58 protein-coding genes and 1 pseudogene (2 of these 59 cut by a window edge) are annotated in these 56,815 nt (G+C 55.5%); 46 read left to right on the top strand and 13 right to left on the bottom strand.

Going from position 1 to position 56,815, the window contains the following annotated elements; translation table 11 throughout:
* The 3 genes from LG200_RS10090 to LG200_RS10080 all read left to right on the top strand — a co-directional run.
* A protein-coding gene (locus tag LG200_RS10090; protein ID WP_226757500.1) for an HdaA/DnaA family protein crosses the window boundary here: on the top strand, positions 1-205 show its final stretch. It extends 416 nt beyond the left edge of the window; the window shows 205 of its 621 coding nt (coding positions 417-621); its start codon lies off the left edge, out of view; it ends in the stop codon at positions 203-205.
* 12 nt (positions 206-217) lie between these two features.
* Positions 218-1,198 carry a PDDEXK family nuclease gene (locus LG200_RS10085; RefSeq protein ID WP_226757499.1) on the top strand — a complete coding sequence of 327 codons (981 nt, stop codon included), beginning with the start codon at positions 218-220 and terminating at the stop codon, positions 1,196-1,198.
* An 80-nt stretch (positions 1,199-1,278) separates the two neighbouring features.
* Positions 1,279-2,352, top strand: coding sequence for an NAD(P)-dependent alcohol dehydrogenase (locus LG200_RS10080; RefSeq protein ID WP_226757498.1), 1,074 nt, complete (start codon positions 1,279-1,281; stop codon positions 2,350-2,352).
* 18 nt (positions 2,353-2,370) lie between these two features.
* Here the strand turns inward: LG200_RS10080 and soxZ are convergent, their stop codons facing one another.
* Genes soxZ through LG200_RS10065 form a run of 3 tightly spaced genes read right to left on the bottom strand, consistent with a single transcriptional unit; the run spans position 2,371 to position 4,569 of the window.
* Positions 2,371-2,682, bottom strand: a complete 312-nt coding sequence (soxZ, locus tag LG200_RS10075) for a thiosulfate oxidation carrier complex protein SoxZ (protein WP_226757497.1) — start codon at positions 2,680-2,682, stop codon at positions 2,371-2,373.
* Positions 2,682-3,116, bottom strand: coding sequence for a thiosulfate oxidation carrier protein SoxY (locus LG200_RS10070; protein ID WP_226757496.1), 435 nt, complete (start codon positions 3,114-3,116; stop codon positions 2,682-2,684). The genes soxZ and LG200_RS10070 overlap by 1 nt, the downstream gene beginning before the upstream one ends.
* Positions 3,117-3,141: 25 nt before the next feature.
* Positions 3,142-4,569, bottom strand: coding sequence for a beta-barrel assembly-enhancing protease (locus LG200_RS10065; protein WP_226757564.1), 1,428 nt, complete (start codon positions 4,567-4,569; stop codon positions 3,142-3,144).
* Between the two features lie 83 nt (positions 4,570-4,652).
* Here LG200_RS10065 and moaC point away from each other — a divergent pair, with 83 nt between their 5' ends.
* The gene (gene moaC / locus LG200_RS10060; RefSeq protein ID WP_226757495.1) at positions 4,653-5,135 is read left to right on the top strand and encodes a cyclic pyranopterin monophosphate synthase MoaC; all 483 of its coding nucleotides are present in this window, start codon (positions 4,653-4,655) and stop codon (positions 5,133-5,135) included.
* A gap of 272 nt (positions 5,136-5,407) precedes the next feature.
* On the opposite strand, the gene LG200_RS10055 is transcribed toward moaC, so the two are convergent.
* Positions 5,408-6,490, bottom strand: coding sequence for an NAD(P)/FAD-dependent oxidoreductase (locus LG200_RS10055; protein ID WP_226757494.1), 1,083 nt, complete (start codon positions 6,488-6,490; stop codon positions 5,408-5,410).
* Between the two features lie 128 nt (positions 6,491-6,618).
* Here LG200_RS10055 and LG200_RS10050 point away from each other — a divergent pair, with 128 nt between their 5' ends.
* From LG200_RS10050 to LG200_RS09940, 24 genes and pseudogenes are all read left to right on the top strand, one after another.
* Positions 6,619-7,617 (top strand): KpsF/GutQ family sugar-phosphate isomerase, encoded by a 999-nt coding sequence (locus LG200_RS10050; protein ID WP_226757493.1) that lies wholly within the window; start codon positions 6,619-6,621, stop codon positions 7,615-7,617.
* A 3-nt stretch (positions 7,618-7,620) separates the two neighbouring features.
* Complete coding sequence (locus LG200_RS10045; RefSeq protein WP_226757492.1) at positions 7,621-8,145, top strand: KdsC family phosphatase; 525 nt, start codon at positions 7,621-7,623, stop codon at positions 8,143-8,145.
* Positions 8,146-8,154: 9 nt separating this feature from the next.
* Entirely contained in the window at positions 8,155-8,877 is a 723-nt protein-coding gene (lptC, locus tag LG200_RS10040; protein WP_226757491.1) for an LPS export ABC transporter periplasmic protein LptC, read from the top strand.
* A 25-nt stretch (positions 8,878-8,902) separates the two neighbouring features.
* Positions 8,903-9,466 carry a lipopolysaccharide transport periplasmic protein LptA gene (gene lptA, locus LG200_RS10035; RefSeq protein ID WP_404809803.1) on the top strand — a complete coding sequence of 188 codons (564 nt, stop codon included), beginning with the start codon at positions 8,903-8,905 and terminating at the stop codon, positions 9,464-9,466.
* 50 nt (positions 9,467-9,516) lie between these two features.
* On the top strand, positions 9,517-10,239 hold the full coding sequence (lptB, locus tag LG200_RS10030; RefSeq protein WP_226757490.1) for an LPS export ABC transporter ATP-binding protein: 723 nt from the start codon (positions 9,517-9,519) through the stop codon (positions 10,237-10,239).
* Between the two features lie 24 nt (positions 10,240-10,263).
* Positions 10,264-11,727 carry an RNA polymerase factor sigma-54 gene (locus LG200_RS10025; RefSeq protein ID WP_226757489.1) on the top strand — a complete coding sequence of 488 codons (1,464 nt, stop codon included), beginning with the start codon at positions 10,264-10,266 and terminating at the stop codon, positions 11,725-11,727.
* Positions 11,728-11,758: 31 nt separating this feature from the next.
* On the top strand, positions 11,759-12,085 hold the full coding sequence (hpf, locus tag LG200_RS10020) for a ribosome hibernation-promoting factor, HPF/YfiA family (protein ID WP_226757488.1): 327 nt from the start codon (positions 11,759-11,761) through the stop codon (positions 12,083-12,085).
* A gap of 128 nt (positions 12,086-12,213) precedes the next feature.
* Positions 12,214-13,170: an HPr(Ser) kinase/phosphatase gene (gene hprK / locus LG200_RS10015; protein ID WP_226757487.1), complete on the top strand. Its 957-nt coding sequence runs from the start codon at positions 12,214-12,216 to the stop codon at positions 13,168-13,170.
* A gap of 3 nt (positions 13,171-13,173) precedes the next feature.
* Positions 13,174-14,016, top strand: a complete 843-nt coding sequence (gene rapZ / locus LG200_RS10010) for an RNase adapter RapZ (protein ID WP_226757486.1) — start codon at positions 13,174-13,176, stop codon at positions 14,014-14,016.
* A 66-nt stretch (positions 14,017-14,082) separates the two neighbouring features.
* Positions 14,083-14,490, top strand: a complete 408-nt coding sequence (locus tag LG200_RS10005) for a PTS sugar transporter subunit IIA (protein ID WP_226757485.1) — start codon at positions 14,083-14,085, stop codon at positions 14,488-14,490.
* The gene (locus LG200_RS10000) at positions 14,483-14,752 is read left to right on the top strand and encodes an HPr family phosphocarrier protein (protein ID WP_226757484.1); all 270 of its coding nucleotides are present in this window, start codon (positions 14,483-14,485) and stop codon (positions 14,750-14,752) included. The genes LG200_RS10005 and LG200_RS10000 overlap by 8 nt, the downstream gene beginning before the upstream one ends.
* Before the next feature lie 38 nt (positions 14,753-14,790).
* Positions 14,791-16,533, top strand: a complete 1,743-nt coding sequence (gene ptsP / locus LG200_RS09995; RefSeq protein WP_226757483.1) for a phosphoenolpyruvate--protein phosphotransferase — start codon at positions 14,791-14,793, stop codon at positions 16,531-16,533.
* Between the two features lie 30 nt (positions 16,534-16,563).
* The gene (locus tag LG200_RS09990) at positions 16,564-16,905 is read left to right on the top strand and encodes a DUF4870 domain-containing protein (RefSeq protein WP_226757482.1); all 342 of its coding nucleotides are present in this window, start codon (positions 16,564-16,566) and stop codon (positions 16,903-16,905) included.
* Between the two features lie 9 nt (positions 16,906-16,914).
* Positions 16,915-18,963, top strand: coding sequence for a M3 family metallopeptidase (locus LG200_RS09985; protein WP_226757481.1), 2,049 nt, complete (start codon positions 16,915-16,917; stop codon positions 18,961-18,963).
* Positions 18,964-19,114: 151 nt separating this feature from the next.
* Entirely contained in the window at positions 19,115-19,738 is a 624-nt protein-coding gene (locus tag LG200_RS09980) for a hypothetical protein (protein WP_226757480.1), read from the top strand.
* A gap of 114 nt (positions 19,739-19,852) precedes the next feature.
* On the top strand, positions 19,853-20,329 hold the full coding sequence (locus LG200_RS09975; protein WP_226757479.1) for a hypothetical protein: 477 nt from the start codon (positions 19,853-19,855) through the stop codon (positions 20,327-20,329).
* The gene (locus LG200_RS09970; protein WP_226757478.1) at positions 20,326-20,919 is read left to right on the top strand and encodes a D-alanine--D-alanine ligase; all 594 of its coding nucleotides are present in this window, start codon (positions 20,326-20,328) and stop codon (positions 20,917-20,919) included. Before LG200_RS09975 ends, LG200_RS09970 begins: the two co-directional genes overlap by 4 nt.
* 260 nt (positions 20,920-21,179) lie before the next feature.
* On the top strand, positions 21,180-22,391 hold the full coding sequence (locus tag LG200_RS09965) for a tyrosine-type recombinase/integrase (protein ID WP_226757477.1): 1,212 nt from the start codon (positions 21,180-21,182) through the stop codon (positions 22,389-22,391).
* 346 nt (positions 22,392-22,737) lie between these two features.
* Complete coding sequence (locus LG200_RS09960; protein WP_226757476.1) at positions 22,738-23,799, top strand: Fic family protein; 1,062 nt, start codon at positions 22,738-22,740, stop codon at positions 23,797-23,799.
* 90 nt (positions 23,800-23,889) lie between these two features.
* Positions 23,890-24,243, top strand: a pseudogene (locus LG200_RS14215) (type I restriction endonuclease); the annotation flags it as partial.
* An 87-nt stretch (positions 24,244-24,330) separates the two neighbouring features.
* Positions 24,331-26,436, top strand: a complete 2,106-nt coding sequence (locus LG200_RS09955) for a DEAD/DEAH box helicase family protein (protein WP_404809809.1) — start codon at positions 24,331-24,333, stop codon at positions 26,434-26,436.
* 47 nt (positions 26,437-26,483) lie between these two features.
* Entirely contained in the window at positions 26,484-28,517 is a 2,034-nt protein-coding gene (locus tag LG200_RS09950) for an N-6 DNA methylase (RefSeq protein WP_226757475.1), read from the top strand.
* Positions 28,518-28,582: 65 nt separating this feature from the next.
* Positions 28,583-31,429 carry a TrlF family AAA-like ATPase gene (locus LG200_RS09945; protein ID WP_074709491.1) on the top strand — a complete coding sequence of 949 codons (2,847 nt, stop codon included), beginning with the start codon at positions 28,583-28,585 and terminating at the stop codon, positions 31,427-31,429.
* 61 nt (positions 31,430-31,490) lie between these two features.
* On the top strand, positions 31,491-33,206 hold the full coding sequence (locus tag LG200_RS09940; RefSeq protein WP_226757474.1) for a DUF262 domain-containing protein: 1,716 nt from the start codon (positions 31,491-31,493) through the stop codon (positions 33,204-33,206).
* A gap of 48 nt (positions 33,207-33,254) precedes the next feature.
* Here LG200_RS09940 and LG200_RS09935 read toward each other — a convergent pair whose 3' ends face one another.
* On the bottom strand, positions 33,255-34,118 hold the full coding sequence (locus tag LG200_RS09935) for an integrase domain-containing protein (protein ID WP_226757473.1): 864 nt from the start codon (positions 34,116-34,118) through the stop codon (positions 33,255-33,257).
* A gap of 129 nt (positions 34,119-34,247) precedes the next feature.
* Here LG200_RS09935 and LG200_RS09930 point away from each other — a divergent pair, with 129 nt between their 5' ends.
* Positions 34,248-34,424, top strand: coding sequence for a hypothetical protein (locus LG200_RS09930; protein WP_226757472.1), 177 nt, complete (start codon positions 34,248-34,250; stop codon positions 34,422-34,424).
* A 242-nt stretch (positions 34,425-34,666) separates the two neighbouring features.
* On the opposite strand, the gene LG200_RS09925 is transcribed toward LG200_RS09930, so the two are convergent.
* Entirely contained in the window at positions 34,667-35,809 is a 1,143-nt protein-coding gene (locus LG200_RS09925; protein WP_226757471.1) for an STY4528 family pathogenicity island replication protein, read from the bottom strand.
* Here LG200_RS09925 and LG200_RS09920 point away from each other — a divergent pair.
* From LG200_RS09920 to LG200_RS09910, 4 genes are read left to right on the top strand one after another with little or no spacing between them, the layout of a single operon-like run.
* On the top strand, positions 35,808-36,044 hold the full coding sequence (locus LG200_RS09920) for a hypothetical protein (RefSeq protein WP_226757470.1): 237 nt from the start codon (positions 35,808-35,810) through the stop codon (positions 36,042-36,044). The genes LG200_RS09925 and LG200_RS09920 overlap by 2 nt on opposite strands.
* Before the next feature lie 27 nt (positions 36,045-36,071).
* Positions 36,072-36,467: a D-alanine--D-alanine ligase gene (locus LG200_RS09915; protein WP_264193879.1), complete on the top strand. Its 396-nt coding sequence runs from the start codon at positions 36,072-36,074 to the stop codon at positions 36,465-36,467.
* Positions 36,358-36,645, top strand: a complete 288-nt coding sequence (locus tag LG200_RS14210; protein ID WP_404809802.1) for a hypothetical protein — start codon at positions 36,358-36,360, stop codon at positions 36,643-36,645. Before LG200_RS09915 ends, LG200_RS14210 begins: the two co-directional genes overlap by 110 nt.
* Positions 36,564-37,100 carry a YaeQ family protein gene (locus tag LG200_RS09910; RefSeq protein ID WP_226757469.1) on the top strand — a complete coding sequence of 179 codons (537 nt, stop codon included), beginning with the start codon at positions 36,564-36,566 and terminating at the stop codon, positions 37,098-37,100. Before LG200_RS14210 ends, LG200_RS09910 begins: the two co-directional genes overlap by 82 nt.
* Positions 37,101-37,547: 447 nt before the next feature.
* Here the strand turns inward: LG200_RS09910 and LG200_RS09905 are convergent, their stop codons facing one another.
* Positions 37,548-38,036, bottom strand: coding sequence for an aminoacyl-tRNA deacylase (locus LG200_RS09905; protein WP_226757468.1), 489 nt, complete (start codon positions 38,034-38,036; stop codon positions 37,548-37,550).
* 185 nt (positions 38,037-38,221) lie between these two features.
* Here LG200_RS09905 and LG200_RS09900 point away from each other — a divergent pair, with 185 nt between their 5' ends.
* From LG200_RS09900 to rlmF, 4 genes are read left to right on the top strand one after another with little or no spacing between them, the layout of a single operon-like run.
* Positions 38,222-38,716, top strand: a complete 495-nt coding sequence (locus tag LG200_RS09900; RefSeq protein ID WP_226757467.1) for a hypothetical protein — start codon at positions 38,222-38,224, stop codon at positions 38,714-38,716.
* A 19-nt stretch (positions 38,717-38,735) separates the two neighbouring features.
* Positions 38,736-39,326 carry a class I SAM-dependent methyltransferase gene (locus LG200_RS09895; RefSeq protein WP_226757466.1) on the top strand — a complete coding sequence of 197 codons (591 nt, stop codon included), beginning with the start codon at positions 38,736-38,738 and terminating at the stop codon, positions 39,324-39,326.
* Positions 39,327-39,386: 60 nt separating this feature from the next.
* The gene (locus tag LG200_RS09890) at positions 39,387-39,692 is read left to right on the top strand and encodes a putative quinol monooxygenase (RefSeq protein WP_226757465.1); all 306 of its coding nucleotides are present in this window, start codon (positions 39,387-39,389) and stop codon (positions 39,690-39,692) included.
* Positions 39,693-39,709: 17 nt separating this feature from the next.
* Entirely contained in the window at positions 39,710-40,705 is a 996-nt protein-coding gene (gene rlmF, locus LG200_RS09885) for a 23S rRNA (adenine(1618)-N(6))-methyltransferase RlmF (RefSeq protein ID WP_226757464.1), read from the top strand.
* A gap of 4 nt (positions 40,706-40,709) precedes the next feature.
* On the opposite strand, the gene LG200_RS09880 is transcribed toward rlmF, so the two are convergent.
* Genes LG200_RS09880 through LG200_RS09865 form a run of 4 tightly spaced genes read right to left on the bottom strand, consistent with a single transcriptional unit; the run spans position 40,710 to position 47,129 of the window.
* The gene (locus LG200_RS09880) at positions 40,710-41,843 is read right to left on the bottom strand and encodes an ABC transporter permease (protein ID WP_226757463.1); all 1,134 of its coding nucleotides are present in this window, start codon (positions 41,841-41,843) and stop codon (positions 40,710-40,712) included.
* On the bottom strand, positions 41,840-44,587 hold the full coding sequence (rbbA, locus tag LG200_RS09875) for a ribosome-associated ATPase/putative transporter RbbA (protein WP_226757462.1): 2,748 nt from the start codon (positions 44,585-44,587) through the stop codon (positions 41,840-41,842). Before rbbA ends, LG200_RS09880 begins: the two co-directional genes overlap by 4 nt.
* Positions 44,584-45,651 carry an HlyD family secretion protein gene (locus LG200_RS09870; RefSeq protein WP_226757461.1) on the bottom strand — a complete coding sequence of 356 codons (1,068 nt, stop codon included), beginning with the start codon at positions 45,649-45,651 and terminating at the stop codon, positions 44,584-44,586. The genes rbbA and LG200_RS09870 overlap by 4 nt, the downstream gene beginning before the upstream one ends.
* Positions 45,652-45,665: 14 nt before the next feature.
* Complete coding sequence (locus tag LG200_RS09865; RefSeq protein ID WP_226757460.1) at positions 45,666-47,129, bottom strand: efflux transporter outer membrane subunit; 1,464 nt, start codon at positions 47,127-47,129, stop codon at positions 45,666-45,668.
* Positions 47,130-47,318: 189 nt separating this feature from the next.
* On the opposite strand from LG200_RS09865, the gene LG200_RS09860 reads away from it, so the two are divergent.
* The 4 genes from LG200_RS09860 (at position 47,319) to LG200_RS09845 (ending at position 50,543) form a co-directional block, all read left to right on the top strand.
* A complete protein-coding gene (locus LG200_RS09860; protein WP_226757459.1) occupies positions 47,319-47,978 on the top strand; it encodes a CerR family C-terminal domain-containing protein in 660 nt (219 codons plus the stop codon).
* Between the two features lie 9 nt (positions 47,979-47,987).
* Positions 47,988-48,977: an Lnb N-terminal periplasmic domain-containing protein gene (locus LG200_RS09855; RefSeq protein ID WP_226757458.1), complete on the top strand. Its 990-nt coding sequence runs from the start codon at positions 47,988-47,990 to the stop codon at positions 48,975-48,977.
* Between the two features lie 94 nt (positions 48,978-49,071).
* On the top strand, positions 49,072-49,842 hold the full coding sequence (xth, locus tag LG200_RS09850) for an exodeoxyribonuclease III (RefSeq protein ID WP_226757457.1): 771 nt from the start codon (positions 49,072-49,074) through the stop codon (positions 49,840-49,842).
* A 134-nt stretch (positions 49,843-49,976) separates the two neighbouring features.
* Entirely contained in the window at positions 49,977-50,543 is a 567-nt protein-coding gene (locus LG200_RS09845; protein WP_226757456.1) for a nitroreductase family protein, read from the top strand.
* Between the two features lie 23 nt (positions 50,544-50,566).
* Here LG200_RS09845 and LG200_RS09840 read toward each other — a convergent pair whose 3' ends face one another.
* Positions 50,567-51,454, bottom strand: coding sequence for an SDR family oxidoreductase (locus LG200_RS09840; protein WP_226757455.1), 888 nt, complete (start codon positions 51,452-51,454; stop codon positions 50,567-50,569).
* Positions 51,455-51,629: 175 nt separating this feature from the next.
* Here LG200_RS09840 and LG200_RS09835 point away from each other — a divergent pair, with 175 nt between their 5' ends.
* From LG200_RS09835 to LG200_RS09815, 5 genes are all read left to right on the top strand, one after another.
* Positions 51,630-52,034, top strand: a complete 405-nt coding sequence (locus tag LG200_RS09835) for a hypothetical protein (RefSeq protein WP_226757454.1) — start codon at positions 51,630-51,632, stop codon at positions 52,032-52,034.
* Between the two features lie 111 nt (positions 52,035-52,145).
* Entirely contained in the window at positions 52,146-52,835 is a 690-nt protein-coding gene (locus LG200_RS09830; RefSeq protein WP_226757453.1) for an MgtC/SapB family protein, read from the top strand.
* An 86-nt stretch (positions 52,836-52,921) separates the two neighbouring features.
* Positions 52,922-54,538, top strand: a complete 1,617-nt coding sequence (locus tag LG200_RS09825) for an AAA family ATPase (RefSeq protein WP_226757452.1) — start codon at positions 52,922-52,924, stop codon at positions 54,536-54,538.
* A 36-nt stretch (positions 54,539-54,574) separates the two neighbouring features.
* Entirely contained in the window at positions 54,575-55,936 is a 1,362-nt protein-coding gene (locus LG200_RS09820; protein WP_226757451.1) for an anti-phage deoxyguanosine triphosphatase, read from the top strand.
* The gene (locus LG200_RS09815) at positions 55,933-56,631 is read left to right on the top strand and encodes a YoaK family protein (protein ID WP_226757450.1); all 699 of its coding nucleotides are present in this window, start codon (positions 55,933-55,935) and stop codon (positions 56,629-56,631) included. Before LG200_RS09820 ends, LG200_RS09815 begins: the two co-directional genes overlap by 4 nt.
* On the opposite strand, the gene LG200_RS09810 is transcribed toward LG200_RS09815, so the two are convergent.
* Positions 56,618-56,815, bottom strand: partial view of a sigma-54-dependent transcriptional regulator gene (locus LG200_RS09810; protein ID WP_226757449.1) — the 3' end only. Its footprint extends 1,086 nt past the window's final position; the window shows 198 of its 1,284 coding nt (coding positions 1,087-1,284); its start codon lies off the right edge, out of view; the stop codon is at positions 56,618-56,620. The genes LG200_RS09815 and LG200_RS09810 overlap by 14 nt on opposite strands.

The following is a 56,815-nucleotide window of genomic DNA, read 5'->3' as shown; positions in this document are numbered from 1 at the left end:
AAAAGCCCAGGCACTGAAAATCCATGCCCAGGCCCGTGGCATGAAACTGCCCGATGAAGTCCTGGATTATTGCCTGCGCCATTTGCGCCGCGACATGCCCAACCTGATTGCTACCATTGATGCTCTAGATGAGTGGTCACTTACTGACAAACGGGCGGTCACCCTGCCTTTGCTCAAACAACTGCTGCAACTATCCCCTGGCTGATCAAGGATAACCATGGCCATTTCCCGCTGTAGCCATTGCAACTTCATCAGGGAGCTTGAGCCGAGCTTCATAGGCCAGGATGTTCCATGCCCCAAGTGCCAGCACCAGAACAAGGTGTGGGATACGCCATTCTTTGTCTCAAAACTGCTGGAAAAATATTTTGCACTGCAGGTCTCACACAAACGCATGCAAAGCGAACTCGCAGAAGACGATTCAACAGCAGAAACCCCGCATATCGCGACTACTACAGGTTTCAGCAATACGGAAATGTTATCCAGCCCTGCTCAGCACCAACCAATACTCCGATGGTTCAAGCAGAAAAACATCCATGCCGAGATCAATCCCAAAGCGGTAGATACCACTGGTTTCTTCGATGAGATAGCCATGGAAATCGGTCAGCACTACGCCAGCCTTAAACCCATCCTCGGCCAGATATGCCATGCCTACAAAGAGAATTACAACGGCACCACTATCAATCTCGCAAACCGAAAACCTGAGGAAATCAGCCTGCTGACCAGCTTCTGCAAACGGCTTTATGACTATGCCTTTATCCAGAGGCTGGTCCAGCAGAAAACCGAGAAAACCGTGCGCCTGATCCTGCAACCGACACCGGTCATCCGTCAGTTTTTCAATGGCATATGGCTGGAGTGGTTCGCCATGATGCAGGCGCTAGAGTATGCCCAGCAACGCAACCTGCCATTTTCATGCGCACGCAATATGGTGGTGACATTGCCCAATGCGGATATGCACGAGCTGGATGTATTCCTGCTCATAGACAATAAAACGCCAGTCTGTATTGAGTGCAAAACCGGCGAATACAAATCTTCCATAGAAAAATACCGCCTGCTCAAAAAAAGCCTGGGACTGCAGAAATCCCAGTTCATTCTCTGTGTTGCAGACCTGCCTGATGAGCATGCACAAGGCTTGAGTAGTATGTACGACATCACCTTTGTCAATGAAAAAACACTATTGACCCACCTACATAGGCCATAAGACATCAGCATTAAAAGTCATCCCCCGCATGGATTTTTGTTACCATGACCCAATAACCCTTATTAAAAAAGGAGTATTTCATGGCCAAGATGAAAGCAGCAGTGTTCATAGAACCTGGACGGATTATGCTTGAGGAAAAACCTATCCCGGTAATAGGCCCGCTTGACGCCCTCATTCGTATCACTACGACCACGATTTGCGGGACCGATGTCCATATACTCAAGGGCGAATATCCAGTGGCGCGGGGCCTGACAGTCGGGCATGAGCCCGTGGGTATCATAGAAAAACTGGGATCAGCCGTTACCGGGTTTACAGAAGGTCAACGAGTCATAGCAGGTGCCATTACACCAAGCGGGTATTCAAATGCCTGCCTGTGTGGCAGTGGCGCACAGGATGGGCCAGACAGCAAACACGGTTTCAAGGTGGCTGGCGGCTGGAAATTCGGCAACACCATAGACGGATGCCAGGCGGAATATCTGCGCGTGCCGGATGCCATGGCCAACTTGAGCGCCATCCCGGACCACCTGACCGATGAACAGGTGCTGATGTGTCCCGATATCATGTCCACCGGGTTTTCCGGCGCTGAACGCGGCAATATCAAGATAGGCGATACAGTCGTGGTATTCGCCCTGGGCCCGATAGGCCTGTCGGCGGTTGCTGGTGCAAGGCTCATGGGCGCAAGCACAATTATCGGCGTGGATGCCATTCCTGAAAGGCTGACCATTGCCCGCTCCTTGGGCGCGGATCACGTCATCAACTTCAAGACCCACGACCCAATACAGGAAATCATGCGCCTCACCGATGGCCGCGGCGCGGATGTGGCAATTGAAGCATTGGGAACGCAACAGACTTTTGAATCTTCACTGCGCGTATTACGGCCTGGCGGTACGGTTTCCAGCCTGGGGGTGTATTCCAGTGATTTGCGGCTGCCACTAGACGCTTTTGGCGCAGGGCTAGGAGACTTCACCATAGTCTCCACCCTCTGCCCGGGCGGAAAGGAGAGAATGCGCAGGCTCATGGACACGGTAGCTTCTGGCCGTGCTGATCTGCGCTCATTGGTTACGCACCGCTTCAAGTTGGATGATATAGAGCAGGCCTATGAACTGTTTGCAAATCAACGCGATGGCGTGATGAAGGTCGCCATTACTCCTTGAGGCCAGATTGTGGTGGCGTTATGCCACCACAATTGAGTGACGGCCGCTTTCACCCTTATTGTCATGCCACTCGATTCCGATCGTATCGCCAATCCTGGCATCTGCGACGTAGAAAACCAAATAAGGGTCCCGCGCGATCCCAGTCCCCCATTGCGCCTCTAACACTGGCTTCTGATTGAGTGTTGCTGTCAGCACCTGAATGAAATGTGCTGGCACTAACTTGCCAGCATCATCCTCACGCCGACCAGTTTCCATCGGATGGCTGATCAAAACCCTGACCTCAGCTACGCCGGACTGCAAGCGCACGCGCATCTTGATTCCTGTTGCCATCAACCGCACCCGCCTTCCGACACCGCCACATCACGGTTGGCCTGGTAATAACGCCCGCCCGCCTTGACCACTACTTGCAGGCTTTGACTTTCAGCCATCTTGATACGGGTAATCACATAAGGTTGTGCCCCATGGCTGAAAGTGAAGTTTGCCACCAGGGGTACGGGGTTCCTCTCTGCAAAAATGGCAATTGCTTCAGTTCCGGCAATCCGGCTCATGACCTCTATTTGGACTACCGCCCCATTTTCAGCGAAGTCAGGCGCCACAATCTCGATCTGTGCACTATTTTCCTCTGCGCGCATATCCAGCACTTGCTTGGCGCCATCAATGGTGCTGGCTTCAAAGGCAGGTCTATTCCAGGCTGCCGCCAGCGCTTTCAAGGGCAGCAGCAAGCTTGCCAGCAACATTTGCAAGATGGAGCGCCGTCCCGTCATGACAACTTCCTTATCATTTGTTGTGTCACTTATCGCGCTTTTTGTCATCAAGCTGCTGGCGCAACTGGTTAAGGCGCGCTTCGACGATGGATTGCTCGTAGAAGTCTCCATCGGTCGCCTTGGACGCAAGGTCCATCTGCTCTACCGCTGCACGCAAGTTGTAGCGGCGCGCATAAGCCTCGCCCTGCGCCTGGTGCCGCAGCATGGTTTTGCCCTGCATGGTATAGACCCTGGATTTCAACTCGTAAAAATAAGGGTCATCCGGATATTGTCCCTGTTTGTCGCCAACCAACTTGAGCAACTTGTCCGCCTGGCGGGTGGCCAGCAGGAGCTCAGCATAACCGTAAATCAAGGCTCTATGGTCAGGGTATTTGCTCAACGCATCCAGATACTCCTTTTCAGCCTCGGTAGGACTCTTGCCTGTTACAGCAATATTGGTCGCCACGGTTTCTATCATGGCATTGGGCAGCGCATTTTTACGCAGCCACTCTATTTCCTTACTGGCGCCCGACAGGTCACGCTTGCGCAACATGGCTAGTGCAAGGCCATAATGCTGTGCAGCTTCACTGGTATAACTTTTCTCCTGCAAGTTATTGCGAAAGATATTGATGACTGAGTCTGCGGTACCGATATTGGACAATAACTTGACCTTGACGAACTGGAACTCCGGGCTTTCCTTGACCTGGCGATAGGCGGTCTGCTCTACCCGGTTGCGTACATCGGCAATACGCTCACTGGTCAAGGGGTGGGTACGCAGGAAAGCCGGAGCACTTCCTTCGGAAAAACGGGTGCCCTTTTGCAAGGTTTCAAAAAAAGATGGCATGCCGCGTGTATCAAACCCTGCACTGTCCAGAATCTGCAGACCTACGCGGTCTGCCTCACGTTCATGTTCACGCGTATAGTCAATTTGCTTCTGGATGGAATTGGCGGTTGCCGCTGTCAAGGCTCCACCGGTCAATTGCGGATTGCTGCGTGCGGCCAGCAGAGCCAAGGCCATCGTCGCCATGCTGATGACGGAATCATTTTTCTGCTTGGCCAGCATACGTGCGAGATGGCGCTGTACCACGTGGCCTATTTCATGGCCCAGCACCCCGGCTACCTCGGATTCGTTATTGGCAGCCGTTAATAAGCCGGTATGCACGCCAATCACACCGCCTGGCATGGCAAAGGCATTGATTGAATTATCCTTGACCACAAAAAAATTGAAGCGCTGGTATTTATCGGGACTGCTGGCGGCAAGCCGGTGGCCCAGGCTGTCTATATAGTCGTTGATCTCGGGGTCTTCCAGCACCTGGCTGCTGGCATAGACGTCGCGCATGATTTCATCGGCAATCCGCTGCTCATCGAGCGGGGAGAGCACGGTAGCAGAATAATCGCCAAGCTCGGGCAAACCATCCGCCAATACCCATGGGGCGAATAATGCAAGAAATACAATCGGGTAAAACAGTTTCATCATTGCTATGATAACAACCTCAAGCGCCAAGTTCACTAGCTGTCTGGCTTTGTACATCAGTAACGCGAACCAGTAGGGACATCATGAGTAACCTCACCCATTTCGATGCCAGCGGCCAGGCACATATGGTCGACGTAGGCAACAAAGCCGAAACACAACGCGCTGCCGTTGCACGGGGCAGCATACAAATGCTGCCCGCAACACTTGCCACCATTCTGCAGGGAGATGCAAAGAAAGGCGATGTGCTTGGCATTGCAAGAATTGCCGCCATCCAGGGCTCCAAGCGCACCGCGGAGCTGATTCCCTTGTGCCACCCTATTCCATTGACAAAAGTCGGCGTGGAGTTCGAGATCGAGCACGCCATCAATACCATCCATTGCACTGTCACTGCGGAAACCGTAGGGCGCACCGGAGTGGAAATGGAAGCGCTCACTGCCACCAGCCTGGCATTGCTGACCATATACGATATGTGCAAGGCAATAGACCGCGGCATGCAGATTCGCGAAATACGCCTGCTGGAGAAGGCCGGCGGCAAGTCTGGGCACTGGCAAGCTGCCGCAACCTGACAGATCAAGCGCAGCAATGATCAGTTTGTGGTGTTGGCCTTCATTCCCACCTGACCACATTGAGCTGCGCGGCTTTAGGCGAAAATAGCCTTCCTGGCAGAACTCGCTATCGCTCAAACAACTGCAAGCCCTGGTCCATCCAGCGCTCTGCTACTCGGCACAGCCAACTGGGGAACCCTTGGTCAAGACCAACCTGGCATTGCTACTTTGCCCAGAGAGCCAGACGACACAAGCCATTGCTGCTTGGCTGCATCGAAAATGTCACAGCGTTGTTATTGCGGCAGCGCAAACGGTGCAGGATTGGTCCAGGGCGTTTCACCGCATACCATAGCTGCAACCAGCCTGGCACTGGCAGGCCCCATAGTCAGCCCATAGCGAAAGTGCCCAGTATTCAGATAGAGGTTTTCCACTTCCGGATGTTGTGCAATCACCGGCATATTTTCCGGAGTACCAGGCCGCAGCCCGCTCCAGTGCTTGATTATAGGCAAGCCTTTGAGGTCAGGCATGATGGCTTCGGCCTTGGCGCAAATTTCTTCCCGCACATTGGGCGTGGTCGAGGGGTCAAAACCCACATCTTCAAGCGTGCTGCCTGCCAGGAGGTAGCCATCCCGGCGTGGCACCAGATAGAACCCTTCGCGATATACCACCTGCTCCAATTGGCGCTCTGGCTTATAAAGCACAATCTGGCCACGCATGGGTTTGATCCTAAGCTTGCTGGCAACCTGCTTCAACAAGTCAAAGCTCCAGGCGCCTGATGTCACAATGAACTTGTCTGCCTGCAATACCTTGCCACTGGTCGTACGCCACTCGCGCAAACTGGCAGTTTCACCCAAGGGTTCCAGCGCAGTATGCTCCAGCAAGCGCACATTGTTCTGCTCCAGCCATGCTCGTAATGCGTGCATCAAGCAGGGCGGCCTGACCTGGCTCACCGTTGGCAGCCACAATGCATCTTCCCCGCTCAGTGACTGCACACCGAATGCAGAAGCCCTGACAGGTTGCACAGGCAGCTGGTTCTTCCCGCACCAGGCAAGCGCTGCCGCACGATCAAACTCTGGCAGCAATAAGAATCCCGAGGTAATCAATTGTGGGTCTATGCCGGTTTCATCGAGCAAACGCTGACAGATTGCACCATAGCTTTCGGCACCATAGCTTGTGAGTACATTGACATGGTCGGAATATAGCCAAGGCAGTAAAGGAAATACTATGCCGGCCCCGGCCCAGGATGACTCCCCGGAGGTTTGGCTGGCGATCTGGTTACGCTCGACAATCGTGACCTGGCAGCCACGTGACACCAGCTCCATGGCAGTCAGGCAACCCACAATACCGCCACCGGCAATCAACACATGCTGGCTCATAGCCAGTTTTCCAGAAGCAATCGCACAAGAGCGTTTTTGGACTTCAATAGAATAATCACGCAAAAATTATGCCGACTTTATCGGCATATCCTTTATTCGTAGAACATTCCCTTTTATACTTGGCAGATATGGGAATTTCCAATTTACAGAAAAGCAACAGCGCAAAACCGCCATTGCAGCTTGCGCGAGAAGTCTTGCAGATCGAGGCAAGGGAAGTCCAGGCACTGGCCGAACGCCTGGATGAAAATTTCGTCAACGCAGTCGAGCTTATTTTACAGTGCCGTGGCCGAGTTGTCGTGACTGGGATCGGAAAATCCGGCCATGTCGGCCACAAGATCGCAGCTACCCTGGCCAGCACCGGCACTCCGGCTTTTTTCATGCATCCAGCCGAAGCCAGCCATGGCGACCTGGGCATGATCACCAAGGGTGACGTGGTAATAGCCCTATCAAACTCCGGCGAAGCCGATGAATTGCTGGCAATCCTGCCGCCTATCAAACGCATGGGTGTGCCGCTGATCAGTATTTCCGGCAACCGCAACTCCACCCTGTCCAAAGCCGCCTCGATTTTCCTGGATGCCCATGTATCGGAAGAGGCCTGCCCTTTGGGGCTATCGCCCACAGCCAGCACAACAGCCGCGCTGGCCCTGGGCGACGCGCTGGCCGTCACCTTGCTCGACCAGCGCGGGTTTTCCCAGGAAGACTACGCACTATCGCATCCAGGCGGTTCGCTGGGCAGGCGCCTATTACTGCATGTCAAAGACATCATGCGCACCGGGTTGGCTATTCCTACTACCAGTACTAATGCTTTCCTCAAGGATGGCCTGCTGGAAATATCGCGTAAAGGTCTGGGGATGACTGCGGTCATTGATGCTGCCGGCACCGCTATCGGCATATTCACCGATGGCGACCTGCGCCGTGCTTTTGAAAATGGCATCGATATTCATACCACCCGCATGGCTGATGTCATGCATATCAACCCGCAAACCATAGGGCCTGAACAGTTGGCGGTGGACGCCGTCGCCCTGATGGAACAACGTACAATCAACAGCCTGCTGGTCCTGGACCCGCAGGGCAACCTGGTCGGCGCACTCAATATGCATGACCTACTTATGGCAAAGGTGGTTTAGAACGTGATTTCACTAGAAGAACGCGCAAAGCGCATCAAGATCGTCGTATTTGATGTAGATGGCATCCTCACCAATGGTGGCCTTATGTTGGGTGACGATGGCCTGGAATACAAGATATTCCACTCCCAGGATGGCCTGGGCATGAAGCTGCTGAAGAACACTGGTGTTCGCATGGCATACATTACTGGCCGTACTTCCAATGTAGTGGTGAAACGTGCCGAGAATACCGGCGTCAATATCATCTACCAGGGCATAGACGACAAACTGGAAGCATTTCTGGACCTGGTCGAGAAACAAGGGGTTTCCGCCGAGGAGTGTGCATTCATGGGTGATGATGTAATCGATATTCCACCCATGCGTCGTGCCGGCTTGGCAGTGACCGTGCCTCATGCCATGCCGCTGGTAAAGGAATATGCCCATTACACCACCGAGCGCCAGGCGGGTTTTGGCGCAGCGCGTGAACTTTGCGAACTCATCATGAAAGCGCAAGGCACTTTCGATGCACAAATGTCCCCTTACCTGAAGTAACGGACACGCATGCAAGGACGCACCAATACCATTCTGTTTCCACTTGCCGTGCTTGGCCTGCTGGCCTTGCTCACGCTATGGATAGACCGCACGGTGCAACCACCGGAACCGCGCGTGGATGGGAGTACACGCCACGATCCGGACTATGTCCTCAATAATTTCGTCACCACCAAGACCGATGCCTCGGGCAATATCAGCCATATCCTGAGGGCATCGGAAATGCGCCACTATCCGGACGACGACACGACAGAGCTGGAAAACCCCCACTTTACTCAATACGGTGTCGGCAAGCCGACCACCATGATAGAAGGCAAACGTGGCCAAGTATCAAGCAATGGCGAAATCGTGCAGTTCAGGGACAATGTTCGCGTAGTGCGAGAAGCCTTTGGTGACAAGGCAGAAATGACACTGACTACCGATTACCTGCAAGTTGAGCCAAAAAGGGAAATTGCCACCACCGACAGGCCAGTGGTCATTACCCAGGGCCCCAAGAGTGTGGTACATGCTGTTGGCATGATATATGACAAGAAACAGCAAACCATACAATTGAACAAACGCGTCCGCACGCACTACGAAAGCCCAAATACAGGCAAGAAAGCCAGCAAGCCGAAAGCAGCCAAGCCAGTGCAGAAACGGGTAGCCAATGCCCAGCCTGCGGCCAAGAATTCAAGCAACAAACAAACCAAGTCCGGTACCGCTAAAAATGCTAAGCTCCCGACTAAATCCAAATAAAACAATATCCATCAGTGGAGAACATATGCGCACGTTGCGTAGCTCTTTAATTATCGGCATGCTGCTTGTCATGCCTTGCCTCAACGCCCATGCGGAAAAGGCTGACCGGGAGAAACCGATAGAACTGGAAGCCGACTCGGTACAGGTAAACGATGCGAAGAAAACCAGCACCTATACCGGCAACGTCATCCTCACGCAAGGCACGCTCGTCATCAAGGGTGACAAGCTGGTAGTTCGTGAAGATAAGGAAGGCTTCCAACACAGCACATCTTATGGGAACCCTACAACATTCAAGCAGAAACGTGACGGCAAGAATGAATACATGGAAGGCAGTGGTCAGCGTATAGAGTATGATGGACGCATGGACAAGGTGCAGCTGTTCGTCAAAGCCTGGGTCAAGCGTGGTGAAGATATCGTGCACGGAGACTACATTATGTACGATGCCAATGCCGAATATGCAGAGGTCATCAGCGGCGGCTCTCAAGCGGCCACTCCTGCGACACCCAATGGTCGGGTACGCGCCATCATCCAGCCCAAGAAAAAACCCAGCCAGGAAGGCACTGCCTCACCTGCAAACGGAACACCCTGAGGTTAACGCCCTCTGACATGAAAGATATGGTTCAGAAGATTATTGTATAAATGAGTGAATTGATCGTAGAAGGCCTGCGCAAGAAATATAAATCCCGTACCGTCGTACAGGACATTTCCTTGCAACTTAATAGTGGCGAAGTAGTCGGCCTGCTCGGCCCCAATGGTGCCGGCAAGACCACCAGCTTTTACATGATGGTAGGCCTGGTACCACTGGATGATGGCCGTATCCTGCTGGATGGCAAGGACTTGAGCCGCATGCCCATCCACCAGCGCGCGCGTATGGGTTTGGCGTATCTGCCGCAAGAGCCTTCCATTTTCCGCAAAATGACCGTGACGGAAAACATCCAGTCCATTCTTGAACTGCAAGACATAACCCCTGAGCAACAAAAGGAACAACTTGAATCCCTGTTGCAGGAACTCCATATCACTCATATCCGTAACAGCATGGCGGTCAGCCTGTCAGGCGGTGAAAGACGGCGCGTGGAAATTGCGCGCTGCCTGGCCACCAATCCCAGCTTTATTTTGCTTGATGAGCCGTTTGCGGGTATTGACCCGATTGCCGTACTGGATATCCAGAAAATCATTCGGTTTCTTACCGAGCGCAATATCGGCGTACTGATTACAGATCACAACGTACGTGAAACCCTGGGCATTTGTGACCGGGCTTATATTGTGAACGAGGGACGTGTGTTTGCCGCTGGCAAACCCAGTGAAATCATCCATAACAGCAGTGTAAGAGAAGTTTACCTAGGCAAGGACTTCCGCTTGTAGGAAATAAATGAGGCGGAATAGAACATGAAACAGAGTCTACAGCTTAAATTTTCCCAGAACCTAGCATTGACGCCGCAATTGCAGCAGTCAATCAAGTTGCTGCAGCTCTCGTCGCAGGAACTCAACCAGGAGCTGGAATCCCTGCTGCAGGCAAACCCCTTGCTGGAACGTATTGATGGGCCAGACGGTGTACCTGACATTCCGGAGAGCTATACCCCGACAGACCAGATCGCGACCAGCGCTCCCGCAGAAAGCGCCACCCCTGCCACTGAAGAGGTACCGCGCGTTGATGAGTTTGGCGGCGGAGACGATTACTTCGAGTCCTTTCAGGGCAGTAACCGCTGGGAGGAAGGCGGCGCAAACAATGATGATGATAATGACTTCAGCTTCCAGGAAGCGGTCAATCTCACCTTGCGCGAACACCTTCTAAGCCAGATCAAGTTACTCCCCCTATCCGAGCGTGACCAGACACTGGCCATGGTACTGGTAGATGCCATCAACGACGATGGCTATCTTGATCAGTCCCTGGAAGAGTTGGCAGAACTGCTACCGGATGAGCTGGAAATCGACCAGCTTGAGCTGGAAACTGCCCTCAAGCACATTCAGAACCTGGACCCACCCGGCATAGGTGCACGCAACCTGGCTGAATGCCTGGCCCTGCAATTGCGGGCGCAGCCTGGGGATACTCCTCACATACAGCTTGCCATCAAGGTAGCAGAGCACCATCTGCCACTATTGGCCACGCGTGATTATGCCCGCCTGCGCAAGCTGCTGCAGTGCGATGACGAAGTGCTGAAACATGTGCAGTTGCTCGTCACGCAGTTGAATCCCAGGCCGGGCGGCGAGTTCAGCCACATTACCTCTGATCACTATATCCAGCACGAGATCGTGGTAAAGAAGGTCAAGGGCATCTGGATTGCCAGCCTCAATGATGAAGTCGTGCCCAAACTGCGCATCAACCAGCTCTATGCCGGCATTCTCAAGCGCAACCGTGAAAGCTCAAGCCAATACCTGATGAGCCAAATGCAGGAAGCCAAATGGATGATCAAGAACATCCAGCAACGCTTTTCCACCATTTTGCGCGTATCCCAGGCGATTGTGGACAGGCAGCGCAACTTCTTCGAACATGGCGAAGTCGCGATGCGACCACTGGTATTGCGGGAGATTGCCGACGAGCTGGGGTTGCATGAGTCAACCGTGTCACGGGTCACCACACGCAAATACATGCTGACCCCACGCGGTGTGTATGAATTGAAATATTTCTTTGGCAGCCATGTGGCTACGGAATCAGGCGGCGCATGCTCCGCCACCGCTATCCGCGCCCTGATCAAGCAGATGGTCGGCGAGGAAAATCCGAAGAAACCTTTGTCTGACAACCAGATTACCGACATTCTCGGCAAACAAGGCATAGTTGTTGCAAGAAGAACCATAGCGAAATACCGCGAGTCTCTGCAGATACCCGCGGCCAACCAGCGCAAGTCGCTTTGATTTGCGCGTTTTTTCAAGTAAGGAGAACGTTATGAATTTGCACCTGACCGGACACCATCTGGATGTTACCCCAGCACTGCGCGAATACGTGCAGTCCAAGCTGTCGCGACTGAGTAACCACTTCGATCACGTGATTGATGTCAAAGTGACGCTCAGCGTTGAGAAACTGGTGCAAAAAGTCGAAGCAACCCTGCACGTGCCGGGTAATGACCTGCATGCTGAAAGCAGCGCCGAAAATATGTATAGCGCTATCGACACACTCACTGACAAACTGGATCGCCAGGTAGTGAAGCATAAGGAAAAAATCGGCAACCACAACCAAGCCAACGGTGCGCTCAAGCACCAAGCTGTAGAGTAAAGTCATTAACCATGCTGCAGTTAAGTGCCCAGATAGCCGGCATGCCCACTAATAGGGCATACATCCGGGCACTTGCAGCAGCAGTTTGATCCGCAGTTCCTTTCAATTCCAAGGTACAAGTACACGCCATGGCTGAAATCAGTGTTACCCAGCTTTACAAGGATACCCGCCGCAAACTCAAGCTGACATGGATTGCAGGTCTTGCCGGCGGTGACAACCCTCTGACCAGCGAAACCGTGACCAAGCCTTCCCTGGCGCTGGTAGGCCACCTTAACTTCGTACACCCCAATCGCGTTCAGGTCCTGGGATGTGCCGAAATGGATTACCTTCGTAGCCTCAAATCCAAGGAATTACAGCAAGCAATCAAGAATTTGTTTTCCGCCGACTTGGCTGCGATTATCGTTGCCAATGGTGAAAGCCCCCCTGGTGAGCTGATTGGCGCCTCGGATGACTACAGCACCCCACTTTTCACCTCCCCACTGCGCAGCCCAGGATTGATGGATGTATTGAGCCATTATCTGGCACAAGCTGTTGCCGTATCGGAAAGCCTGCATGGTGTCTTCCTTGAAGTGCAAGGTTTTGGCATTCTGGTGAAGGGCAACCCCGCCATCGGCAAGAGCGAACTCGCGCTGGAATTGATTTCACGCGGCCATAGACTGGTGGCAGATGATATTGTTGATTTCTACCGTATAGCACCCGACAGGCTGGAAGGACGTTGCCCGCCCCTGTTGCAGGACTTCCTGGAAGTGCGCGGCCTGGGCGTGCTCAATATACGCGCCCTGTTCGGCGACAATGCAGTGAAGCCGACCAAGCCACTGGACCTGATTATCCAGCTGGAAATGGCCGACACCATGGTGCCGCTGGACAGGCTCAAGATCAAGTCGCAACACGAGACCATCCTGGATGTCAAAATCCCCAAGGTCGTCATCCCTGTTGCCGCTGGCCGCAATATCGCGGTGCTGGTAGAAGTCGCCGTACGCAACCATATGCTGTTGCTACGCGGCATCAACGGCACCAAGCAGTTCATGCAGCGCCAGCACCGTGAAATGACGCGCACGGCAAGAAAGCTCAAGCTGGCGGAATAAATCATGCAGCTCGTCATCGTCACTGGTCTTTCCGGTTCTGGCAAAAGTATCGTCCTCAAGATGCTTGAGGACAGTGGCTACTATTGCATAGACAACCTGCCAGCTACCCTGTTGCCGCAGATTTCCGAGCACCTCAGCACTGTACAAAACGAGCAGGTCGCTATCAGCATAGATACGCGCAGTGCCGCGCTGGAGACCCTGCCCGGCAACATCCGCCAGCTCAAAGCCCAAGGCATAGAAGTGCAGGTGCTGTTCCTCGAGGCCAACGTCGAAACCCTGGTCAAGCGTTACAGTGAAACCCGGCGGCGCCACCCCCTGAGCAAAGACAACAGCACCCTTGCCGAAAGCATCAGTTACGAACGCCACCTGCTGGAACAACTGGTAGACCTGGGCCTGCGCATAGATACCAGCAACCTGAGCGCCAACACTTTACGCAACTGGGTCAAGGAATTTGTCATCCAGAAAAATGGCGAGCTCACCCTGCTGTTCTCTTCCTTTGGTTTCAAGCATGGAATCCCGCTCGATGCAGACTATGTATTTGATGTACGTTGCCTGCCCAATCCATACTACGACAAGGAACTACGGCCTTTTACCGGCCAGGATGCCGTCATCCGTGATTACCTGGAAAAGCAGGACCACGTGCACTTGATGTATGAAGATATACAGGGATTTATCTCGCGTTGGCTTCCTTGCTTCATAGAGGATAACCGCAGCTACCTCACCGTCGCCATCGGTTGCACAGGCGGCCAGCATAGATCGGTGTACCTGGTGGAGCGCCTGGGAGCTTATTTCCGCCAGCAACAGAAAAAGGTGCTGATCCGGCACCGTGAACTGGAAAAAAGCTAGTCCGCCACCATCTATAATGATAGATCAGCAATACCTTGAATGCTTTGTGAAACAGGACATTGACGCATGATTGGAATACTCATCATAGCCCACGGGACACTGGGCGAAAGCCTCATCCACTGTGCAAGCCATGTGATGGGCTCACGCCCTCAATTGCTCAGGCAACTGGGAGTCGGCACCCATGACGACCCGAATGTCTTGCTGCCGCAAGCCTTGCAAATGATCAGGGAGCTGGACGAAGGCCAGGGTGTGCTGATACTTTCCGATATTTACGGTGCCACGCCCTGCAACCTGGTGAGCAGGCTGCTGATACCGGGCCATGTGGAAGGCGTGGCAGGCGTCAACCTGCCCATGCTGGTGCGCGCACTGACTTATAGAAACGCCAATATCATGACCCTGGTCGAGAAAGCCATCAGTGGCGGTCGCGACGGGGTTGTACATTTTTCCAAGGACGCATGTAAGCATCATGATTAAACAAGAAATAGAAATCATCAATAAATTGGGATTGCATGCCCGCGCCTCTACCAAGCTGACACAGACCGCCAGCCAACATGCCTGCGAAATATGGATAGAGCGCAATGGCCGCCGCGTGAATGCCAAGAGCATCATGGGCGTCATGATGCTGGCTGCCAGCAAGGGCAGCAAAATCAACCTGGAAACCAACGGTAGCGATGAACAAGCAGCCATGGACGCGCTGGTCAACCTGATCAACAGTCGTTTTGGTGAGCCAGAATAAATTAATCATGCCCTTTCCTTCCCCCCAGGAATAAATCCATGGTCCAAACCACCAAGGTAAGTTTTTCCATGCATGGCGTGGGCGTTTCCAGCGGCATCGCTATTGGAAACGCCCACCTGGTATCCAATGCCCTACTGGAGGTAGTGCATTACCAGGTACCAAAAAAATCCCTGGTCTCAGAAATTCTCCGTTTTGAAAACGCGATAGCCAAGGTCAAGCTCGACCTGGAAGCCGTGCGTGGGCAGCTGCCTGTCAATGCACCAGCCGAACTGGCAGCATTCATCAACACCCACCTCATGATCCTCGCAGACAAGCAATTGTCCGAAGAGCCCAAAGCCATCATCGAACAGGAGCTGTGCAATGCCGAATGGGCGTTGAAACAGCAAATGAACGAGCTGGTTGCGCAATTCGAGCTGATTGAGGATGAATACCTGCGTGAACGTAAGCAGGATGTGGTACAGGTGGTAGAGCGCGTGATCAAGGTCCTGCTCGGCCATCCCAGCGAGGTCGCCATACGTCCGGATGAACGCGCCCAGATCCTCGTTGCGCATGATGTGTCTCCCGCGGATGCCATCCAGTTCAAGCATCACCAGTTTGCAGCCTTCATCACTGATGTGGGCGGCGCCACCTCCCATACTGCCATTCTTGCGCGCAGCCTGAACATTCCATCCATTGTTGCGCTGCACCGGGCACGCGATCTTATCCGTGATGGCGAACTGATTATCGTGGATGGCAATGACGGCATTGTGATTGTCAACCCGGACAAGGATACCCTGGCTGAATACCGACTGCGCCAGGAGCAGTGGGAGCTCGAACAACAAAAACTCAAGCGTCTCAGGCTGACCAAGGCTGTTACCCTTGATGGCATCGAGGTTGAACTGCACGCCAATATCGAGGTGCCTTCTGATGTAGCCAAGGCTAAGGCTGTCGGTGCTACCGGTATCGGGCTTTACCGTACCGAGTTCCTGTTCATGAACCGGCGAGAAATGCCCAACGAGGAAGAACAGTTTGCGGCTTATCGCACAGTCGCGGAAATGATGAAAGGCCTGCCAGTGACCATCCGTACACTGGATCTGGGTGCCGACAAGCAGATGAACCCCGATGCTGCCCGCAGCTGCACCAATCCTGCGCTGGGCCTGCGGGCCATCCGCCTGTGCCTGTCAGAACCCCACATTTTCCATATCCAGTTGCGGGCCATCCTGCGGGCCTCGCATTATGGACAGATCAAGATATTGATCCCTATGCTCTCAAGCTTGTCAGAGCTGCGCCAAACTGTGGTTTTGCTCGAACGTGCCAAGGAAAGCCTGAGAGCGGACAAGCTGCCATTTGACGAACAGATCAAGTTGGGCGGCATGATAGAAATTCCCGCGGCTGCGCTGAATGCAGAGGCATTTGCCCGTGAGCTGGATTTTCTCTCTATCGGCACCAATGACTTGATTCAGTATTCACTCGCAATTGACCGTACGGATGACTCCGTATCTCATCTTTACAAACCGGCGCATCCTGCAGTGTTGAAACTGATAGAAATGACCATACGCGCGGGTAACAAGCTGAACAAGCCTGTATCGGTCTGCGGCGAAATGGCGGGGGATATTGCATTCACACGCCTGCTCATGAGCTTCGGCCTGCGTCAGCTATCCATGCACCCTGCACACATTCTCACCATCAAGAAACAGGTACTTCAATCCGATCTCAGAGCGACGGCATCAATTTCACGCAAAATCATGAGCAGTTATGACATTGATAAAATTGAACCGTTGTTGCACAAACTCAATCTGTAACTATCTACCCACAATTTTCTGGAGCAAAGCATGAGCAACCTTATCCCAGTAGCCAGTGCTGACGAGAAAAACATCGCGGTTCTCACCCATTTGGGCGGCACCCTGTTCAGCCTGCTACCAGCACTCATTGTCTGGCTGCTGAAGAAAGATGACAGTGAGTTTATCGGCACCCATGCGCGTGAGGCATTGAATTTTCAGATCACCCTCTTGATAGGCTATGCCATCAGCTCCATATTGATTTATATCCTCATTGGATTTGTAATCGGCGGCATCCTGTGGATTGCCAACATCATCCTTTGCATTATTGCTGCAATTGCCGCAAGCAGAGGCGAGGAATACCGTTACCCATTTACGCTACGTTTGATTAGTTAAGGACACCAAGTGAGTACCAACGCACCAAGCAACAACCCCTTGCTGGATTTCTCCGGCCTGCCCCAATTTGACCAGGTCAGGGCAAGCCATGTCACACCGGCTGTCGATTATTTGCTTGAACAGGGCAAAGCCCTGGTTGAATCCCTGGTGGCAGACCAGACCGAGCCTACATGGGATAACTTCGCGCGCCCGCTGGAAGATTTTGAAGAGCAGATTTCACGGGCATGGTCTCAAGTTGGCCATCTCAATGCAGTGGTCAACAGTCCTGAACTGCGTGAAGCCTATAACGAAAACCTGCCCAAGCTCACGGCCTTTTATGCAGACCTTTCCCAGGATGAACGATTGTATGCCAAGTTCCGCGCCATTCGAGCCAGCAAAGCCTATGACAGCCTCACTCCTGCCCAACGTAAAATCCTTGAAAACGAGCTGCGCGACTTCCGCCTGGGCGGCGCCGAACTGCCAGAAGACAAGAAAGCCAGATTCAAGGCCATTCAGGAAGAGCTTTCCACCCTGTCTGCCAAGTTTGAGGAAAACCTGCTGGACACTACCAACGATTACGCCCTGTTGGTAGACGATGCAGCAGAGCTGGCAGGCATCCCGGAAGATGTTCTGCAAGCCGCAGCAGAAGCTGCCCAGGCCGATGGGAAAACCGGCTGGAAATTCACCCTGCAATTCCCTTCCTACATGCCTGTGTTGCAATACGGAGAAAACCGCGCCCTACGTGAAAAACTCTACCGCGCTTATGCCACCCGCGCCTCCGAGTTCGGCAAACCCGAGTGGGACAACACCGCCCTGATTGCCAGCATACTCAAGCTGCGCCGCGAAGCTGCCACGTTGCTCGGTTACAAGAATTACGCTGAAACCTCGCTTGCCACCAAGATGGCAGAAACACCGCAACAGGTGGAGGAATTCCTACAACAGCTTGCTGTCCGTGCCAAACCCTTTGCCGAGCGCGACATGCAGGAGCTGAAGGCATATGCCGCAGACAACCTGGGCCTGACTGAGCTACAGGCCTGGGATATCGCCTACGCCTCGGAAAAACTGCGTGAAGACAAATATGCCTTCTCCGACCAGGAAGTCAAACAATACTTCCCGGAAGAGCAGGTACTGCACGGCCTGTTCAAGGTCACGGAAACCATCTTCGGCCTGCAGGTGAAAAAAACTACAGCCCCAGTTTGGCATGAATCCGCCAGCTTCTACGAAATTACCGACCAGCAAGGCAAAATAGTCGGCCAGTTCTACCTGGACCTCTACGCCCGCAACAACAAGCGCGGCGGCGCCTGGATGGACGAAGCCATCACCCGCCGCCGCAAGGCCCAAGGTGTGGAAACACCCGTGGCATACCTCACCTGCAACTTCTCGGCCCCAGTCGGAGGCAAGCCAGCCCTGTTCACGCACGATGAAGTCATCACCATGTTCCACGAATTCGGCCATGGCCTGCACCACATGCTGACCCAAGTGGAAGATTACGGCGTGTCCGGCATCAAGGGCGTGGAATGGGATGCCGTGGAACTGCCCAGCCAGTTCATGGAAAACTTCTGCTGGGAATGGGACGTACTGCGCCACATGACCAAGCACGTCGATACCGGTGAACATTTGCCACGTGAACTGTTCGACAAAATGGTCGCCGCCAAGAATTTCCAGGCCGGCATGCAAACCATGCGCCAGATCGAATTCTCCCTGTTCGACATGCGCCTGCATGCAGACTTCAACCCATTCGGCTCACAAACCGCGCTTGACCTCATCGAGCAAGTCCGCGATGAAGTCGCCGTGGTCCGCCCACCCAAGTGGAACCGCTTCCCCAACAACTTCTCCCACATCTTTGCCGGTGGCTACGGCGCAGGCTATTACAGCTACAAGTGGGCAGAAGTACTTTCGGCCGATGCCTACAGCATGTTCGAGGAAAACGGCGTGCTATCGGCCGAGGCAGGCAAACGCTTCTGGAACGAAATCCTCGCCCAAGGCGGCTCACGCCCAGCCCTGGAATCGTTCATTGCGTTCAGGGGCCGTGAGCCTAGTATTGATGCGCTGCTGAGGCATAACGGGATGACGGTTTAAAGTGTGGGGCGCAATGCATCATGGAATTGCGTCTTACTTGGTTTATTGTGCATCGGTTAGTTGAATAGTTAACACTATGGCAATGAGCCGGCTCGCAGCATTCGATAATCAACTCATCGATGGCTTGGAATTCTGCAGGTTGGCGTACAAATTGTTTGAAGATATCCGCAACGAACCAGACGGCCCATCCCGACTTCGCATGCGTACATCGACTGTCGAGAAGAAACTTGTTGAAGAAATCCTGCCCATTTGCAAATACCTTCAAACCAAGTATGGAGCAGGCAGATACATGTCGGTGTGCTGGAAGTCAGGCAGCCAACCGTATGATGCAGAATTGCATCAAGCCGGCAGCTACATTGATCAAGGCTATTTCTCCTCAATAGGATTTCTTGAAGTAACCTGCGCAGTACATCCGAAGGATTACCTAAACCGAGAGCTTCTAAGCACTCAAGGGTTTGCATTCGGTACTAACGGCCTTAGTCGACTGGAGAATAGGACTATTAAGTCTGTCCCTACCCTGCGCTCTAATCAGGATTTCGTTGAGCAATTTGCACAGTATGTGCTCAAGCGAATCAAAGACAAGGCTAAAAAGCCGTATCCAGCTAACACCACTCTCATCATTAGTTGCAGTTTAGATACTAATCCTTACATGCCGGATGACTGGGGGCTTTTGCAAAAACTGGTCACAGAAGCTAGCCCCACTCATAACTTCAATGAAATTTTTGTTTACAGCAACATTGGTGAATACAGCTTTAGCATTTGGCCTGCGCGATAGGAGGTAGTATGGTTGCAAGCTCTGGCCGGTTACCAACTTGTATTGCCTGGACGGTATGATATAAAAGCAGGATGCTAAAGTACTTAAATCTTAACCTGTAAAGAGATAAATTCTATGGATGACGCCATTGCAGCTATCCAAAGCCGCATTAAAAGCGAGACAGCGTTTTCGGTTGGGGTAGGGCATCCAAATAGCTTGCGCACCCAGATAGTGATATGGCCTTGGCGGATTGCTCGCCTGCCGCAAGCGCGTAATCCCATTCCTCCAGAAACATCGCCAACCGGGCAGGTGCAGACGGTTCCACAGTTATTTGCTGTGGATATCCTGTTTCTTTCCAAGCAAGGAATAGATTCCCTGACCAAGGTGGCGAAGATTATCGAAGATAATCCCCTGATTGATATTGGTGACAAGCGCTATCAATTCGTTGAACAGGGTCTTGCTCCAGAGCTGCAGGTTGCGATTTTTTCTAGTGCCAGTTTGTCGCTGCAACCGGTATTGAACTATACGATCTCAAACATTGCTGTTGCCAGCAATGCTTTAACGGATAATGCGCCGCCCATTCTTGAAAGAGGTCGTGTAGTAGCAAAATGAAGAAAATCAGAGTAGCCATCATTTTTGGCGGAAAATCGGCCGAGCATGAGGTGTCGTTGCAGTCGGCCGGAAACGTGTTTGATGCAATTGACCGTGAAAAATATGAGCCAGTCCTGATTGGAATCGACAAGGCAGGGAAATGGTTGCTGAACTCAAACCACGATTACTTCATTGATGCAGATAGTCCTGAACAAATCAGCCTCAATAACTCGCAAAATCGCATCACCTTTGCGCCTGAAAGCAACGGGAAAATTTCAAGTATTGAAAACCGACAGCACAATGGATCGATTGATGTCGCCTTTCCTATCCTCCATGGTCCGATGGGGGAGAACGGTACTGTCCAGGGTTTTCTGAAACTGGCTAATATCCCATTCGTGGGATCAAGCGTTCTGGGGTCAGCGGTGGGCATGGATAAGGATGTCATGAAGAGATTGCTGCGCGACGCTGGAATTCCGATCGGAAAATTTCTGACACTAAGAGACAGCGAGCCGATTCCTGGTTTCTCGGAAGTTTCCAGTTTGCTTGGTTCTCCATTCTTTGTGAAACCAGCCAATATGGGTTCCTCCGTCGGAGGTCAGCAAAGTACATGATGAAGCCAGCTATCGCACAGCAGTAAACTTGGCTTTCTCGTTTAAATGTGTGATCAACGTCTGACGATTTTTGCTGGATCTCGGTGGCGCTCAGTAGCGCTTGGTGGACGGATTGACCTGTTTTAAATCAATGGGTTGCAGAAACAATACGGTCTGCTGAGCGTTCCTATTGTTCATCGAGGTCTGAAAAATTCGGGGGTAGCGTTGGGGGTACTCGTGTTCAACCGTGGGGGTACTTTTCCCCGCAGTGGAGTCCAACGATGCCCGAAAACCTACTCACCGACTTCAAGGTCAGGTCGGCCAAATCGACTGATCGAGATTGGAAACTTTCAGACGGCGGGGGCCTGTTCCTGCTGGTCAAGCCCGCCGGTGGCAAGCTCTGGCGGTGGAAGTACCGCCTGCAGGGCAAGGAGAACCTCTTTGCGATTGGCGGTTTTCCTCAAGTAAGCCTTGCGGAGGCGCGTGCGGCCCGAGAGAAAGCGCGTGCCTTGGTCAAGCAAGGTATCCACCCTGCGCATGAGCGGCAGCAGGTCAAGCAGCGCAACTTGGAAGTGCTGGAGGAACGCAAGCGCGCAAAGGAAAGCTCGTTCGCCAAGGTGGCGAAAGCGTACCTGGCGGAGATCAAGCCCGTCTTTGCGCTCAGTTCCTACCGCACGAAAGAATCCCGCATCAGGAAGTACCTGTCGCCCAAGTTCGATGGGTTGCCGATGAGCGGCATTGGCGTGAAGCAGATTCGCCCGCTGCTGGAGGAATGCAAGGCACATGGCGCGTGGGCGGCCATCCACGTCAAAGGCGATCTTTCGGCAATCTTCGAGTTCGCGGTGGTGCGGGGGCTGGTTGAGGCCAATCCGATTCCCTCCCTACGCGGGCTGCTGCGCGTGCCGGCCAGCGAGAGCAAGGCTGCGATGACGCGTGAGCAAATCCAGAAGTTCTATCAGGAGTTGTGCGGCTACCGGGGCTATCCGGAAACCTCTTTGTGTCTGCGGTTGATTGCGCTGACCGCCTGCCGTCCAGGGGAAGCGGCGGATGCCGAGTGGGACGAGTTCGACTTTGAGGATGCATTGTGGCGTCGGCCTGCGGCGAAGATGAAGGCGCGGCGTGACCATGTCAGCCCGTTGTCCACGCAGGCCATAGCGGTGCTGAAAGACTTGCAGCACATCACGGGTGGCGGGCGCTATCTGTTTCCACACCGAAGCGGAAAGGGCTTCACTACGCCCAACCGGCTCACCTACGCGATGCGCGACATGAACCTGGGCCGGGGCACGACGCCGCATTGCTGGCGGACGACCTTTTCAACCTGGGCCAATGAGAACGGATACCGGCCTGATGCGATTGAGCGGCAGCTTGCCCACGTGGAAAGCAACAAGGTGCGGGCGACGTACAACAAGGCGCTGCTGCTGGATCAGAGAAGGACGCTGTTGCAGGACTGGGCGGACTATCTGAGTGCGGCGGAGGACAGCGGCACCGCATAGGGAAGAGTTGGCTGAGTGTTGCAGAACGGATGGACAGGGCGGCCTTTTCCTTTTCTGGATAGGGCCGTTGTCCCTTGAGTGCCGTTCCCTTGCCATTTGCCTTTGCCCAAGGCTGGGCGCTGGAAAATGGGGTAAATAATGGATTAAATGGGGTAATTTCTAATTTATTACCCTTTTTAGATTCATATAGCTCATTTCCTTCTTGGTCGGCCATACCAGCCTCTCACGACCGGTCCAATGTTCAGGAAATGGGGTAGTCAAACACCAGAAAAGAGGCATTTTTAGAGACAATACCCCATTTAAGAGCTATGATTACCCCATTTACACAGTCTGGGCTTACATTTCCATGCACTCGCTCACACCCGAGTACCTTGCCGCGCTTCGCTTCGATGGCACTCAGGCCGCCACGTTGCGCACACTGGGCGAATACCAGGGTAAGCAGCAACTCTACGCTGCGCAGTCGCCCGAAGCCCTCAAGGGGCTACGCCAGATCGCGGTGGTGGAGTCCACCGAGTCGTCCAACCGGCTGGAAGGTGTTGTCGTAGCGCCTTCGCGGCTGAAGTCTCTGGTCATCCGCAACGCAACACCAAAGAGCCGCTCCGAACAGGAGATCGCCGGCTACCGTGACGCCCTGGCGCTGATCCACGAATCGGCCGCGCACATGCCCTTCAGCGAGGGCGTAGTGCTGCAACTCCACACCCTGCTGTACCGCTATATGCCGCAGGCGGGCGGGCGCTGGAAGGCTACCAATAACGACATCATCGAACGTCACCCGGACGGCACGTCACGTCTACGCTTCCAGCCGGTCGCTGCGCACCTCACACCCATGGCTATGACCGATCTGGCTGGGCGCTACGCCACCGCGCTGGATCAGCACCTGGCCGACCCCCTCGTACTGGTGCCGCTGGCGATGCTCGACTTCCTGTGCATCCACCCCTTCCCGGACGGCAACGGTCGCATGTCCCGTTTGCTGACCCTGCTGCTGCTCTACCACTTCGACTATGCCGTGGGCCGCTACATCAGTCTGGAACGCATCTTCGAGGACACCAAGGAAGGCTATTACGAAACGCTGGAAGCCAGCTCGCAGGGCTGGCACCAGGGGCAGCACGACGTAAAGCCCTGGCTCGACTACTTCTGGGGTGCCTTGCTACGGGCCTACCGTGAGTTCGAGGAGCGTGTCGGCACCATCGAACGGGGACGTGGCAGCAAAGGCGACCGAGTGCGGACGGAAGTTCTGGGGCGCACCCTGCCGTTCTCGATTTCCGAGATTGAAGAAGCCTGCCCGGGCGTGAGCCGGGACATGGTTCGACTAGTGCTGCGAGCGATGAAATCAGAGGGGTTGATCGAATCGACTGGCAAGGGGCGAGGTGCGAAGTGGTTAAAGATCAAGGCAGAGGGGCGAAGCTAATGTTCAAATTCCTGGCGGTTTTGGAATACGCCTGCGCGCAGAACCTGAAGCTGGGTTCTCAAGGTGAATCAGCGGAGGGGGAGGCCTGAGATGGCGAACGCGAAGGAAGCGCAAGCACGCATCAAGATCAACAAACTGCTGGAGAGTGCCGGCTGGCAGTTCTTCAACAATGCGAAGGGCAAGGCGAACGTAACGTTGGAGCCGAACGTCAAGCTCAGCCTGGATCAGATCAACGATCTGGGTGATAACTTCGAATCGACCAAGAACGGATTTGTTGACTTTCTACTGCTAGATGAAAAGAGCTTTCCGTTGGTGGTGCTGGAAGCTAAGTCCGAAGACAAGAACCCGCTGGTCGGCAAGGAGCAGGCGCGAAAGTATGCCAAGTCGCTCAACTGCCGATTCGTGATCTTGTCAAACGGCAACCTACACTACTTCTGGGACCTGCAGCAGGGCAATCCGCACATCATCACCGCCTTCCCGACGCCGGACTCGCTCAAGAGCTATCAGAAGTTCGAACCTGATCAGAAGCGCTTGATCACCGAAGCCGTCGGGCGCGATTACATCGTCCAGACTCAGCAGCCGGGTTACGAGAAAGAAGCGGGCTGGATTAACGCTGACGAACGTCCGGCTTTCATCGCGAAGAACAAGCTCCGATTTCTGCGCGACTATCAGAAAAAAGCGGTCAACGCGATTCAGGACGCGGCGGCTGAAGGATCGACACGCTTTCTATTCGAAATGGCGACCGGCACCGGCAAGACTCTGACGTCTGCTGCCGTTATCAAACTGTTCCTGCGCACCGGCAACGCCCGCCGCGTGCTGTTCCTTGTGGATCGGCTGGAGCTGGAGGATCAAGCAGCGAAGGCATTCAAGGACTACCTGAAGAACGACTACGCCACGGTTATCTACAAAGAACGCCGCGATGACTGGCGCAAGGCCGAGATCGTGGTCACCACGGTGCAATCGCTGCTGTTCAACAACAAGTACCAGCGCCTGTTCTCGCCCACGGACTTCGACTTGGTTATCTCCGATGAGGCACACCGCTCCATCGGCGGTAATGCACGTGCTGTCTTCGAATATTTCGTTGGCTACAAGCTGGGCCTGACGGCAACGCCCCGCGACTATCTGAAGAGCTTTGATGCCAGCAAGCCGACTACCCGCGACCCACGAGAGCAGGAACGCCGCCTGCTGCTGGACACTTACCGCACCTTTGGCTGCGACTCCGGGCAACCGACCTTTCGGTATTCATTGTTGGATGGCGTCAAGGACGGCTTCCTGATCAATCCTGTAGTGGTAGATGCCCGAACCGACATCACCACAAAACTGTTGGCCGAGAAGGGCTATGCCGTGATGGCACCGGCTGGTGAGGACGGGCAGCAGGAGCAAAGCTTTGTCTCCAAGGACTTTGAGAAGAAATTCTTTTCCAAGGCGACCAACGAGTTGTTTGGCCAGACTTTCATCAAGAACGGCCTGCGTGATCCAGTAACTGGTGAGTTCGGTAAGGGCCTAGTGTTCGCCGTCAGCCAAAACCATGCCACCAAGCTGACCCAAATCCTGAACGAACTGGCGGACGTACTGTGGCCTGGCAAGTATCAGTCAGACTTCGCGGTGCAAGTGACCTCCAGCGTGCCGGACGCCCAGCAATACACCATCAATTTCACCAACAACAACCTGTTGGGCTCGGCCAACTTCAACGCTTTGTACAAGACCAGCAAGGCGCGGGTCTGCGTCACCGTAGGCATGATGACCACCGGCTACGACTGCCCGGACATTCTGAATCTCGCGCTGATACGGCCGGTGTACTCGCCGTCCGATTTCGTGCAGATCAAGGGGCGCGGCACGCGCAAGCACAACTTTCTTGAACAGCTGTTCGATAACGATCTGAAGCCGCTGGTCAATGAGCCCGAGAAGGTCCGCTTCAAGTTCTTCGACTTCTTCGCCAACTGTGAGTACTTTGAGGAGAAGTTCGACTACGACGAAGTGCTCAAGCTGCCGGCGCGTAGCAGTGAGAGTGACGGCCAGGGAGGCGAGCCACCACCAACGGGCGGAATGTACGAGCACATCGGCACCGATGCCATGTTCCACGTGGCCGAGCAGCAAATCGGCTACGAAGGCATGAAGATCGACCGGATGTTCTTCGAAAAATTCGAGGATCAGGTCAAGGCCGACCCCACGCTGCAACAGCAGGTGGAAAGCGAGCAATGGGAGCTGGCCATCGACTACGTGACCAGCCACCTGTTCGACAAACCCAACGAGTACTTCAACCTGGACAAGCTGCGGCGCGCAGCCGGTGTGGATCGTCGCCTGAGCCTGAAGGAAATCCTGCAGAAAATCTTCGGCTTGATCCCGTACTTCAAGAGCAAGGACGAGCTGCTGGAAGACGAGTTCCAGGAGTTCCTGCTCGCTAACCAAAGCAAGCTGACAGAAGACCAGGGTACAGCGGTGCTGGCGATGAAGTACTTCTTCAAGGCGTATTCCACCGACGCGGCCCTGCGCGCCATCATCGACGACAAGCGTTTTGGCGAGCTGAACGTCAACCCGGCTTTTGGCGTGGGTGACCTGCGCGCCGTGCCGCCCGAGTGGCGCGAAGGCATACCCGAGTACGTCAAAGACTACGTACCTCTGAATCAATTCATGTAAGTAATTTCTGAGGCTGCCTTAGGCAGCCGAGTGAGAAGAACAACACAATGCTGGATACCGACACCAAACGCCGAATCGACTCTTGCCGCGACATCCTTGTCGGCAAGGTGCCTGACCCCAAAAGCCAGGTCGAGCAGATCACCATCGCGCTTATCTACAAGTTCATGGACGACATGGACGCGCAATCCGAAGAGTTTGGCGGCAAGCGCAGCTTTTTCGTCAATGGCTTCGAGAAATATAGCTGGACCAAACTGCTGGCACCCAACATGGGTGGTCAGGATACGCTGAACCTCTACTCCGAAGCCATTGGCAAGATGACTGAGAACACGCATTTGCCTGCACTGTTCCGCGACATCTTCAAGAACGCTTACCTGCCGTATCGCGACCCGGAAACGCTCAAGGCATTTCTGAAGGAAATCGACGGCTTCTCCTATGACCACTCCGAGCGACTCGGAGACGCCTTCGAATACCTGCTGTCGGTGCTGGGCAGCCAGGGCGATGCCGGCCAGTTTCGCACGCCTCGTCACATTATTGATTTCGTGGTTCGAGCTGTTGGGCCGAAAAAAAACGACAGAGTTTTGGACCCGGCTTGCGGCACTGCTGGATTCCTAATTTCCGCATACAAACACATCCTTAGAGAGAACTCGCCAATCGAAGAGCGAAGTGGCTGGCAACTACAACAGGGTGCTTCAGTCGCAGAAACATCAATTGAGAGTCCAATGCACTATAGCGGGAGTCTTCTGACCCCGACGGAGCGCCAAAGAGTTCATGAAAACATTAAGGGATTCGATATTTCGCCGGATATGGTGAGGATCTCATTGGTAAATCTTTACTTGCATGGATTCCGGTCCCCGTTGATCGAAGAGTATGACTCGTTAACTCAAGAGGATCACTGGAAAGAGAGCTACGATACGATATTGGCCAATCCGCCGTTTATGACGCCGAAGGGTGGAATCAAGCCACATAAAAAATTTAGCCTGCAGTCAAAACGAGCCGAATTGCTTTTTCTTGACTACATCGCTGAACACTTGTCGCCCACAGGGAAGGCAGGAGTGGTTGTACCCGAAGGTATCGTTTTTGTCGGTCAATCAGCCTACGTTGGAATGCGAAAGCGATTAATTCAAGAAAAGTCTCTAATTGCTGTCGTTGAATTGCCTCATGGTGTATTCAAGCCGTACGCCAGCGTTAAAACTCATATCTTGATTATCGACAAGGGGATAGCCAAGGGTCTCGATGATGTCCTTTTTATAAATATTGGTGCTGATGGGTATACGCAGACAGATACCAGGCAAGCAGTTGATGAGAACGAGCTACCTGCGGCGTTGGACTTAATTGAAAAATTTAAGCGTAATCAGTTGGAAAGTGTCCAAAATCTCTCACGACCGAACTTCATCACAGTTAAAAGAGAGCACATTCTTGCGTCAGCCGGATGCCACTTAGTTGGTCGGTGGTACATGCTCGAGAGAACATTTCAGGAGCTTCGACAGCGTATGCCTGGCGCGAGAGAGCTGGGCGAGATTTGCTATATCCATCGGGGACAACACTCAAACATGAGTTCTCCGCCCGGAGACTTTCCACTTGTGGTCCCCGCGACTGATAGAAAAACATCAGCCGATTATTCCTTTGACTTCAAGGCGAGTTGCATACCACTTGTATCATCTTCTGGGCACGGCAAGGCTGACATTAAGCGTCTCCATTATCAGGAGGGAAGGTTTGCTCTCGCAGATACGATGTGTTGCCTCGAAGTAAAAAACCCAGAAGAAGTGGAGATGAGATATATCCACGAGTACTTGTCGAAGTTCAAAGATGAACTTTTAGTACCAATGATGTGCGGGGCCACAAACGTTACGTTGGACGAAAGCGACCTAAAGAAGATTCTCATCCCTTTGCCATCCATTGACGAGCAGCGAAGCATTGTTCGGGGAATCCTTGCGAAGGATGCCGCTGATAAGCTGAAAGCCATTGGGGAAGAGATCGGTTTTGGTATCACTTCATCCGCAGAAATTGTTTCGGAGATCAAAAATCAGATTGAAAAATTGCTCGCTATTCGAGAAGCATCCCCTTCCTTGAGCATTTCATGATGCGTTTTGTTTTTTGGGTCGGAGATTAAGGCGGAGGAAATGATGGCCCCAATCAGGAGAAGAACATGAGCCAACCCTGGCCTTATCCCGGCGCACGCTGGTGGAAGTTCGATTTCCATACCCATACCCCTGCCTCCAAGGACACGGGTGCCTGGCAAGCCGTCATCGGCACGTCCAACGAGCTGACGCCGCTGACCTGGCTGCTCAAGTACATGGCAGCCGGAATCGACTGCGTGGCGATCACCGACCACAACACGGGCGAATGGATCGACAAGCTCAAGGCGGCTTATGCGGACATGAAGCACGACGCCGACGCCGGAACGGCGCCTGCCGGTTTTCGTGAACTGCATCTGTTCCCCGGCGTGGAAATCTCGGTACAGGGCGGTTTTCATCTGTTGGCGATCTTCGACCCGTCTGCCACCAGCCAAACGATCAGCGATCTGCTGGCGAGGGCGGACTACGACGGCACGCGCGGCGACAGTGATGGTGTTACCCGCGAAGGGGCAGCCAAGGTGGTGGAGCGCATTCTGGCGACGGGTGGTCTTGCTATTCCGGCACACGTCGAGAGTGATAAGGGACTGCTGCAGGTCGAGCCCGGCACACGAAAATGCTTGCTGGATACCACTACGGTCAAGCAGGTATTGCAGGAACCTGGCATTTTGGCTCTGGAGTGGGCAGCATCCACGAGTCCTGCACCGATGGTGCTGGACGAACTAAAACTGCGCTTCGCCAACGTGGTTGGCAGCGATTGCCACAGCTTTCAGGGAGTTGCCGTTCCCGGTTCACGCTACACCTGGATCAAAATGGCCACGCCCAGCTTGGAAGGCTTGCGCCTTGCGTTGCTGGATGGGCAAGAGGTCTCCGTTCGGCGTAGCGATGAGAGCAGCGGTTTCGCCCCTTTCGATACGCCAGAGCATTTTATCGAGTCGATTGAAATCCGCGACGCGCGCTACATGGGGCGGGGAAGAACGGTCGCCAGCTTGCCGCTAAATCCCTACTTCAATGCCCTGATCGGTGGGCGTGGCACTGGTAAATCGACCGTCGTGCATGCCCTACGCCTGGCCTATAGGCGGGAAAAGGAGCTGTCGTCCGCCTCAGAAGCCGGGCAAACCTTCAACCGATTCAACAAGGTCGCCAAGACTCGCAGCGACGAAGGCGGCCTGCGCACGGAGACAGCTCTCTACGTGCAAGTGCATCGCGATGGCACGTCCTATCGCCTGATCTGGCGGCAGGACGGCCAAGGGCATGCGGTGGAGGAATGGGATGCCGCCGCAGACAGCTTCAAGCCCTCGGCCAGCCAGGCCATCACCGAACAACGGTTTCCGGTGCGCTTGTTCAGCCAGGGGCAGATCGCGGCCTTGGCTGGCGACAGCCAGCAGGCGCTGCTGAAGGTGATCGACGATGCGGCTGGCACACAATCGCAGCAAGCGGCCTTCGAGGAGGCCAAACGTGCTTTTCTAGCCTCTCGGGCGCAGATGCGCGATCTGGAAGGCAAGCTGCAAGGCCGCGAGTCGTTGACGATTTCTCTGCAAGACATCCAGCGCAAGCTGGCCCGCTTCGAGGGCGCCGACCATGCAGCGGTGCTGAAGAACTACCAGCGCAGCAACCGGCAAAGTCGCGAGCTGGAACGCCAGTTTGAAGCATCCTCCGAATTGGCTGTCCGCTTGAAGGACGTTGCTGCAGACTTACTGGCAGAAGACTTGGCTGAAGGGCTGTTCGATGCCGACGAAGATCGTCCTGCACTCACACTCATGGAGGCGTTGCACGCGTCCATCGGCAAGGCCAGGGAGGAGGTCGAGAACGCGGCTGTCGCGTTGCAGGAGCGCGGGCAAGCCTTACGAGGAGAGCTCGAAGCATCGCCCTGGTTTGCGCGGATCGGCGCGGCCAAAGCAGCCTACGATCAGCTTAAGACCGATTTGCAGCAACAGGGCGTCAGCGATCCCAATGAGTACGGCCATCTGGTGCAGGAAAAGCAGCGGCTGGAGGCCGAGCTCAAGCGGCTGGAGACTTTGCAGAAGCAACACGCCGACCTGCGCGAAAAAGCCAAAGCGCTACTGGAGCAGGTGCAGTCCGCCCGCCGTGCCATCAGCACGCAACGCAGCGCATTCCTTCAAGAAACGCTCCAAATCAATCCCTTTGTGCGGATCGAACTGATTCCTTACAGCCGAGATGCGCAGGGCATCGAGCGCTCGTTGCGGGAAGTGCTCGGGGCTGCCGACGGCAAATACGTGGATGACCTGTACCAGGAACAGGATAGTGCCCCTCCCAAGGGCCTCGTGGCAGACCTGCTGGTCGCTGTTGATCTTGTCGAGCAGCCGGGAACACGGGACGCGACAGCCTTCGAGCAGGCGTTACTGGCCCAGAAAAGGCGTCTGGTGCAGGCATGTCGTGGTAACGCGGAGTTCGGTGGCTGGTTCAACAAATTCTTGAAAGCTGAAGCCGACAAGCGCCCCGAGTTTACCGACCACATCTTGTGCTGGTTCCCCGAAGACGGCTTGCAGGTGGAATACAGCCGCAAGGGCGATGGTCGGGACTTTCAATCCATTGGCCAGGCTTCAGCCGGTCAGCGTGCAGCCGCCATGCTGGCCTTCCTGTTAGCCCATGGCAAAGAGCCGCTGGTGCTCGACCAGCCCGAGGACGATCTGGACAACCACCTAATCTACGGACTGGTGGTTCAGCAGATTCGCAGCAACAAACTGCGCCGTCAGCTCATTATCGTGACCCATAACCCCAACATCGTGGTCAATGGTGATGCAGAGCTGATCCACGTGCTGGACTTCAACCATCAGTGCCATGTGAAGCAGACCGGCTCATTACAGAATCAGTCTATGCGCAGCGAAGTCTGCCAGGTGATGGAGGGTGGTGAAGAGGCGTTTGAGCGGCGTTATCAGCGCTTAGGTAAAGATGTTTGATAACGTCGCCGTTTGATCCACAAGATTCGCTTTGATAAGAATGACGCAATAAGGAACAACCATGGCCAAGGCCGAAGCCAGCGTTGAAGAGCTAGTATCCATGATCGAGCGCGGCGAACTGCGCTTGCCGGAGATGCAGCGCCAGTACGTGTGGCGTTCTACGCGAGTGCGCGATCTGCTGGATTCGCTGTATCGCGGCTACCCATCGGGCGCAATCCTGCTTTGGGAAACGGATGAAGCTGTGCCGCTGCAGGATTTCGCGGTCAGCCAGAGCACGAATCCTTACCAGAGCACGCGGCTTCTGCTGGATGGTCAGCAGCGTCTGACATCGCTCTCTGCCGTCATTCGCGGCGAGCCAGTATCGGTGCGCGGCCGTCGTCGGCCTATCGACTTGCTGTTCAACTTGGAACATCCCGACCAGTTGGCGGTCGTGACCGAAGTGGAAGAGAACGGCGACGACGAGGACGATGTTGACGACGATAGCGAACTGATTGGCGATGAGACGGACTCGACCGAGGACGAACTGCTCAAGCGCTTCAACAAGATGACTTTCGTGGTGGCCACGAGGAAGCTGGAGCAGTTGCCGCATTGGGTGAAAGTGTCGGAAGTGTTCAAGACCGACAACGATGCGCCGTTCCTCAAACGTGCGGGCATCAGTGGTTTTGACGATCCTCGTTACGAGAAGTACAGCCAGCGCCTGGCCCGGCTACGTGGCATCCGCAAGTACGTTTATCGGATGGATGTACTGGAACGGACGCTTTCCTACGATGAGGTCACGGAAATCTTCGTCCGGGTCAATTCACTGGGAGCCAAGCTGCGCAGTTCCGACTTGGCTCTGGCGCAGATCACCGCCAAGTGGCGGCACTCGCTGCAGACGTTCCAGGATTTTCAGAAGGCCTGTGCCAAGACGGGCTTTGACCTCGATCTCGGTTTGCACCTGAAGAACCTGATGGCGTTTGCCACCGGTCAATCACGTTTCCAGATCGTGGGTAGCCTGAATGTGGAGAAGCTGCAGAAGGCATGGAAAGAAGCCTGCGATGGCATGGAATTCGCGCTCAACTTCCTGCGTAGCAATCTGGGCATCGATAGCCCGGCACTGTTGTCGTCGCCTTTCCTGCTGGTGGTGCTGGCGTATTTCGGGCATAGCCGCAACTATGCGCTGAGCAACGACGAGGCTCGCCAACTGCGCTACTGGGCGCTGATGGCCAATGCCAAAGGCCGCTTCTCCCGAGGCTCCAGCGAAACCATTCTGGATCAGGATTTGGCAAATATTCGTCAGGGCGGAGCAGTGAGCGAGCTGATCGACCGGCTGCGCCTGCAGTTCGGCCGCCTGGACATTACCGCGGAGGAACTGGAAGGCCGCAACCAGCGCAGCGCGCTGTTCAAGACCATGTTCCTGGCTTTCCGCGCTGCCAGTGCGAAAGATTGGCGCAGTCATCTGACCATTGCTCTGGATCATTCGGGCGCCCAGCATCGCTTGCAGTTCCATCACATCTTTCCCAAAGCCGTACTGAAGACCAGCTTCACTGCCCGCGAGGCGGATGACATCGCTAATCTGGCCTTCATCGGCGGCAAGACGAATCGCGCGATCAGCGACAAGGCCCCGGCGGTTTACCTGCCCCCGCTGGTGGGCCAGCTTGGCGAGCCAGCGTTCGCAGCACAGTGCATCCCGGTTGAGGCATCGCTGCTGGAAGTGGGAAGCTACAAGGCTTTCTTGCTTGAGCGACGCAAGAGGATTGCAACGGCGCTGAATACGTTTGTTGGGCCTGCAGATTGAGCCGGTGGACGGCTGTGTATGTAGGCCAGGGGTCTCATACTGCCTGACCTAGCTACCGAGGTAGATGGCAGTGATTTGAACGCGCTCGTGTCCCAACTCACGGCTGATGGTCTGACGAGCATGGCGGTCTTCTATGCGCTGCGTTGGACTTAACTCCGTGACTAATGGTCCACCTGCCGCAGGCGGCGGCCTCCCCGTCAACGCCTCATAGCGGCTTTGCGCGTACTGATGGCGAAGGCCATGCATATAACTCAGACCCGCCGCCTTGCACTGTCCATCGTAGACGTGCCGCTGCTGGATGTAGGTCTTGTTTGCCGGGATCAGTGATCCTGTGCCCGCCAGGCGGTGTGCTGCGTGGAGCGCGTCGCGTTGCTCTGTCGTTGTGATGGGCACAGTTCGCTCCCGACCGCCCTTGGTCCACGATCCCTTGAGGGCGATGTGGTCGCCCCGATCCGCGTAACTGGGCTGGAACTTGATCGCTTCCTCCCGACGCAATCCGAAGGCGGCCTGTAGCTGAAGGCTCATGCGTACGTGCGCGTCGGTGACCTGTTCAAGACCTGTGCCCAGTGCTTGGGCCTTGCTGACGTTGGTCACATAGCGGCGCTCGGCCACGCCGAGTTGCGTGTTGTCCGCTGGCAGGATGCCGGCCTTGCCGATCTTCTCGGCCCACCAGCGCAGATGAGAGAGCCGATTCTTGATGGTGCCAGACAACAAACCTTCGCCTTGCCAGCGATCCAGCAGCGCCTGGGCGTGCTTGCCCTTGAGTGACGACGCCTTCATCTGCCGGAAACCGGCCTCGCGCAGTTGCCGCGCGGCCAGCGACAGCGAACGCATCCGGTCGGCCTGCGTGGTGTAGCTGCCGTCACGGTTGCGCTGGCAGAGCTGTCGCAGGGAGTAGGTCAAGTCGTCCATCTTCCGGCCTCCAAGCAAAGCGCCGTACTGCGTTGTCCTGAAATTCAGTGGTTAGTGTTGGTGCCAGCTCGCCAAGGCGAGATCCCGTGAGGGCAAGGGCATGGTGTTCAGGAGACACCAGAGCCTCAAATGAGGCGTCCGTCTTGCTCCCTGCTGGAAGCCCGGACGGAGGTACTACAAGACGAAAGTGATGTGAACGTGGACAAGTCCTCCTATGAAGTGAGTGGGATGAGAAATGCAGCGGGAACCCTGTGCGTCGCGCACAGGCAATTGCTGCAAAGGACCGTGCGCCAGGCGGCGCGATAGGGATGAGTTCAAACAGACGAAGAAGGCTCCACCCTGTCGGGCCTGCGCTTGCAGGAACCTGCGCTGTTGGGGTTGCCGATGTACGAAGCCCATCGGTCTTGGCAACTGCCCGGTCAGTTTAGGGCGGCCATCATCATGTAGGCCGCACGCAATAGGAACTGGCTTTCGCCCGCATTGTTGGCGGTGTTGCGCGGGTCGTCACTGCGGCGTGCAGTGACGACCGCGTTTTGCGGCAGCATTTGCTACGCAGGATGCGGTTGCCATCCCCTGGCCTGCATTGCCTGCGCTGCGATGTCCCCAGCGTTCGTCGGGGCGTTCAGCATCTTGCGGATGTTGGCGATGTGCGCCAGGGCAGTTTCACGCGATGCGGGTGGCGCAGTCGGTTCCGGGCGGGCTTCGGTGCGCGGCGGAGTTGTAGGCCGGTTCGCGGCAGACGTCTCCTTGCGACCTGCCCACAGGCGGAATTCGCCCGCAAAAACGCGCTTCACCAACGCGAAGAAGTAGGCCACGACATTGCGCACGGCGCCGCTCTGGCTGCGTGCCTGCAACTCGTCGAGCACCTCCTGGCGATGCTGCGGCGGCAGCCGCCGCAAGGCGGCCTGCACGTCCTTTTGCTGATCTGCCTGGGCATTGCTCAGGCAAGGCGGCAAGCTCACCGACTGAGATGCCGGATCGCCGTCGCCTTCGCGCGCGCGGTACGTACGTTCTTTTTTATACATATACGTCTTATACGTACCGCCCTGCTCAGCCGTCATGTGGCGAGCGTGCCCGGTCTGTTGCGGAACAAGCGTGCTGCCGGAGGAATCGCCAGACAATGGCAGTGGGTCGGCTGCCTCGCTCGCCTGCGACGGCGGCGTAGGGGGCAAATCATCGTCATCGTGGCGCTGATCGTGGGTCGCAATGGAGGCGACCTCAGGTGCCTGCGCTAGCGCTGCCTGAATGTGGACAGCCACCCGATCCACCTGGTTGTTTTCGTGGCCGATGGAGGCTTGCAGAAGCGCGGACAGACTGGCATCGAGCGCGCAGGCTTGTTGGAAGTCCAGGGCGCTTTCGTGAACCTGATACAGCTCGCTGAGCACATGACCGGTCAGAGGGTCGCGGTGCTGCCCCACCAGACTGATCCACCCCGTCAGCCGAAGCACGACGAGGACGCGCCGGGCCGTCTCGTACCCGGCCCTCTGCCCCAGCGGGGTGGAGGTGAGATAGCGGCGCAACTGTCCCAGATTCGCCAGCGGGCTGATGCCCTCCGCAGAGCGCAGCATGCGCAGAACCTGCCAACCATTGCGCTCCAGCGGCGTGAGGCGGGCATCGAGCATGAGCGAAGCTGGTGTAGTGAACAGGGCGTCTTGCCCCAGCGGGTTGTGGCGGGTGTGATGGTCTGTCATGAGAGTTCTCCGAGGTCTGGGCCACGGCGGCCCGTTCCCCTGCATCTCATCGCGTACCGTTCCAGGCGTCAGCCAACAATGCGGTCTGCGCCATAACCGTTTTATCCCATCGGGTGCAGCGCTGGCACCAGCATGCGGACTGATCTATCATCCCGATACCCCCTTGGGGGTACAACTGGGGGTACTTCCAGCGATTCCCGCAAAGCCCGTGACGCGATTTCCCCGCGAAACCTAGCGTTCACGGCCCTTTGCCGACCGATCAATGTTTGACCTGAAAGTCATTTTGGAAGAATTCATTTCCGGAAGAGAAATCGAATGTTCCGTTCTGGGCAACAGTAACCCTATTGCTTCTGTCATCGGTGAAATCAAGCCTAGTCACGAGTTCTATTCCTATGATGCAAAGTATCTCGATGAGAAAGGTGCAACACTCGAAATTCCAGCCGCCTTGCCAGAAGATATTGCCGACCAGGCCCGGAAAATCGCGGTGCAAACGTTCAAGGTGCTTTTGGCCGAAGGTTTGGGTCGGGTGGATATGTTCCTTAAAGATAATGGTGAAATTCTGGTCAATGAAATCAATACGATCCGGCTTCACCAAGATCAGCATGTATCCGAAGTTCTGGGAAGCTTCGGGAATTGCATGCCCGGAATTGATCGATAGGCTGATTCATCCAGGTTGCACTACGCAACAACCTGCATTGCATATCTACCCATTTACGTTAAGCTTCGCCTTTCATTCATTACATTCAGGTGTTCCATGGCGCTCAAGTCCACCGTGTTCAAGGCCAATCTGCAGATTGCAGACATGGAACGGCATTATTATCACGATCACGCGCTGACGTTGGCACGCCATCCTTCCGAGACAGACGAGCGCATGATGGTGCGCTTGCTTGCGTTTTCCCTGCATGCAGATGAACTGCTGGCCTTTGGCCAGGGCATGACGGATGATGAGGAAGCCGACATTTGGCGCAAGGATCTCACAGGCAAGATCGAGCAGTGGATTGATGTGGGGCTGCCGGATGAGAAGCTGATCCGCAAAGCCTGTGGGCGGGCTGACGAGGTGGTTCTGTATACCTATGGGGGCCGCACGGCGGAGATGTGGTTTGCACAAAACAAGGATGGCTTTGCCCGGCTTAAAAACCTGACCATCATCAACCTGCCACAGGAAAACACAAAGGCGCTGGAAGAGCTGGCACAGCGTACCATGGACTTGCAGTGCACGATACAGGACGGCCAGGTATGGCTGAGCAATGGCGAGCGCAGTGTTGAGGTGCAATGCGAGCAGTGGAAATAGCCAGTCACTATTAGAGAGATTGAAAGCTTCGGTCTACTCCCCCATCTGCAGGCTACGTTTGTAGGTTCTATCAGTGGCTAATTAGCTCAATCATCAGGCAAATATCATGTTCAAACCGCGAACCCTGAAATTTCTTGCCGCATATATTGCAGTATTTATTTTGCTATCACTGGTTGTGCATATTCGGCCAGATTATGCAGACTCTCCGCTGGGCGTGGCCTTGGCAATACCCTATCTCTCAATCTATTTGTTTCATAGCATTGGAGTGCCTGGATTGCTCCAGCATAATGGAGCGTGCGGCTGGGGTTGGTGTGCGCCCTCGATATTTGGCTGGGGCTTTCTGTGCTTTTTCTGGAGCTTGATTACCTGGTTGTTCGCTTGGGCCTCAGCTAGCCTCACGCACGGATCAACCAAAGATTAGCTATGTAAATAGAAACATCACCAAAATCATGCTTTGGCAAAACTGCCCTGCTCCGCATCGCCAAGGGCTTTCAACAGGTCAGCGCCTTTCAAAGCCAACGCATAGCCGAGGACGCCACTGCCGATCACCACGGTTTCATAATCCTTCACACTGTTGTCCACCATGACCTTGATGCCTTCTGGCAAGGCAATCGGCGGCACTGCCCCCACCACATAACCTGTAGCTTCGGGGACTTCGTCATATTCTGCCATGCGCAGTTTGCGTTCATTGAGATGACTGCGCAGGATGGCCCAATCCGCACGGCCGCCACCAGCAACCGCCAGCAGGATGAATTGTTCCGACCCGGTGCGGAACAGTACGCTGCGCACTACTGACTTGGGATCAAGTCCCTCGCTTTCTAAAAGTTCTTCCAGATTGCGTACCGGTTTCTTGTCCTCGCTCAGGGGAATTTCAATCACGGTGAACGGAATTGCCATGCTGTTCAGCAATTCGGTGACAAGGGAGATCAATGCCATATGGATATCCTTTCAAAAACAATATGATTGACAATGTGTTGTGTATTATTGGTATTGCTATTACATGAATAGTAGCTTACTTGAACACGTCCTTGAGTCGAAGAGCAAATTGGGCCGATGAATCGAGGTATTGTCATAGCACATTTGCAATTCGAGATAGCCGTTATTTTCTGGGAGCTGAGCATATGGAGTCGATACTCAACACAGCCATCAATTCGACAATATTGACGCTGATTGGCCTGGGACTCAATCTTGCAGGGGTATGTCTGCTTGCATATGAAGTTTGGCTAGCGCAAAAAACAGAGTTTTTCTTTCTTTATATGCGAAAGGCTCTCCGCGAGGCTGAAAATCTTCACGACAATCCTGTGCAGCAAGGACGCAGCGACATCGAAGCCGCACGAAAAGACATGCATAACAAAACGCCGGCAGAGCAATTGGCATGGCGTATACAAGAAGCCATCCTGCGTAATGATGTGCCGTCGTGGCTGGAGGATGGTATGAAAAACCATGCTAAAGAACTGATTAATGAGATCAAGAAAAGGAACAATGAATTCGATGACCAAGTGACCCCGCGCAGGCTTGAACTCCGCAAATGTCTACTGCGTCTTGGCTTCCTATTCATTATCATTGGCATAGTATTGCAAAGTGTCGGCACTTATTCGGGGGCGGCACTTTTATAACATCAGAAAGAAATCAGGAATGTGGGACGAACGGTACAACGCTGAAACCTATGCATACGGCAAAACCGCGAATACTTTTCTGGCCGGGCATTTCCAGGCCATTCCCAAGGGCAAGGTGCTGAGCATTGCCGAAGGCGAGGGGCGCAATGCGGTGTTTCTGGCCCAACAGGGATATGCCGTGACGGCGGTGGATGCATCACAGGTTGGTTTGGCAAAGGCGCAGAAGCTGGCCGCAGAAAACGGTGTGGCAATTGAGTGCATGCAGGCCGACCTTGCCGAGTACGATTTTGGTGAACAGCAATGGAACGGCATTGTCTCGATCTTTTGCCCGATGCCATCTGCATTGAAGGCCATCCTCTTTCCCAAGATCATCAAGGGATTGAAGCCTGGCGGCGTCTTCCTGCTTGAGGCTTATACACCGGACCAGTTGCAGCATGGCACCGGTGGTGGCAATGATGCCGATAGCATGATGACCGCGGAGACATTACGCCGTGAATTGAGCAAGCTGGCGTTCACCTACCTGGCTGAGCTTGAACGTGAGGTGGTTGAAGGCATTTATCACACAGGAAAGGCGGCCGTTGTGCAAGCCATTGCCGTTAAAGCCGCTTGAGCAGTTTTACATCAATCCGGGTATTGCCTGCCACCTGATTTCAAAAAGATGACACAAGCCATGCTGAAGGTAATCGCACAGGATTTTATCAAACCAGAATATATCGAGCAGGTCTTGCCTCTATATGCGGAGCTGATCGAGAAAACCCGGCAGGAGCCGCTGTGTATTTCTTATGAGTTGTTCATTGACCAGAAGGACCCTGGGCATTTTATTTTCATTGAAGAATGGCCTGATCGAGCAGCGCTGGACCTGCATTGCCAGACTGAGCATTTTAGGCGGTTGGTGCCTGCGATCCACCATTACCAAAGACAGGAAGGCATTTTCCTGCTCATGGATGCCTTCGCCGGCTTACCGACATCTGCATGAAACCGTAGCCGTTTTTCATGGATAAGAACAAGCTTTCCCAACCGGTCGGAAAATCAGGCCTACACCCGCGCAACAAGCATAAGGACAGGTATGATTTTACGCTGTTGATAGAAACGCATCCGGCGTTGGCACGTTTTGTCAGGCTGAATCAATACCAGGATGCCTCCATCGACTTTGCTGACCCCTTCGCGGTAAAAACACTGAACCAGGCCTTGCTCAAGCAGTACTACGGCATTGCAGCGTGGGATATCCCGGCCCATTTTCTTTGCCCGCCGATTCCGGGACGGGCGGATTACCTGCATTACCTGGCGGACTTGCTGGCAGCTTGCAATGCTGGGCTGGTTCCGCGCGGCGACAAGGTAAAGGTGCTTGATATCGGCGTGGGGGCCAACCTGGTTTATCCAATGATCGGGCAGCGTGAGTATGAATGGCATTTTGTCGGTGCCGACATCAACCCCGAGGCACTCGGCAATGCAAGGCAGGTCATTGCCTCCAACCCCGGCTTGGATAGCGCCGTGACCTTGCGTTTGCAGGCCAATGCCTCTGCCATTTTTCAGGGCATTATTCAGGCTGATGATCGTTTTGACCTGACCATGTGCAACCCGCCGTTTCATGCTTCCCTCGCTGATGCTGTGGCTGGGACACAACGTAAATGGAGGGGTTTGGAAAAGAACCGCGGTAAACCTGCCGGGAAAAACAGCAAGCTCCCGGTTGCCGACAAGCTCAATTTTGGCGGACATGCTGCCGAGCTTTATTGCGAGGGGGGCGAAGAAGCATTCATCAGCCGCATGGTGCAGGAAAGTGCCCAGGTTGGCAGGCAGTGCCTGTGGTTTACAACGCTGGTTTCAAAGGCAGCCACGCTGCCTGCAGTCTATCGCGCATTAAGAAAAGCCGGCGCATTCAAGGTGAAAACGATAGAGATGGCGCAAGGACAGAAAAAAAGCCGGATCGTCGCCTGGACCTTTCTGGATGACAACCAGCAACGCGAATGGTGTTGCCAACGCTGGCAATAGTTGTTCAAGCCATCTGGCTGATGGTTTTCCTGAATAGGCTTAGCGACAGGGCGAACAGCACGCTGCCGATCACCAGCAAGGCGAGGAATTGCTGCCAGACCACGTCGAGCCCCGCGCCCCGGTAGAGGATGGCCTGTCCCAGCTCGACGAAGTGGGTGGTCGGGGCCAGCAGCATGACATTCTGCACCAGCTCGGGCATGCTTTCGCGCGGCGTGCTGCCGCCTGACAGCATCTGCAGCGGCAGCAAGACCAGGACCAGCAGCATGCCGAATTGCGGCATGCTACGTGCAAGCGTCGCCATGAAGATGCCGAGCGAGGTGGTGGCGAACAGGTGCAGCAGCGTGCCGCAGAGGAACAGCGGAATGGAGCCCTCGATCGGCACGTGCAGGGCCCCGCGCACGACGAAATTGAGTGACACGGTGACGGCGACTAGCACCACAAGCCCCATCGACCATATTTTGGCGAGCATGATCTCGGCCGGGGTAACCGGCATGACCAGCAAGTGCTCTATGGTGCCGTGCTCGCGTTCGCGGATCAGCGCCGCTCCGGTGAGGATGATGGAGAGCATGGTGACGTTGTTGATGATTTCCATGAGCGAACCGAACCAGGCTTGTTCCAGGTTGGGGTTGAAGCGCATGCGGATGGCGATGTCGACGGGCGGCACGGCATTGCTGCGGTAGCGCGCGAGGAATTCGTTCACCTCGCTGGTGAGTATCTGCTGGATGTAGCCGTTGCCGGTGAAAGCCTGACTCATGCGCGTGGCATCGACGTTGACCTGCAGCGCGGGAGATCTGCCTGCGAGCACGTCGCGCTGGAAATCGGGCGGAATGTTGAGCACGAAGGTGTAGTCGCCCTTGTCCATGCCCGCGTCCATTTCCGCCAGGGTGATGAGCTTGGGCGTGAGAAAATGCGGCGGGTAGAAGCTGCTGATGATGCGGGCGGAAAGCGGGGAGGCATCTTCGTCAACAATCGCGATGCTCGCATTGTGCAAGCTTTCGGGCATGGCGGTGGCGGCAACGTAAATGGATAAGGTGAAGGTGTAGACGATCACCACCAGCATCACCACGTCGCGGCGCAAGCTCCACAACTCCTTGATGCCGAGACGGTAGATATTGGACAGGAACACGTTCACGCTCATTGCTCCTGCTTTTTCAGCAACATCACAGTCAGCCCCAGGATCACCGGGATGGCCGCTGCGAGCATCCACATGGAGTCGGCGAGGTTGCTCATGTTCAACGCCTTGCTGAACACGCCGCGACTGATGGTGAGGAAGTGCGAGGCCGGGTAGATCTGGCCGATGAAGGCGCCGCTGCCTTCGAGCGAGGCGACGGGGTTGATGAGCCCAGAGTATTGGATGCAGGGAATCAAGGTGCCGATCATGGTGATGAAGAGCGCGGCGATCTGGCTCTTGGTGAAGGTGGAAACCAAGAGTCCGAAGCCAGTGGCGCTGATCACGTAAAGCAAGGCTGCGAACGTGAGCGTCGCCAGGCTGCCTTTGAGCGGGACGTCAAATACCGTCACCGCCAGCACCACGAGCAGGGCAAAGTTGAACATGGCGAGCACGATGTAGGGCAATTGCTTGCCGAGCAGGAATTCGCTGCGCGTGACCGGCGTGACGTAGAGGTTGATGATGGAGCCAAGTTCCTTTTCACGCACCACGGACAACGCCGTCAGCATGGCCGGGATCATCATGAGCAGGATGGGGATGACCGCGGGCACCATGGAAGGCAGGCTGCGCACATCCGGGTTGTAACGGTAACGCGCTTCTATCCGCATGGCCCCGCCGGTTGGCATGCCGAGGCTGTGCGTGGCCTGGTCGGCCAGCCAGGCCTGGTGCATGCCCTGCACATAGCCACGTATGGTTTCGGCACGCTGCGGCATTGCGCCGTCGACCCAGGCGCCTATCTGCACTTCCTTGCCGCGTTGCAGGTCGCGCGCGAATCCCGGCGGAATCTCGATCGCCAGCGAGATGTCCCCACTGCGCATGCGGTGGTCCAGGTCGTCATAATCGCGGATAAGCGGCTGCTCGATGAAATAGCGTGAGCCGGACAGGTTGAGCGCATAGTTCTGGCTCAGGCCGGTCTGGTCGCGATCGAGCACCGCGTAGCGCAAATCCTCGACGTCCATGCTGATGCCGTAGCCCATGATGAACATCAGCAATGCGGTTCCCAGCAAAGCTAGCGTGGCGCGCACCGGGTCGCGCTGCAATTCCAGCGCCTCGCGCCACATATAGCTGATCATGCGCACGGGGTTGAACCAGACTGGCTTTTTCGCATGCCTGGCCTGGGCGGTTACCCGCTCATCCTTGTCCTGTTCATCTTCGGCTTCCGTGCCGCCGCCCGCTTCCACCAGGTAGTCGATGAAGGCGGCTTCGAGGGTTTCCGCCTTGCGCTTTTGCACGATATTTTCCGGCGTGTCGCTTACCAGCACATGCCCCGCATGCATGAGCGATATGCGGTCGCAACGCTCGGCTTCGTTCATGAAGTGGGTGGAAATGAAGATGGTCACCTGGTCACGGCGCGACAGCTCGATCAACAGGCGCCAGAAATTGTCACGCGCCACCGGGTCCACGCCGGAAGTAGGCTCATCCAGGATCAACAGCTCGGGCTTGTGCACCATGGCGACCGCAAGCGACAGACGCTGGCGCATGCCGAGCGGCAGGTTGTCGGGCAGCGTGTCGAGCGCTTTTTCCAGTCCGAAGCGGCCCGCCATCTCTTCCACCCGTGCCGGGATGTCGGCCTCAGGCACCTGGAACAGGCGCGCATGCAGCACCAGGTTCTGCGCTACAGTCAATTCGCCATATAGCGAGAAAGATTGCGACATATAGCCCACGCGCCTGCGCGTCGCCATGTCGTTGCCATCCACCTCGTTGCCGAACAGCCAGGCTTCGCCCTCGCTGGCGGGCAGCAGGCCAGTCAGCATCTTCATGGTGGTGCTCTTGCCGCAGCCGTTGGAGCCGAGGAAGCCGAAAATCTCGCCGCGACGGATGCGGAAATTGACATGGTCCACGGCGACGAAATCGCCGAAGCGCATGGTGAGGTCGCGCGCCTCTATCGCAACTTCCGCGTCCTCCTGCTGATTAAGCGGGGAGAGCTCCACAGGCTTGTAACCGCGTTTCTTGTCTTCCGGAAGCAGCCTGATGAATGCGGTTTCGAGGGACTCCGTGCCGGTTTCCTCCAGCAGCGATTGCGGACTGCCAGTTGCCAGTACCTTGCCGTCGTCCATCGCCACCAGCCAGTCGAAGCGCTGCGCCTCGTCCATGTAGGCGGTGGCGACAATCACACTCATGCCTTGCCTTTCCTGCCGGATCCTTGAGATAAGCTCCCAGAACTGGGCGCGGGCAAGCGGATCGACACCGGTGGTCGGTTCATCGAGGATAAGGAGGTCCGGGTCGTGGATCAGCGCGCAGCACAAGCCCAGCTTTTGCTTCATGCCGCCGGAGAGCTTGCCAGCGGGACGGTCGAGAAACTTGTGCAGGCCGGTGCTGCGGGTCAGGGTGTCGATGCGGCGCCTGCGCTCGGCGGCATCGTGGCCGAACAAACGGCCGAAGAATTGCAGGTTTTCCTCCACCGAAAGCGTGGGGTACAGGTTCTTGCCGAGGCCCTGCGGCATGAAGGCGATGCGCGGACAGACCGCGTCGCGGTGCGCCTTGCTCGCCATGTCGCCGCCCAGCACTTCCACTTTGCCCTGCTGTACCTTGCGCGCGCCGGCCACGAGCGAGAGCAGGCTGGACTTGCCCACGCCATCGGGGCCGATCAGGCCCACCATGCAGTTGGCGGGCACATCCAGGCTGATGCCTGAAAGCGCCTCAGTCTCGCCATAGTGCAGGCTTACGTCCTGCACGCACACGACGGGCGCCTGCTTGGATTCCTCCACGCTCACTCGGGCACTTTCACCGCAAGGTGGTCAGGCCAGGGCAGATCCTTGTCGGTCTTGACCCAGGCAACGCCGGGCAGGCCGGTCTTGACCAGTTTCAGGTGTTTTTGCAGCAGGTCGCGGTCTATCTGTGCCTTGACGCGGAACATGAGCTTTTGTCTTTCGCTGGCGGTTTCCACCGTCTTGGGGGTGAATTGCGCGGTGCTGGCAACAAAGGAGATCGTCGCGGGAATCACGAATTGCGGCGCGGCATCGAGGATGATGCGCGCTTCCGCGCCCATGGCCAGCTTGCCTGCCGCGGTTTCGGGCAGGAAGAAGGTCATGTAGACGTCCGACAAGTCCACGAGGTTGAGCACCTTGCCGCCACCGGCCAATACTTCGCCCGGTTGAGCGATGCGGTACTGCACGCGTCCGTCGCGGGGAGACTTGAGCTGGCTATCGTTGATATCCGCCTCGATGCGGGCCACGGTGGCCTGCGCTGCCGCCACCGCCGAGATCGCACCAACTACTTGCGCTTTGGCGGCCTCGATGGAGGCATCGGCCGAGGCTACCTGGGCCTTGGACGCTTCAAGCGCGGCGCGTGCGTTCTGCACCCTGGCCTGGTCGTCATCAAGCTCCTGCAGGGAGGAGGCGCCCTCTGCGGAAAGAGTAGAGGAGCGCTTGAGGCGGCGCTCTGCGGCATCCAGCTCGCTTTCGCGCTGTTTCACTTGCGCGAGCGTCGTGCGTTTCTCGCTCTCGCGCAGGGTGACCTGCGCCTTGCTGGCCGCAACATTGTTCAGCGCTTGCTGGTATTGGGCCTTGACCTCGTCGCTTTGCGCCTGCAGCACGTCAAGCTGCATATGGGCCAGCGATTGGCCCGCCTTGACGAAATCTCCTTCGTTGACGAGCATCTCCTCGATCCGGCCGGGCAGTTTTGCCGCCACATCGATTTCTACGGCCTCTATCCTGCCATTGCCGCTGTACAGGCCGGGCGGCAGTTCATCGTTGCCGATTTTCTTCCAGGCAACATAGCCTCCGGCAGCCAATAGAACCAATATGGCAAAGGGAATGTATTTCTTGATTTTCTTCATGGGCGGCTACCTGCTCAGTTTCTGTTCTCAATGGCGCTGTTTTCGCTCGCCAGCTGTTGCGAGCCTCCGCCCAGTGCGGCATAAAGCCTAACCTGGCTGGAGAAATAGGCGCGCTGCATCTGCACCAGTTGCTGTTCCACATCCAGCAGGCTGCGTTCCGCATCCAGCACCTCGAAATACGAGGTGGCGCCATGGTCGTACCTCAGCTTGGCGAGACGCGCGCGTTCCGCCTGGGCATCCACCATCTCCTGCTGGCTGATCAGTTGCTGCTTGATACCATTCTGGGCGGCCAGGGCGTCCGCTACCTCGCGGAAGGCGGTCTGGATGGTCTGTTCGTAGCTGGTGACGGCAAGGTCGCGCCTGACCTCGGCGAATTCCAGGTTGGAGCGGTTGCGCCATCCGTCGAAGATCGGCAGGGAGACGCTGGGCGCAAAATTCCAGGCGTGGCTGCCTGCGTCGAACAAGCCGTTCAACTCGCGGCTGGCTGTGCCCAGTGAAGCAGTCAGCGCGACGCGCGGGAAGAACGCGGCGCGTGCCGCACCTATATTGGCATTGGCCGACTTCAGGATATGTTCTGCCGCAATGATGTCCGGCCTTTGCACCAGCACTTCCGAAGGCAGGCCCGCCTGGAGTTCGCGTAGCATGTGCATTTTGGCAAAGGCGTCGCTGGCCGGCGCAAGCTCGATGGGCTTGCCTACCAGCACTGTCAAGGCATTAAGCTCGGTAGCGCGGGATTGCTGCAATTGATAGAGCAGCGTTTGCGCCTGGGCGAGCAAGGCTTGTACCTGCTTCAGGTCCAGCTTTGAGGTGGAGCCGACATCAAATCTGCGCTGGAAAATCCGTACGGATTCCTGGCGGCTTTCTATGGTTTTCTCCGCGATGAGGATGCGCTGGTCCAGCTCGCGCAAGTTGAGGTAGCTATCAGCTACTTGCGAGATCAGTGAAATGGTAGAAGCGCGCTGCGACGACTCGGCAGCGAGGAAGGTTTCCAGCGCGGCATCCCTCAGGCTGCGGATGCGACCCCAGAAATCCAGCTCCCAATTGCTGATGCCGAACCCAGCGCGATATTCGCTCAAGACCATGGGGCGCCCGATCAGGCTCAGGTCTTCAGGGGTGCGAGAGCGTGCGAAGCTGCCTTGGGCATTGAGCCCGGGAAACAGGTCTGCCCGTTGCACGCCATACAGTGCTCGGGCGCCTTCAACGCGCTGTATCGCGCTGCGCAGGTCGCGGTTATTTGTCAGAGCCTCCCGGATCAGGCTCCGCAAGGCTTCGTCGGCGAAATAATCCTGCCAGGCAATGCTGGCCGCGTCGGTACCTGCGGCGGTTTCTGCTTGCGGGAAATGTCCGGCCACCGGGGCGGCCGGCCGTTCATAATCGGGCGCCATGGACTGGCAGCCCGCGAGTACGAGGCATAAGGCGGCAATAGCTGCCGGCCGGTGCCTGCTACGTGGTTGAGGCAAGGAGATGGTTTTTTTCATTGTTGTCGTCACTCGCTAGCGTTAAGTTTGACCGTGATGAAGGAACCTGTTGCCTGCCCTGATACAAGCAAATTCCAGACTTACTAGCTATTACTCTACTCCAGTTTCAATTACAATTGAAACTCTTTTTGCCGCGCTGCATAACAGGCGCCAGCACATCCTGACCATCAACAACCGAACCAGATTCGCATGAACGCTTCTTATCAACAGATTCCCCAGGCTGCCGGCCGCGAAATCCGTTCCGACGGATTGGTCACGCGCAAACTGCTTCTGCAGTGCGCGGGCGAGATTTTCGCCAGGCGCGGCTACAGCGACACCACGAGCAAGGAAATCTGCGAGCGCGCCAACGCTACGGTGGGGTCGGTGAATTACCATTTCGGTAGCAAGGCCGGGCTGTACCGTGAAATATTGACTGAGGTGACACAACGTATCCTGCGCCTGGAAATGCTGGAAGCAATTGCGGTAAGCCGGCGCCCGGCCAAAGAAAAACTGGAGGAAATCCTCGACACGGTCTTGGCGGCACAGGCCTCGCAAGACTGGCAGATCCGCCTGTTCTTCAGGGAGCTTGCCTCTCCTTCGGCCGAATTCATCAATTATCTTAGCCAGGATGCCTCTTCCAAGACCGGTATCATCAAGCGGATACTGAGTGAAATATTGGGGGCAACTGCCGATTCAATGGTTGTCGACCAATGTTTTCTGAGTGTATTTTCCCTGTGTTCATTTCCATACATGGCGAACGCCAACGTGCTGGCAAACTGCATTTCCCCGACATCGTGCGAGGCGGCGGCGTTGCACAGCCACATCAAGCGTTTCATCCTGGCCGGGCTGGATGTTCATGTTGCCCGATAACTGATTTCCATGAGCCGCTTTTTACGCTTGTCCAGCCGCGTCCTGTTTTGCCTCGCACTTCTGTTGAGTACCGCCTGGGGCGCTTTTGCGCTCTATTACCAATTCCCCTTCTCCCAGGCACTTAAAATCCTCGCGGCTGCGGCATGGCTAGGCGTTGCCGGAGCCAGCCTGCTTGCAGGGCGCCGTTACGGCGCCACGCGCGGAAGCTTGCTTTACATCGCTGCACTGGCGCTGCTGCTCAGCTGGTGGCATAGCCTGGCGCCTTCCAATGAACGGGAATGGGCCGATGATGTTGCCGAGACCACGACGGCAATTCAGGATGGAAGCGTGGTCACGTTCAGTCATGTGCGGAATTTCGATTGGCGTAGCGAAACCGACTATACGCCGCGCTGGGAGCAACGCCGGTATGACCTGGATCAGCTCCAGAGCGTGGATATGCTGCTTTCCTACTGGACTGGGCCTGCCATTGCCCACACTTTGGTATCCTTTGGATTCAGCGATGGCCGCTACCTGGTACTCTCGGTAGAAATCCGCAAGGAGCGGCATGAAAGCTTTTCCGAGTTTGGCGGCTTCTTCAAGCAGTTCGAGACCAGTCTCATCGCCGCTGATGAGCGCGATATCGTCCGCGTGCGCACCAATGTCCGCGACGAGGATGTCTATCTATACCGGGTGAATATGCCGCCTGCCGCAATGCGCAAGCTGTTTTTATCCTACATGGCGGAAGCCAACAAGCTGGCGGAAAAGCCGCGCTTTTACCACACCGTCACCGCCAACTGCACTACAATCGTCTATCACATGGTGCACCAGATCATTCCTGGCCTGCCTATGGACTACCGCTTGCTGTTGTCAGGCTACTTGCCCGAGTACCTTTACAATATTGATGGTCTCGATACCTCCCTGCCGTTAGAGGCGCTGCGCCAGCGATCGCGTATCACCGATATTGCCAAGCATGCAGACCAGGACCCTGAATTTTCCCATTTGATTCGGAAAAATTTATAGGCAATACAGAATTAGACATGGCGTTTTGCCGCAAAACAAGCGGCGCAGAGTGATAAACTTTGCAGTTACTCAGCTATTATGAATTGTTTGTCCTATGAAACTCGCCACCTGGAATGTCAATTCCCTCAACGTCCGCCTGCCCCATGTATTGGACTGGATTGCGCTGGAAAAACCGGACGTGCTCTGTCTGCAGGAAACCAAGCAGGAAGACAGCAAATTCCCTTACGACGCACTGAAAGAGGCCGGCTACAACGCTATCCACAGCGGACAGAAAACCTATAACGGCGTCGCCATCCTCAGCCCGCATCTAATGGAGGATGTAAGTACAGGCATTCCCGGTCTGAATGATGAGCAGAAACGCCTGATTGCCGCAACTATTGGTGATGTCAGAATAGTATGTGCTTACATCCCAAACGGGCAAAGCGTGGATTCGGATAAGTACCAGTACAAACTGGGTTGGCTGGAAGCGCTCAGTGCGTACCTCAAGGATGAACTGGCGCGTTATCCAAAGCTGGCGTTGCTTGGCGATTACAATATCGCCCCGGAAGACCGGGACGTACATGATCCCGCCGCTTGGGCCGGCCAGGTGCTGGTGAGCGAACCCGAGCGGGAGGCATTCCGTATCCTGTCGGCGCTGGGGCTGCATGACAGCTTCCGCCTGTTCGAGCAGGAGGATAGCAGCTTCAGTTGGTGGGATTACCGCATGGCTGCCTTCCGCCGCAATCTCGGCTTGCGGATTGACCACATCCTGGTCAGCGACGCACTGAAGAATGACTGCCTGCGATGCTGGATAGACAAGAGCCCGCGCAAACTGGAGCGGCCTTCAGACCATACGCCGGTGGTGCTGGAACTGACATGCGCGTAAAGCCTATGGCAGGAAGAGGACAACGATAAGGCGGTCTTCGGGTTACCAAGTTTCTTAATGCGCACCCGTCATATGGGAAGGTTCTGGCGCATTTACTTAAATTTCTGAAAGTCTTGAATATGCAGCAAAACAACATGCAAGCCATAGAAGCAATCCTGGCCCGGCGCTCGGCATGGCCGCTAACCGAGCCTGCACCAAGTTCAAAACAATTGGAGACCATCCTTCAAGCCGCGGCAGTCACCCCAGATCACGCTGGCTTGCGCCCATGGCATCTAAAGGTAGTGCAGGGGGAAAACCGCCAGCACCTCCTGGAAAGAGTATTGCAGCATCCTGCCGCGCAAACCGAGCAGGTGCGCGCCTTGCATGGCAAATACGCCCTCAAGCTCACCACAGCGCCAGTGGTGATTGTGCTCGCAGCGCGTATCACGCCCCATCCCAAAGCTCCGGAGTTCGAACAATTGCTGACGGCAGGCGCCGCCACGATGAATATGCTCAATGCTGCCCACTTGCTTGGCTACAGCGGCTTCTGGAGCAGCGCGCCGGATCCGCTGGGCGCCTTGTTGCATGAAATCATGGAGTTTGAGCCGCAGGACAAGATCATCGGCCTTTTGAACCTCGGTACGCCTGCCAATACTCCAAAGCCTGCCGCCCCGCGCACGCCATGGCAGGATTATGCCCAGCTATGGCGGCCTGAGGCATAAGCATCGAGTATTTTCAGGAACCCCTAATGCCGCACAGTGCCATGGATACGGCCATTGCCGCCGGCATGGTATAGAGTCCCTTGCGGGTTTTGCGGCGGCCTGCCTTGCTGCTGTTTGTCTACCAGGCGAGCAGAGAGTTTCTCCGCCAATGCAGGTATAAACTTGTTCAACGAGGTGTTCAAGGTCGCCATCATGCCTACCTTGATGTTGCGCCCGCCTTCCTGCGCGGCCTGCAGAATCGCCTCCGCTACCAGTTGCGGGTCTATCATCGGCTCTGGCAGCTTGGGCTCGCGGGTCATGTAATTCTTGGCATGTTCCGGATAAGGCGTGTCCACTGCGGTGGGCTGGATCAGGGTTATCGAGACTGCACTTTCGTCCACGTCCTCGATCTCCACGCGCAGGGCATCGGTAAATCCTTTGACTGCATGCTTGGAGGCAGTGTATATGCCTTGCAGCGGCACCATGCTTTCCGATACCTCGCTGCCGACATTGATGAGCACGCCGCCGCTATGACGCAAATGCGGTAGCGCGGCGAGCGAGCCATTGACCACGCCCCAGAAATTAATGTCGAACAGGCGCCGGCTGTCTTCTTCGCCAACTTCATCAAGGCGGCCATAAATGGAGACACCGGCATCATTGACCCAGGTGTCGATACGGCCATAATGCGCCAGCACTTGATCCACAACTTTATCCACTTCCGAACGTTCCGAGACATCGGCGGCAACGCAGAACGCCTCGCCGCCACTAGCGTTAATCTCACTCGTGAGTTGTTCCAGCGTTTCCTCGCTACGCGCCACCAGTACCACGGTAGCCCCCAGCGCGGAAGCCAAAATAGCAATGCACAAGCCTATGCCGCTGGAAGCGCCGGTAATTACCATGACTTGTTCATGTAGAGGTTTATGTTTGGACATTGCCACTCTCCTGATCCTGAATGATGTTTCCATGCTACATGGGTACTTGCCGCGCGTTATCAGCGAATACCGCGATAGTGTGTAGGAATGGCCTTCAGCCGGATGCTGAATCCAGAAATGTCAACGTTTGCAGGCAGGTCACCGTTAAAGCATTGTAAAGCAAGGGAGCAGACAAATGAGCGCACCTACCGATGAGACAAGCCTGGGTACACTATTTGAACAAAAAGCACAGACCTTGTTCATTTACGTCAAGATACCAGTCAAGCTGAATATGAGGGCAGACCCATTCCATCAGCGGGAGAACGAGCTAGCGCGCCTGCTGATGGAGGCAGGCGCTGGCACGGTGATAGGCTGGGGCCAGTCTGTGAGTGATGCCGGGGAAGATGGATCCCAGCGCTTGCTGCATCAGCGTATCGACATTACCACCATCGACCTCGACGCAACACGTCACGCCTTGCGGACGATCCTGCAGGAACTGGCAGTCCCCTCCGGCACCGAAATTCATTACACTCGAGCTGACCGCATGCAGATGGACATTTACACGCGGGACCATTGGCGGCTGAACTTGCCATCGACATAGCCTGCCTGAGAACAGCATCCGGCGAAACCTCGCTTGCGGTCCCGGGATGAATTGCAGCAGAATAAACCGATTGATACCATTTCGCCCGGCAATTTTCCCGCGAGGCCCCGCATGCATGATTATCTTCTCATTACTATCCATCTTTTCAGCGCTGCAGCTGCTGGGGGCATTATCGGCCTTGAACGCAGTTTTCATGGCCGTCCCGCAGGCTTCCGCACCCATACCCTGGTATGTCTATCATCCAGCCTGCTCATGCTGCTCACACTTTACCAGTGGCAATTATTGCCAGGCGTGCCGCTGGATGCCATCAAGGCCGACCCTTCCCGCATGGCGCAAGGCATCATGACCGGCATCGGTTTTCTCGGCGCCGGGGTAATCTTCAAGGAAGGATTCACTGTCAGGGGATTGACCACTGCCGCCTCGATCTGGATTACCGCGGCCATCGGCATCATGCTGGGCATCGGCTTTTATTTCCCCGCCATATTGGCCACGCTGATGACGCTGGGAACGCTTTCCCTGTTCCGCTGGATAGAAGTGCGGTTGCCATCGCATTACTACGCGCATTACCAAATCAGCTTCGACCGGCTTAACCCGATGCCGGAAGGGCAGCTGAGGCAGTTCATTACGGACAAGGGTTTCACGATTGCCAACATGAGCTATGCCATCTCCCATGACGGCAAACTGCTGGAATACAGCATGATCCTGCGCACTTCCAACCAGGACAATATTTCCGTACTGGCGCAGGCATTGCAGGAAATGGACATAGTCCGTACCTTCCGCATCGCCCCGACCCGAGACTGAGCGCGGCATAGCCGGGGTAGGTGCCATGAAGCCTTTCATGGCAATATGCTGCTTGCTCCACGTATCTGGATATTAAGGCCTGAGTGATGTCATTAACCGTAAGCACCCAACTGCTGCATGAAACGACCAGCGCCCTCTTGCAGGAATACCGCGCCATGGCCGCCGGGGCGGACAGCGCGCGCCGCTACAATATCGACACCGGCCTGCTGGATGGGCCCGCCCTGCAGGAGTTGGTCATGGCGGCACACACCCTGGGGGATACCACCACGGCCTTGGTCGCAGGCTCATTGCTGCTGATGAGGGATAAGCCAGCCGCTTCTGTTGAGAGCTTCGATGCCTTTCCCGGTTTACTGCAAGCATTCTTTCAGCAGGCCTTGATCGATGGCTGGGTGTATGCCACCGGCGACGATGGACGCTTTTATCCGCAACTGGTCAACCGCATCAGCGCCACGCCCGGCATTCCAGGCAAATCCAGTCCTTCCGTCATGCTGCATACGCAGGCCTATGGCTATTCAAACGAGGACAGCTTCAAGGCCAAATATGGCCCCCAGGTGCTGGCTCATGTATTCCTGCCACAGGATGTGCTGACGCACCGCATCGCTGATATCCTGGCCGTACGCGGCCTGTACCACGAAACCCCCGAATTGAAAGCGGCGCATATGACATCCCTGGCCCGGCACAGGGAAGTAGTGCAGCACGCCTTCGGCCGCCAATTCCGCCTGCATGGCGCTGCCTACTGCTATGAGGAGAACAACTACCGCCGTCGTGGGTTGCCGCTCGACGGGCGCAAGGTCATCCACGACCTGGAAATGGCGGACTATGCCGCATTCGCCCACCACGCCGAATCGGAGATTACCGCCCGGCCCGGCGAGCCCCATGGCACCGCCAATATCCCAGAACACCCGCTGACCCGGATTTTCGACCTGAAAACCCATGAGTTCCTCTGGGTCCACAGCGACGGCTTGGCACCGCATCACTATGACAAGAGCCTGCGGCACAAGCTAGTATTGCCGGATACGCACCGCGAACTGCTGGATGTGCTCACCACAGATATCGATGTGCTGGTGGATGACCTGATCGAGGGCAAGAGCGCGGGCAATGTCATCCTGTGCAAAGGCCGGGCAGGTGTCGGCAAGACCCTGACGGCCGAGATTTATGCCGAGCTGACCGAACGGCCGCTCTATGCCATCCATTCGGGCAACCTCGGCACCATTCCCGAGCAGATCAACAAGAACCTGCAGCGCATATTCATGCAGGCCAAGCGCTGGAACTGCGTATTGCTGCTGGATGAGGCCGATATCTTTGTGATGCAGCGTGCCGCCAATATCGAGCAAAACGCTATCGTCGCCGAGTTCCTGCGCACTCTGGAATATTTCGATGGCCTGCTGTTCATGACTACCAACCGGCCGGACGATATAGACGATGCCATCATCTCGCGCTGTGCCGCCATCATCAACTACACCGCTCCGGGCCCGGAAGACAGTGCCGCCATCTGGCGCGTCATGGCTGCGCAATACCAGGCTGAACTGGATGAAGCTCTCATCACAGAACTGGTAAGCGTTTTCCCAGGCATTGCGCCGCGGGATATCAAAATGCTGTTGCGCCTGGCGCTCCGGGTCGCAAGAAAACACCAGGCTCAGCTCAACATGGAAATATTCCGCCGTTGCGCCATGTTCAGGGCAATCCCCATCATCAATAGCTGAAAAACCGGCTGCCAGACGCTAAGCCAAGTCACTTTCATGGCAATATCACACACTATGCAGAAAAACCACGACCTGACAATGCAAGCCTGGATAGACCGCCGCCGCTATAGCGCAGGTTATGCAGGCAAACCCTTCAACTCCAGCACTGCAGACAGCGACTACCAGCGTGATCGTGCCCGCATCATTCATTCGTCCTCATTCCGGCGCCTGCAATCCAAGACCCAGATTTTCAGCATAGGAGACAGCGACTTCTACCGTACACGTCTGACCCACTCTCTCGAAGTTGCGCAGATCGGCTCCGGCATCTGCGAGCAATTGCGCCAGCGGTATGCGGACGATATAGGCCGTAGTGAATGGATACCCTCCCTTAGCCTGATTGAAGCCATATGTCTGGGCCATGACTTGGGTCATCCGCCTTTCGGTCACGGCGGTGAGGTAGCACTCAATGCATTCATGCATGAATATGGCGGCTTTGAAGGCAACGGCCAGACATTGCGCATCATTGGCAGGCTGGGCGAATACTCGCCTGAACACGGGCTGGACCTCACCCGCCGCACCATGCTGGGTTTGCTGAAATATCCGGTTTTGCACCGCGAGGTCGCGCATTATCCAACGCAAATCCAGACCGGCGCCTCCAATATAGACCATGCACGCCCGCCCAAATGCCTGCATGACGATGAAGCCGATCTCCTGGAATGGATACTGGCGCCCTTGCCTGCCAATGATCGCATCCGCTTCAGGGAGAAAAAGCTGGTTGATGGCAAGCATGCCAAATCCATTTACAAGGGGTTTGACACCTCCATCATGGAGCTGGCGGATGACATCGCCTACGGCGTGCATGACCTGGAAGACGCATTGGCACTGGAGCTGATCACCGCCAAGCAATGGCATGACCTGGTAATGGCGAAAGCCAGTACTTTATCCGGCTGCCCGTTGAAAATCGAGGCAGACTTTTACAACAGCAAACTGTTTTCCGGCAATGACCGCGACCGTAAACATGCGATCAGCAAACTGGTGAATTATTTCATCGGCAATATCAGCATTGGCGTACAAGAGGGATTTACCACGCCGCTTCTCAAACTACAGGCGGAGATGGCACCCGAGGCGCGTACCCTGCTCAACATCCTCAAGCGCTTTGTATTCGATATCGTCATTCGCCGTCCGCAAATCCAGGCACTGGAATTCAAGGGGCAGCAGATGATCATGCGGCTATTCTCCACATTGCTGGAAAATCCTGACCGCTTATTACCGCAGTCCACCTTGCAGGCCTTTCATGCCAGTGAAAACAAGCCACGGGTGATTTGTGACTATATCGCCAGCATGACCGATGTCTACGCTACCAGGCTTTATCATCGCATGTTCAGCCCGGATATTGGTTCTGTATTCGACAAGATATGAGCCAGCGCATTAGCCTTCCAGTTCCGCAAGCGGACAACTCGCTCAGTGTTGCCGCTCTCCTGACGCTTTCCGGAGGTTTTCTTGATGCCTTCAGCTATGTAGGGCATGGTCATGTGTTTGCCAACGCAATGACCGGCAACATTGTGCTCATGGGCGTATCCATGGCAGAGCAGGATTGGGCGCAAACCCTGCGCCACTTGCCACCATTGCTGGCTTTTGTACTCGGGGTGTTTTTTGCCAATTGTCTGCGCTTGCCCAGAGTGCGCCGCTTCTTGCCTAATCCTGCGTTGGTCTGCCTGGGGCTGGAGATCATCATTCTCAGTATAGGCAGCGGGCTGCCTGCAAGCTTTCCAGATGCCTGGCTGGTTCCTTGCATTGCCCTGGTAGCAGCCATGCAGAACTCCAGCTTCACCCATATCGGCACAACGCCCTACAACTCTGTGATGACGACAGGAAACCTGCGGCGCAGCATAGAAGGTTTATTCAACAGGATGACCGGCAACCGCTCCGCCTTGCATGAAGCCAGGCTGTTCGGGCTGGTCTGCCTATGCTTCCTGCTGGGGGCGATCATTGGAGGGTTTGCCACTATCAGCTTGCACAATATGGCGCTGATCGTGCCGGTTGGCATGCTATGTATGGCGTTTGCCATCTGCCTATATGATAGCAAACGCCATACAGGCGCTACTTTGTCTTGACACCCAACTGCTTGAGCTTGCGGTAGAGATGGGTACGCTCCAACTGTACATTTTCCGCCACCTTGCTCATATTGCTGCCCGCTTTTGCAATATGGTGCTCAAAATACAAACGCTCGAACTCATCCCGCGCCTCGCGTAAAGGCAGATCAAGGTTAAATGCCAATGAAACAGTCTGGCCCGGTGT

This window comes from Methylobacillus caricis, from assembly GCF_020532705.1.
Taxonomy (GTDB): domain Bacteria; phylum Pseudomonadota; class Gammaproteobacteria; order Burkholderiales; family Methylophilaceae; genus Methylobacillus; species Methylobacillus caricis.
The sequence above is the reverse complement of the archived record's forward strand: the minus strand, read 5'-3'. Positions and strand labels throughout refer to the sequence as shown.

Bases quoted from the DNA above. Each gene is read 5' to 3' on its own strand.
- LG200_RS10085 (WP_226757499.1), top strand. From the start codon at position 218: ATGGCCATTTCCCGCTGTAGCCATTGCAACTTCATCAGGGAGCTTGAG.
- LG200_RS10080 (WP_226757498.1), top strand. From the start codon at position 1,279: ATGGCCAAGATGAAAGCAGCAGTGTTCATAGAACCTGGACGGATTATG.
- soxZ (WP_226757497.1), bottom strand. From the start codon at position 2,682: ATGGCAACAGGAATCAAGATGCGCGTGCGCTTGCAGTCCGGCGTAGCT.
- LG200_RS10070 (WP_226757496.1), bottom strand. From the start codon at position 3,116: ATGACGGGACGGCGCTCCATCTTGCAAATGTTGCTGGCAAGCTTGCTG.
- LG200_RS10065 (WP_226757564.1), bottom strand. From the start codon at position 4,569: ATGAAACTGTTTTACCCGATTGTATTTCTTGCATTATTCGCCCCATGG.
- moaC (WP_226757495.1), top strand. From the start codon at position 4,653: ATGAGTAACCTCACCCATTTCGATGCCAGCGGCCAGGCACATATGGTC.
- LG200_RS10055 (WP_226757494.1), bottom strand. From the start codon at position 6,490: ATGAGCCAGCATGTGTTGATTGCCGGTGGCGGTATTGTGGGTTGCCTG.
- LG200_RS10050 (WP_226757493.1), top strand. From the start codon at position 6,619: ATGGGAATTTCCAATTTACAGAAAAGCAACAGCGCAAAACCGCCATTG.
- lptC (WP_226757491.1), top strand. From the start codon at position 8,155: ATGCAAGGACGCACCAATACCATTCTGTTTCCACTTGCCGTGCTTGGC.
- lptA (WP_404809803.1), top strand. From the start codon at position 8,903: ATGCGCACGTTGCGTAGCTCTTTAATTATCGGCATGCTGCTTGTCATG.
- lptB (WP_226757490.1), top strand. From the start codon at position 9,517: ATGAGTGAATTGATCGTAGAAGGCCTGCGCAAGAAATATAAATCCCGT.
- LG200_RS10025 (WP_226757489.1), top strand. From the start codon at position 10,264: ATGAAACAGAGTCTACAGCTTAAATTTTCCCAGAACCTAGCATTGACG.
- hpf (WP_226757488.1), top strand. From the start codon at position 11,759: ATGAATTTGCACCTGACCGGACACCATCTGGATGTTACCCCAGCACTG.
- hprK (WP_226757487.1), top strand. From the start codon at position 12,214: ATGGCTGAAATCAGTGTTACCCAGCTTTACAAGGATACCCGCCGCAAA.
- rapZ (WP_226757486.1), top strand. From the start codon at position 13,174: ATGCAGCTCGTCATCGTCACTGGTCTTTCCGGTTCTGGCAAAAGTATC.
- LG200_RS10005 (WP_226757485.1), top strand. From the start codon at position 14,083: ATGATTGGAATACTCATCATAGCCCACGGGACACTGGGCGAAAGCCTC.
- LG200_RS10000 (WP_226757484.1), top strand. From the start codon at position 14,483: ATGATTAAACAAGAAATAGAAATCATCAATAAATTGGGATTGCATGCC.
- ptsP (WP_226757483.1), top strand. From the start codon at position 14,791: ATGGTCCAAACCACCAAGGTAAGTTTTTCCATGCATGGCGTGGGCGTT.
- LG200_RS09990 (WP_226757482.1), top strand. From the start codon at position 16,564: ATGAGCAACCTTATCCCAGTAGCCAGTGCTGACGAGAAAAACATCGCG.
- LG200_RS09975 (WP_226757479.1), top strand. From the start codon at position 19,853: ATGGATGACGCCATTGCAGCTATCCAAAGCCGCATTAAAAGCGAGACA.
- LG200_RS09970 (WP_226757478.1), top strand. From the start codon at position 20,326: ATGAAGAAAATCAGAGTAGCCATCATTTTTGGCGGAAAATCGGCCGAG.
- LG200_RS09965 (WP_226757477.1), top strand. From the start codon at position 21,180: ATGCCCGAAAACCTACTCACCGACTTCAAGGTCAGGTCGGCCAAATCG.
- LG200_RS09960 (WP_226757476.1), top strand. From the start codon at position 22,738: ATGCACTCGCTCACACCCGAGTACCTTGCCGCGCTTCGCTTCGATGGC.
- LG200_RS09950 (WP_226757475.1), top strand. From the start codon at position 26,484: ATGCTGGATACCGACACCAAACGCCGAATCGACTCTTGCCGCGACATC.
- LG200_RS09945 (WP_074709491.1), top strand. From the start codon at position 28,583: ATGAGCCAACCCTGGCCTTATCCCGGCGCACGCTGGTGGAAGTTCGAT.
- LG200_RS09940 (WP_226757474.1), top strand. From the start codon at position 31,491: ATGGCCAAGGCCGAAGCCAGCGTTGAAGAGCTAGTATCCATGATCGAG.
- LG200_RS09935 (WP_226757473.1), bottom strand. From the start codon at position 34,118: ATGGACGACTTGACCTACTCCCTGCGACAGCTCTGCCAGCGCAACCGT.
- LG200_RS09930 (WP_226757472.1), top strand. From the start codon at position 34,248: ATGAGGCGTCCGTCTTGCTCCCTGCTGGAAGCCCGGACGGAGGTACTA.
- LG200_RS09920 (WP_226757470.1), top strand. From the start codon at position 35,808: ATGAGAGTTCTCCGAGGTCTGGGCCACGGCGGCCCGTTCCCCTGCATC.
- LG200_RS09925 (WP_226757471.1), bottom strand. From the start codon at position 35,809: ATGACAGACCATCACACCCGCCACAACCCGCTGGGGCAAGACGCCCTG.
- LG200_RS09915 (WP_264193879.1), top strand. From the start codon at position 36,072: ATGTTTGACCTGAAAGTCATTTTGGAAGAATTCATTTCCGGAAGAGAA.
- LG200_RS14210 (WP_404809802.1), top strand. From the start codon at position 36,358: ATGGTGAAATTCTGGTCAATGAAATCAATACGATCCGGCTTCACCAAG.
- LG200_RS09910 (WP_226757469.1), top strand. From the start codon at position 36,564: ATGGCGCTCAAGTCCACCGTGTTCAAGGCCAATCTGCAGATTGCAGAC.
- LG200_RS09905 (WP_226757468.1), bottom strand. From the start codon at position 38,036: ATGGCATTGATCTCCCTTGTCACCGAATTGCTGAACAGCATGGCAATT.
- LG200_RS09900 (WP_226757467.1), top strand. From the start codon at position 38,222: ATGGAGTCGATACTCAACACAGCCATCAATTCGACAATATTGACGCTG.
- LG200_RS09895 (WP_226757466.1), top strand. From the start codon at position 38,736: ATGTGGGACGAACGGTACAACGCTGAAACCTATGCATACGGCAAAACC.
- LG200_RS09890 (WP_226757465.1), top strand. From the start codon at position 39,387: ATGCTGAAGGTAATCGCACAGGATTTTATCAAACCAGAATATATCGAG.
- rlmF (WP_226757464.1), top strand. From the start codon at position 39,710: ATGGATAAGAACAAGCTTTCCCAACCGGTCGGAAAATCAGGCCTACAC.
- LG200_RS09880 (WP_226757463.1), bottom strand. From the start codon at position 41,843: ATGAGCGTGAACGTGTTCCTGTCCAATATCTACCGTCTCGGCATCAAG.
- LG200_RS09870 (WP_226757461.1), bottom strand. From the start codon at position 45,651: ATGAAGAAAATCAAGAAATACATTCCCTTTGCCATATTGGTTCTATTG.
- LG200_RS09865 (WP_226757460.1), bottom strand. From the start codon at position 47,129: ATGAAAAAAACCATCTCCTTGCCTCAACCACGTAGCAGGCACCGGCCG.
- LG200_RS09860 (WP_226757459.1), top strand. From the start codon at position 47,319: ATGAACGCTTCTTATCAACAGATTCCCCAGGCTGCCGGCCGCGAAATC.
- LG200_RS09855 (WP_226757458.1), top strand. From the start codon at position 47,988: ATGAGCCGCTTTTTACGCTTGTCCAGCCGCGTCCTGTTTTGCCTCGCA.
- xth (WP_226757457.1), top strand. From the start codon at position 49,072: ATGAAACTCGCCACCTGGAATGTCAATTCCCTCAACGTCCGCCTGCCC.
- LG200_RS09845 (WP_226757456.1), top strand. From the start codon at position 49,977: ATGCAAGCCATAGAAGCAATCCTGGCCCGGCGCTCGGCATGGCCGCTA.
- LG200_RS09840 (WP_226757455.1), bottom strand. From the start codon at position 51,454: ATGTCCAAACATAAACCTCTACATGAACAAGTCATGGTAATTACCGGC.
- LG200_RS09835 (WP_226757454.1), top strand. From the start codon at position 51,630: ATGAGCGCACCTACCGATGAGACAAGCCTGGGTACACTATTTGAACAA.
- LG200_RS09830 (WP_226757453.1), top strand. From the start codon at position 52,146: ATGCATGATTATCTTCTCATTACTATCCATCTTTTCAGCGCTGCAGCT.
- LG200_RS09825 (WP_226757452.1), top strand. From the start codon at position 52,922: ATGTCATTAACCGTAAGCACCCAACTGCTGCATGAAACGACCAGCGCC.
- LG200_RS09820 (WP_226757451.1), top strand. From the start codon at position 54,575: ATGGCAATATCACACACTATGCAGAAAAACCACGACCTGACAATGCAA.
- LG200_RS09815 (WP_226757450.1), top strand. From the start codon at position 55,933: ATGAGCCAGCGCATTAGCCTTCCAGTTCCGCAAGCGGACAACTCGCTC.